Annotated in this window: 45 protein-coding genes and 1 pseudogene (1 of these 46 only partly in view); 15 read left to right on the top strand and 31 right to left on the bottom strand. The window is 63.1% G+C overall.

The features are described from left to right. Positions 1 to 183: 183 nt before the first annotated feature. From RYH74_RS02985 to RYH74_RS02960, 6 genes are all read right to left on the bottom strand, one after another. Positions 184 to 1,413: a nucleoside recognition domain-containing protein gene (locus RYH74_RS02985; RefSeq protein WP_085619011.1), complete on the bottom strand. Its 1,230-nt coding sequence runs from the start codon at positions 1,411 to 1,413 to the stop codon at positions 184 to 186. Between the two features lie 236 nt (positions 1,414 to 1,649). Further along, the gene (gene gltP / locus RYH74_RS02980; protein WP_025337235.1) at positions 1,650 to 2,978 is read right to left on the bottom strand and encodes a glutamate/aspartate:proton symporter GltP; all 1,329 of its coding nucleotides are present in this window, start codon (positions 2,976 to 2,978) and stop codon (positions 1,650 to 1,652) included. Positions 2,979 to 3,723: 745 nt separating this feature from the next. Further along, on the bottom strand, positions 3,724 to 4,194 hold the full coding sequence (locus RYH74_RS02975; RefSeq protein WP_317408937.1) for an inhibitor of vertebrate lysozyme family protein: 471 nt from the start codon (positions 4,192 to 4,194) through the stop codon (positions 3,724 to 3,726). 2 nt (positions 4,195 to 4,196) lie between these two features. Next, positions 4,197 to 4,358 carry a DUF1328 domain-containing protein gene (locus RYH74_RS02970; protein WP_003252966.1) on the bottom strand — a complete coding sequence of 54 codons (162 nt, stop codon included), beginning with the start codon at positions 4,356 to 4,358 and terminating at the stop codon, positions 4,197 to 4,199. 41 nt (positions 4,359 to 4,399) lie between these two features. Continuing rightward, entirely contained in the window at positions 4,400 to 4,690 is a 291-nt protein-coding gene (locus tag RYH74_RS02965) for a hypothetical protein (protein WP_025337233.1), read from the bottom strand. Between the two features lie 174 nt (positions 4,691 to 4,864). Continuing rightward, a complete protein-coding gene (locus tag RYH74_RS02960; RefSeq protein WP_317408936.1) occupies positions 4,865 to 5,686 on the bottom strand; it encodes a BON domain-containing protein in 822 nt (273 codons plus the stop codon). A 213-nt stretch (positions 5,687 to 5,899) separates the two neighbouring features. Here RYH74_RS02960 and algB point away from each other — a divergent pair, with 213 nt between their 5' ends. Together algB and RYH74_RS02950 are read left to right on the top strand one after the other, a co-directional pair. Next, entirely contained in the window at positions 5,900 to 7,246 is a 1,347-nt protein-coding gene (gene algB / locus RYH74_RS02955) for a sigma-54-dependent response regulator transcription factor AlgB (RefSeq protein WP_025337231.1), read from the top strand. Continuing rightward, positions 7,243 to 9,024 carry a KinB sensor domain-containing domain gene (locus RYH74_RS02950; protein WP_317408935.1) on the top strand — a complete coding sequence of 594 codons (1,782 nt, stop codon included), beginning with the start codon at positions 7,243 to 7,245 and terminating at the stop codon, positions 9,022 to 9,024. Before algB ends, RYH74_RS02950 begins: the two co-directional genes overlap by 4 nt. 121 nt (positions 9,025 to 9,145) lie before the next feature. On the opposite strand, the gene RYH74_RS02945 is transcribed toward RYH74_RS02950, so the two are convergent. From RYH74_RS02945 to RYH74_RS02915, 7 genes and pseudogenes are all read right to left on the bottom strand, one after another. After that, positions 9,146 to 10,750, bottom strand: coding sequence for an EAL domain-containing protein (locus RYH74_RS02945; RefSeq protein WP_025337229.1), 1,605 nt, complete (start codon positions 10,748 to 10,750; stop codon positions 9,146 to 9,148). A gap of 320 nt (positions 10,751 to 11,070) precedes the next feature. Further along, on the bottom strand, positions 11,071 to 11,859 hold the full coding sequence (locus RYH74_RS02940) for an N-acetylmuramoyl-L-alanine amidase (protein ID WP_025337228.1): 789 nt from the start codon (positions 11,857 to 11,859) through the stop codon (positions 11,071 to 11,073). Between the two features lie 80 nt (positions 11,860 to 11,939). After that, on the bottom strand, positions 11,940 to 13,883 hold the full coding sequence (locus RYH74_RS02935) for a diguanylate cyclase (RefSeq protein ID WP_075046862.1): 1,944 nt from the start codon (positions 13,881 to 13,883) through the stop codon (positions 11,940 to 11,942). A gap of 27 nt (positions 13,884 to 13,910) precedes the next feature. Continuing rightward, positions 13,911 to 14,743, bottom strand: a pseudogene (locus RYH74_RS02930) (endonuclease/exonuclease/phosphatase family protein). A 34-nt stretch (positions 14,744 to 14,777) separates the two neighbouring features. Continuing rightward, on the bottom strand, positions 14,778 to 15,410 hold the full coding sequence (gene dsbA / locus RYH74_RS02925) for a thiol:disulfide interchange protein DsbA (RefSeq protein WP_025337225.1): 633 nt from the start codon (positions 15,408 to 15,410) through the stop codon (positions 14,778 to 14,780). A gap of 285 nt (positions 15,411 to 15,695) precedes the next feature. Next, positions 15,696 to 16,313, bottom strand: a complete 618-nt coding sequence (locus RYH74_RS02920) for a c-type cytochrome (protein WP_003256951.1) — start codon at positions 16,311 to 16,313, stop codon at positions 15,696 to 15,698. A 31-nt stretch (positions 16,314 to 16,344) separates the two neighbouring features. Then, positions 16,345 to 16,647, bottom strand: coding sequence for a c-type cytochrome (locus tag RYH74_RS02915; RefSeq protein WP_015268479.1), 303 nt, complete (start codon positions 16,645 to 16,647; stop codon positions 16,345 to 16,347). Positions 16,648 to 16,848: 201 nt separating this feature from the next. On the opposite strand from RYH74_RS02915, the gene yihA reads away from it, so the two are divergent. After that, on the top strand, positions 16,849 to 17,481 hold the full coding sequence (gene yihA, locus RYH74_RS02910) for a ribosome biogenesis GTP-binding protein YihA/YsxC (protein WP_075046861.1): 633 nt from the start codon (positions 16,849 to 16,851) through the stop codon (positions 17,479 to 17,481). Positions 17,482 to 17,880: 399 nt separating this feature from the next. On the opposite strand, the gene polA is transcribed toward yihA, so the two are convergent. Then, the gene (gene polA / locus RYH74_RS02905) at positions 17,881 to 20,628 is read right to left on the bottom strand and encodes a DNA polymerase I (protein ID WP_075046860.1); all 2,748 of its coding nucleotides are present in this window, start codon (positions 20,626 to 20,628) and stop codon (positions 17,881 to 17,883) included. 75 nt (positions 20,629 to 20,703) lie between these two features. Between polA and RYH74_RS02900 the strand changes: the two genes are divergently transcribed. After that, on the top strand, positions 20,704 to 20,991 hold the full coding sequence (locus RYH74_RS02900) for a DUF2782 domain-containing protein (RefSeq protein ID WP_013970316.1): 288 nt from the start codon (positions 20,704 to 20,706) through the stop codon (positions 20,989 to 20,991). A 69-nt stretch (positions 20,992 to 21,060) separates the two neighbouring features. Continuing rightward, a complete protein-coding gene (locus RYH74_RS02895; protein WP_024087954.1) occupies positions 21,061 to 22,011 on the top strand; it encodes a homoserine kinase in 951 nt (316 codons plus the stop codon). A 101-nt stretch (positions 22,012 to 22,112) separates the two neighbouring features. Here RYH74_RS02895 and RYH74_RS02890 read toward each other — a convergent pair whose 3' ends face one another. Beyond that, complete coding sequence (locus RYH74_RS02890) at positions 22,113 to 23,069, bottom strand: zinc ABC transporter substrate-binding protein (protein ID WP_137162716.1); 957 nt, start codon at positions 23,067 to 23,069, stop codon at positions 22,113 to 22,115. A gap of 18 nt (positions 23,070 to 23,087) precedes the next feature. Here RYH74_RS02890 and zur point away from each other — a divergent pair, with 18 nt between their 5' ends. From zur to RYH74_RS02870, 4 genes are all read left to right on the top strand, one after another. Continuing rightward, the gene (gene zur / locus RYH74_RS02885; protein ID WP_025337220.1) at positions 23,088 to 23,573 is read left to right on the top strand and encodes a zinc uptake transcriptional repressor Zur; all 486 of its coding nucleotides are present in this window, start codon (positions 23,088 to 23,090) and stop codon (positions 23,571 to 23,573) included. After that, positions 23,570 to 24,346: a zinc ABC transporter ATP-binding protein ZnuC gene (gene znuC / locus RYH74_RS02880; RefSeq protein ID WP_317408934.1), complete on the top strand. Its 777-nt coding sequence runs from the start codon at positions 23,570 to 23,572 to the stop codon at positions 24,344 to 24,346. Before zur ends, znuC begins: the two co-directional genes overlap by 4 nt. After that, positions 24,339 to 25,121, top strand: a complete 783-nt coding sequence (gene znuB / locus RYH74_RS02875; RefSeq protein ID WP_003253007.1) for a zinc ABC transporter permease subunit ZnuB — start codon at positions 24,339 to 24,341, stop codon at positions 25,119 to 25,121. Before znuC ends, znuB begins: the two co-directional genes overlap by 8 nt. A gap of 127 nt (positions 25,122 to 25,248) precedes the next feature. Next, positions 25,249 to 25,956: a PA5502 family lipoprotein gene (locus tag RYH74_RS02870; protein ID WP_317408933.1), complete on the top strand. Its 708-nt coding sequence runs from the start codon at positions 25,249 to 25,251 to the stop codon at positions 25,954 to 25,956. A gap of 114 nt (positions 25,957 to 26,070) precedes the next feature. Here the strand turns inward: RYH74_RS02870 and katE are convergent, their stop codons facing one another. After that, on the bottom strand, positions 26,071 to 28,206 hold the full coding sequence (katE, locus tag RYH74_RS02865) for a catalase HPII (RefSeq protein WP_317408932.1): 2,136 nt from the start codon (positions 28,204 to 28,206) through the stop codon (positions 26,071 to 26,073). Between the two features lie 226 nt (positions 28,207 to 28,432). Here katE and RYH74_RS02860 point away from each other — a divergent pair, with 226 nt between their 5' ends. The 3 genes from RYH74_RS02860 to RYH74_RS02850 all read left to right on the top strand — a co-directional run bounded on the left by RYH74_RS02860 (position 28,433) and on the right by RYH74_RS02850 (position 30,946). Continuing rightward, positions 28,433 to 29,440, top strand: coding sequence for a methionine ABC transporter ATP-binding protein (locus RYH74_RS02860; RefSeq protein WP_003256960.1), 1,008 nt, complete (start codon positions 28,433 to 28,435; stop codon positions 29,438 to 29,440). Continuing rightward, positions 29,440 to 30,111 (top strand): methionine ABC transporter permease, encoded by a 672-nt coding sequence (locus tag RYH74_RS02855; RefSeq protein WP_013970307.1) that lies wholly within the window; start codon positions 29,440 to 29,442, stop codon positions 30,109 to 30,111. The genes RYH74_RS02860 and RYH74_RS02855 overlap by 1 nt, the downstream gene beginning before the upstream one ends. Before the next feature lie 64 nt (positions 30,112 to 30,175). Next, complete coding sequence (locus RYH74_RS02850) at positions 30,176 to 30,946, top strand: MetQ/NlpA family ABC transporter substrate-binding protein (RefSeq protein ID WP_025337216.1); 771 nt, start codon at positions 30,176 to 30,178, stop codon at positions 30,944 to 30,946. 119 nt (positions 30,947 to 31,065) lie between these two features. Here RYH74_RS02850 and RYH74_RS02845 read toward each other — a convergent pair whose 3' ends face one another. Genes RYH74_RS02845 through RYH74_RS02825 form a run of 5 tightly spaced genes read right to left on the bottom strand, consistent with a single transcriptional unit; the run spans position 31,066 to position 34,949 of the window. Then, positions 31,066 to 31,698 (bottom strand): SCO family protein, encoded by a 633-nt coding sequence (locus RYH74_RS02845; protein ID WP_013970305.1) that lies wholly within the window; start codon positions 31,696 to 31,698, stop codon positions 31,066 to 31,068. Continuing rightward, positions 31,695 to 32,588, bottom strand: coding sequence for a heme o synthase (cyoE, locus tag RYH74_RS02840; RefSeq protein ID WP_013970304.1), 894 nt, complete (start codon positions 32,586 to 32,588; stop codon positions 31,695 to 31,697). The genes RYH74_RS02845 and cyoE overlap by 4 nt, the downstream gene beginning before the upstream one ends. Beyond that, positions 32,573 to 33,652 (bottom strand): COX15/CtaA family protein, encoded by a 1,080-nt coding sequence (locus RYH74_RS02835; protein WP_015268468.1) that lies wholly within the window; start codon positions 33,650 to 33,652, stop codon positions 32,573 to 32,575. Before RYH74_RS02835 ends, cyoE begins: the two co-directional genes overlap by 16 nt. 9 nt (positions 33,653 to 33,661) lie before the next feature. Next, complete coding sequence (locus RYH74_RS02830) at positions 33,662 to 34,243, bottom strand: hypothetical protein (RefSeq protein ID WP_075046855.1); 582 nt, start codon at positions 34,241 to 34,243, stop codon at positions 33,662 to 33,664. After that, positions 34,212 to 34,949, bottom strand: a complete 738-nt coding sequence (locus tag RYH74_RS02825; RefSeq protein WP_075046854.1) for an SURF1 family protein — start codon at positions 34,947 to 34,949, stop codon at positions 34,212 to 34,214. The genes RYH74_RS02830 and RYH74_RS02825 overlap by 32 nt, the downstream gene beginning before the upstream one ends. Before the next feature lie 63 nt (positions 34,950 to 35,012). On the opposite strand from RYH74_RS02825, the gene RYH74_RS02820 reads away from it, so the two are divergent. Next, a complete protein-coding gene (locus RYH74_RS02820; protein ID WP_003258925.1) occupies positions 35,013 to 35,216 on the top strand; it encodes a twin transmembrane helix small protein in 204 nt (67 codons plus the stop codon). Positions 35,217 to 35,315: 99 nt separating this feature from the next. On the opposite strand, the gene RYH74_RS02815 is transcribed toward RYH74_RS02820, so the two are convergent. From RYH74_RS02815 to coxB, 4 genes are read right to left on the bottom strand one after another with little or no spacing between them, the layout of a single operon-like run. After that, positions 35,316 to 36,203, bottom strand: a complete 888-nt coding sequence (locus tag RYH74_RS02815) for a cytochrome c oxidase subunit 3 (RefSeq protein ID WP_003258926.1) — start codon at positions 36,201 to 36,203, stop codon at positions 35,316 to 35,318. 16 nt (positions 36,204 to 36,219) lie between these two features. Then, positions 36,220 to 36,786: a cytochrome c oxidase assembly protein gene (locus RYH74_RS02810; protein WP_015268464.1), complete on the bottom strand. Its 567-nt coding sequence runs from the start codon at positions 36,784 to 36,786 to the stop codon at positions 36,220 to 36,222. A 10-nt stretch (positions 36,787 to 36,796) separates the two neighbouring features. Then, a complete protein-coding gene (gene ctaD, locus RYH74_RS02805) occupies positions 36,797 to 38,386 on the bottom strand; it encodes a cytochrome c oxidase subunit I (protein WP_015268463.1) in 1,590 nt (529 codons plus the stop codon). A gap of 43 nt (positions 38,387 to 38,429) precedes the next feature. Then, complete coding sequence (coxB, locus tag RYH74_RS02800) at positions 38,430 to 39,557, bottom strand: cytochrome c oxidase subunit II (protein ID WP_015268462.1); 1,128 nt, start codon at positions 39,555 to 39,557, stop codon at positions 38,430 to 38,432. Positions 39,558 to 39,926: 369 nt separating this feature from the next. Here coxB and RYH74_RS02795 point away from each other — a divergent pair, with 369 nt between their 5' ends. Then, the gene (locus tag RYH74_RS02795; RefSeq protein WP_039612407.1) at positions 39,927 to 40,568 is read left to right on the top strand and encodes a hypothetical protein; all 642 of its coding nucleotides are present in this window, start codon (positions 39,927 to 39,929) and stop codon (positions 40,566 to 40,568) included. Positions 40,569 to 40,709: 141 nt separating this feature from the next. On the opposite strand, the gene RYH74_RS02790 is transcribed toward RYH74_RS02795, so the two are convergent. The 6 genes from RYH74_RS02790 to prlC form a co-directional block, all read right to left on the bottom strand. Next, positions 40,710 to 42,242, bottom strand: a complete 1,533-nt coding sequence (locus tag RYH74_RS02790; protein WP_085588915.1) for a SulP family inorganic anion transporter — start codon at positions 42,240 to 42,242, stop codon at positions 40,710 to 40,712. Positions 42,243 to 42,433: 191 nt separating this feature from the next. Beyond that, the gene (locus RYH74_RS02785) at positions 42,434 to 43,153 is read right to left on the bottom strand and encodes a carbonic anhydrase (protein WP_013970295.1); all 720 of its coding nucleotides are present in this window, start codon (positions 43,151 to 43,153) and stop codon (positions 42,434 to 42,436) included. 416 nt (positions 43,154 to 43,569) lie between these two features. Then, positions 43,570 to 44,628 carry a PA0069 family radical SAM protein gene (locus tag RYH74_RS02780; RefSeq protein WP_317408930.1) on the bottom strand — a complete coding sequence of 353 codons (1,059 nt, stop codon included), beginning with the start codon at positions 44,626 to 44,628 and terminating at the stop codon, positions 43,570 to 43,572. A gap of 77 nt (positions 44,629 to 44,705) precedes the next feature. Beyond that, a complete protein-coding gene (locus tag RYH74_RS02775) occupies positions 44,706 to 46,700 on the bottom strand; it encodes a M3 family metallopeptidase (protein WP_317408929.1) in 1,995 nt (664 codons plus the stop codon). Between the two features lie 124 nt (positions 46,701 to 46,824). After that, complete coding sequence (locus RYH74_RS02770) at positions 46,825 to 47,106, bottom strand: YheV family putative zinc ribbon protein (protein WP_013970292.1); 282 nt, start codon at positions 47,104 to 47,106, stop codon at positions 46,825 to 46,827. Next, the gene (prlC, locus tag RYH74_RS02765; protein ID WP_317408928.1) at positions 47,103 to 49,190 is read right to left on the bottom strand and encodes an oligopeptidase A; all 2,088 of its coding nucleotides are present in this window, start codon (positions 49,188 to 49,190) and stop codon (positions 47,103 to 47,105) included. The genes RYH74_RS02770 and prlC overlap by 4 nt, the downstream gene beginning before the upstream one ends. A 66-nt stretch (positions 49,191 to 49,256) precedes the next feature. On the opposite strand from prlC, the gene RYH74_RS02760 reads away from it, so the two are divergent. Further along, positions 49,257 to 49,575, top strand: partial view of a gamma carbonic anhydrase family protein gene (locus RYH74_RS02760; protein ID WP_003261048.1) — the 5' portion only. It continues 230 nt past the right edge of the window; the window shows 319 of its 549 coding nt (coding positions 1-319); the start codon lies at positions 49,257 to 49,259; its stop codon lies beyond the right edge, outside the window.

Below are 49,575 nucleotides of genomic sequence, written 5' to 3'. Positions count from 1 at the left end.
GTTGGACCATTGCGCAAGCAGCCAGCGTTCCTGCTCACTGAACCCTGCCTGCTTTTTGTGGGAGCGGCCTTGTGTCGCGAAAGGGCCGCGAAGCGGCCCCGGGCATTCTTGCATGAGCGCCGAAATCCTGGGGCCGCTGTGCGGCCCTTTCGCGACGCAAGGCCGCTCCCACAACGGTCTGCGTCAGGCGAAGAACCAGTAGCAGACGAAGATCGCCGCGATCACACCGGACAACTCCGCCAGCAATGCGCAACCGACGGCATGGCGCACGCGCTGGATACCCACCGCACCAAAGTACACCGCCAGCACGTAGAAGGTGGTTTCGGTACTCCCCTGAATCGTCGCCGCCACCAGCGCCGGGAAGCTGTCCACACCGTGGGTCTGCATGGTCTCGATCAGCATCGCCCGCGCCGCACTGCCGGAGAACGGCTTGACCAGTGCCGTGGGCAGGCCTTCGACGAAGCGGGTGTCCAGGCCCAGCCAGGTCACCGCATGGCGAATACCGTCCAAAGCCAGCTCCAGGGCGCCTGAGGCCCGCAATACACCCACCGCCACCAGCATCGCCACCAGGTAAGGCAACAGGCCCTTGGCCACATCGAAGCCTTCCTTGGCGCCTTCGACAAAGGCTTCATACACCTTCACCCGCTTCAAGGCGCCGATCACCAGGAACAGGATGATCACGCCAAACAACGTGAGGTTGCCCAGGATCGACGACAGGCTCGCCAGCGCGGCCGCCGAGAGGGTGCCGAGAAAGGCCATGAAGCCGCCCAGCAGCAATGCACCGGGGATCAGGTAGGCGAGCACTACCGGGTCCCACAGGCGCAGGCGCTGCATCACCGCCACCGACAGCAGGCCGACCAGGGTCGAGACGCTGGTGGCCAGCAGGATGGGCAGGAACACCATGGTCGGGTCCGCCGCGCCTTGCTGGGCCCGGTACATGAAGATGGTCACCGGCAGCAGCGTCAGCGACGAGGCGTTGAGCACCAGGAACAGGATCTGCGCGTTGCTCGCCGTGGTGCTGCTGGGGTTCAGCTCCTGCAGTGCGCGCATGGCCTTCAGGCCGATCGGCGTGGCGGCGTTGTCCAGGCCCAGGCCGTTGGCGGCGAAGTTCATGGTGATCAGGCCCAGGGCCGGGTGGCCGGGCGGAACTTCCGGCATCAGCCGGGCAAACAGCGGGCCGAGCACCTTGGCCAGCCACTCGACGATGCCAGCCTTCTCGGCGATCTTGAGAAAGCCCAGCCACAGGGTCAGCGTGCCGAACAGCAGCACCATCACCTCGACCGACAGCTTGGCCATGGCAAAGATGCTCTCGACCATCGCCGCGAAGATGCCGGCGTTGCCGCCTACCAGCCATTGGGCCAGGGCGGACACTGCCGCCACCAGGAAAAAGCCAAGCCAAAGGCCGTTGAGCATCCGTGTGTTCCCCCTGAAAAATGCCCGAATGATAGCGTATCGGGGCGTAAGGCTGGAGACCGCAGGCGAGGGCTGCGCCCTCGTATCGCGACACAAGGCCGCTCCCACAGAGGTCGGTGTACGCCGGCCATTGTGGGAGCGGCCTTGCGTCGCGATAGGGCCGCAAAGCGGCCCCAAGATCTCACAGGCAACAAAAAGCCCCGACAGGTCGGGGCTTCTTGTTCAGCTCATCAGGCTCAGCGCTTGGCAGCTTCGCCAACCATGGCCGCTTCCTGCTTGCCGGCCATCAGCGAGGCGTAGTACTTCTCGCCCTTGGCGGCGTCGTACATACCCTCCCAGCGAGCGATGACCAGGGCTGCCAGGGCGTTACCCACAACGTTCAAGGCGGTACGGGCCATGTCCATGATGCGGTCGACACCGGCGATGAAGGCCAGGCCTTCCAGCGGGATGCCCACGCTGCCCAGGGTGGCCAGCAGCACCACGAAGGAAACACCCGGTACGCCAGCGATACCCTTGGAAGTGACCATCAGGGTCAGCACCAGCAGCAGCTGCTGGCTCCAGGACAGGTCGATACCGTACAGCTGGGCAATGAAGATGGCCGCGATGCTCTGATACAGGGTCGAGCCGTCGAGGTTGAACGAGTAGCCGGTCGGTACCACGAACGAGCAAATCGACTTCGGTGCACCGTACTTCTCCATCTTCTCGATCACGCGCGGCAGCACGGTCTCCGAGCTGGAGGTGGAGTAGGCGAGGATCAGCTCATCTTTCATGATGCGCATGATCTTGATTACCGAGAAACCGAACAGGCGGGCAACCAGGCCCAGCACCATGAAGGCGAAGAAGGCGATGGCGAAGTACACCAGCAGCACCAGCTTGGCCAGCGGCAGCAGCGAGCTGAAACCGAAGTTGGCGACGGTCACGGCGATCAGGGCGAACACGCCGATAGGGGCGTAGTTCATGATCATGTGGGTGACCTTGAACATGGTCTCGGAAACCGCCTGGAAGGTACGCACCAGCGGGTCGCGCAGCTCTGCCTGCAGGCTCGACAGGCCCAGGCCGAACATTACCGAGAAGAAGATGATCGGCAGCATTTCGCCACGCATCAGCGCTGCGAAGATGTTCGACGGGATCAGGTTCAGCAGGGTTTCGATGAACGCGTGCTCATGCTGCACTTCGGCCGCGGTAGCCTGGTACTTGGAGATGTCCACGGTACCCAGGGTGCTCATGTCGATGCCGGCGCCCGGGTGGAACAGGTTGGCCAACACCAGGCCCACGACGATGGCGATGGTGGTCACCACTTCGAAGTAGATGATGGTCTTCAGGCCGATGCTGCCCAGTTTCTTCGCGTCGCCAACCCCGGCGATACCCACGATCAGCGACGAAATCACGATCGGGACGACGATCATCTTGATCAGGCGAATGAAGATGTCACCAGCGGGCTGGAGGACGTTGCTGATCCACCATGCCTTTTCTGCACTGAAATGATTCAGTAGCGCGCCGATTGCAACACCCAGGACCAGACCGATGACGATCTGCCAGGCGAGGCTCAGTTTTGCCTTCTTCATGTCTTTACCCTTTGTTCTAGTGGTCATGGGCACCCAACGGAAACGCGCGTAACAGAGCCGTTGGCTAGGTCACGAGCAGCAGATGCTTCCGTCCGGCGACTTCATGTAAGGACACCGCAGGCGAGCGACAGGGCGCTCGGGCCGGCGAAAAAGGCGGCAACTATTGCGATGGCAAAGGGGGAAATCTAATGCCGGAAGCGCATACCCCATGCCGTTTATGCATAACATTTTTGACCAAAACGGGAGGTTCGCAAGTGCTTGATTTACAACGTTCGGAATCCCGAACAAGACCAAACCGCCATATTTAGGCAGATTTGGCAGGGTAAAAAGGACAGGGGCGATGGCTTGTTCGACAATCCGAATGGCCGAAATGCCACTTGAACAAGCGCCAGGCTGATCGAAAAAAAATTGATGTACGGTCGAGACAAAATGTGTCTCGAAGAGAAAATCGCGCAGGGAAGAGACGTTTCCTACATGGCTCCTCGGAAGTCAGGTCTGGTCAGATGCCCCTATGGCATCGCCGACCTGAAACTTCCGATTCCGCCTTTCCTGACCCGGCCCATTGCTGGAGGCACTCCCTGTACCCCTAGGCCACTCCGATCCTGCAACAATCAGAACAGCCCGGCCCCTTGGTCATGTGCAGCCCCTCCTCGGGGCGGCGCATCATAGAAGGCTGAAAATATAGAAAGGTTCAGCTTCTATTTCGTGACAGTGCATGACCTTTCCTCCGTACCGGGTGCAAAGCTCAGTACCAGTTCGGGTCACGCTTGAGCTGCTCCTGCAGCATCGCCTTCATGCCGTCGTCCGGCTTACCCAGCCAGCGGTACTGCGCGTGACGGGTGGGCGACTTGTCGCTCGGCAAACCTTCGGGTACCTCCACGAGCATCCCGTAGGCATCGTCCTTGTCCCAGCTGAACGCCACGATCAGGCGCTTGTAGGTGCAGTTGTCCTGGCGTTCGCACAATGGGCCGACCAGGTACTTGTCGCCGTCTTCGGTAACGGCAGACATCTGCTGCTGGGCACTTCCGGTCAGATTGACCACCCAATCAGGCAGACGTTCCTCGCCTTCAATCGTGTCCTGCCAGGTTTCCCGGTACTCCGGGTCCGAGCCGAGCAGCTGGTCGACCCGAACCTGGCCGTCATTGGCCGCCATCGCCGCCGCACTGCCGCCCAGTAACAGGGCGGCAGCCAGGGATGTCCAACGCCTCCTGCCCATCTTCAACCTCGTCCACGTCCAAAGAAGAAGGAGGCTACGAACAGCACCAGGAAGACAATGAACAGAATCTTCGCGATACCGGTGGCAGCGCCCGCGATACCACCGAAGCCCAGTACGGCGGCGACAATGGCGATGATGAGGAAAGTGATAGCCCAACTCAGCATGGTGGTTCTCCTTTCTTTTTTGAAATCGTTAAGGCCAGCGGTCAGAACACCCAGCGGTCCTGGGGTACGACCCTTTCCAGGGTGGCCGGTGACGCGGTGGCCTGGCCAGTTGGAAGCGGGTCGGCGGCCTTGACCAAGGTATTGGCACGGGTTGCCTGAATCTGCGTCAACAGGGCGGTCTGCGCCGCAACTTGCTCGGTCAGGCGCGCGGTCTGCCAGCTGTAATAGAAGAGGCCAGCGGCCAAGGTCAGCAACAGCGCCAGGCCGAGTGAAAGCACTTGGCTCAGGGGCAGTGCAGCGCTCTGCAAGCGGTTGACGGATTGGCGGGTCATGCCGGCTCCTCCTGCTGTAATTCTTGTTCAAACCTGAACAGGTAATTGCAGCCTGCATGCCAGCCTTACGAATCAAATAAAATTCATTTAAATCATATAGTTACGTGAATCCTGCAAAACCGGCAAGGACGTATCCTGCACGATGCCGCCCGGGCCGTCGTGCGAATTGCACGATCAGCCCTCGACCTTGGTCGCCACCTTGAGCAGGTCGGCATCCACCCCGCGCACGCCGATGATCTGCCGGGCGATTTCCACGGCAATGGTTTTCTGCTCGCTGCTGACCACCTCGCCCGAAAGCCGCACCAAACCCTCTTCGCTGGCCACTTTCAGGTTCAGGCCATCGAGGTTACGGCTGAAGCGGTAGCTGTTCTGGATCTTGTCGATTATCCAGCTGTCGCCCGGTTGCGGCCCAGTCGGCGTCCCCACCGGGGTTTCCCGGGCCTTGGCCATGGCGGCGCTATCGAGGCTGACCAGGTTGTTGACCAGGTGCACACCCTCGGTGGTACGCGCCACCACGCCGGCCAGCTCCTTGGCCTCGGCACTGTCGACCTTGCCACGCAGGGTCACCACACCTTCGCTGCTCTGTACATCTATAGGCGCCTTCTCGGTGGTGCGGCTCCATAACAGCCGCGCACGGATCACCGCGGCCAGGGTGGCATCCTCCAGGCGCTGGGCATAGGCACGCAGCGCCAGCGGGCGCTCCACCAGCTGGGCATTGACCCGCAGCTGGTTGTCGACTTGCTCGATGCCACGGGTAGCCAGCGCCACATGCTCGGCCAGCTGGCGTTCGACGTCGTTCTCCACCTCACCGGAAAGCCGCGCCTGCTTGCCGTCCACCTCGACCTGGATACGGAACGGGTCGAGCATGCGGTTCAGCGACAGGGCAGTTTGCAGGGCCCCCTCCAGGCGGGCGTCCTGCACCGGGCCGGCGAATGCCGGGGTGAACATCGGCAGCAGGGTGGTTGCCAACACGGCGGTGCGAATGGAAAAGGACATGGCAGTGCCTCCTTTTGTAGAGCAAAAGCTAAAAATCCTCGCAACCAATGTGCCACCGCGGACCTCTAAGGAAATCATCGGGATATCGCGGCCTTCCAGGCGTTGATTGGCCATTGGCTAGCATGCAAAGGACAGGTTCCTTCACAATGGACCATGCAACTTGCCCGATTTTTCCCACACTAAATGAAGATCTTTCCTAAAGGAGCGCAGCACATGGAGTCAGCCCAGGACAACCAAGGCCGCATTCTGCTGGTGGATGACGAGTCCGCGATCCTGCGCACCTTCCGCTACTGCCTGGAGGACGAGGGCTATAGCGTGGCGACGGCCAACAGCGCCGCCCAGGCCGAGGCCCTGCTGCAGCGCCAGGTATTCGACCTGTGCTTCCTCGATTTGCGCCTGGGCGAGGACAACGGCCTCGATGTGCTGGCGCAGATGCGTATCCAGGCCCCCTGGATGCGGGTGGTGATCGTCACCGCACACTCGGCGATCGATACGGCGGTAGACGCGATCCAGGCAGGCGCCGCCGATTACCTGGTCAAACCGTGCAGCCCCGACCAGCTGCGACTGGCTACCTCCAAGCAGTTGGAAGTGCGCCAGCTTTCCGCGCGCCTGGAGGCCCTGGAAGGTGAAGTGCGCAAACCCAAGGACGGCCTCGACTCGCACAGCCCGGCCATGATGGCGGTACTGGAAACCGCCCGCCAGGTCGCTACCACCGACGCCAACATCCTCATCCTTGGCGAGTCGGGCACAGGTAAAGGTGAGCTGGCCCGGGCCATCCACGGCTGGAGCAAGCGCGCGCGCAAATCCTGCGTGACCATCAACTGCCCGTCACTGAACGCCGAGCTGATGGAAAGCGAGTTGTTCGGCCACACCCGCGGCGCCTTCACCGGCGCCAGCGAAAGCACCCTGGGGCGAGTCAACCAGGCTGATGGGGGCACGCTGTTCCTCGACGAGATCGGCGATTTCCCACTGACCTTGCAGCCCAAACTGCTGCGCTTCATCCAGGACAAGGAATACGAGCGCGTCGGCGACCCGGTCACCCGTCGCGCCGATGTGCGGATTCTCGCCGCCACCAACCTCAACCTGGAAGAGATGGTGCGTGAGAGCCGCTTCCGCGAAGACCTGCTGTATCGCCTGAACGTCATCACCCTGCACCTGCCGCCCCTGCGCGAGCGCAGTGAAGACATCCTGACCCTGGCCGACCGCTTTCTCGCCCGCTTCGTCAAGGAATACTCCCGGCCTGCCCGCGGCTTCAGTGACGAAGCCCGTACGGCCCTGCTCAACTACCGCTGGCCCGGCAACATTCGCGAATTGCGCAACGTGGTGGAGCGGGCCAGCATCATCTGCCCGCAGGAACGCGTGGAAATCAGCCACCTGGGCATGGGCGAGCAGCCCGCAGGCAATGCCCCGCGGGTTGGCGCCGCGCTGAGCCTGGATGAGCTGGAACGCGCCCACATCGGTGCGGTGCTGGCCGCAAGCGACACCCTGGACCAAGCCGCCAAGACCCTGGGGATCGATGCCTCCACCCTGTACCGCAAGCGCAAGCAGTACAACCTATGAGGTGGCCGCCCATGAAGCTGCGCACGCGGCTTTTCCTCAGCATTTCGGCGCTGGTCACCGTGGCCCTGCTCGGGCTGCTGCTGGGCCTGGTCAGCGTGCTGCAGATGGCCACGGTGCAACAGCGACTGGTGCGCGATACCACCCACGCCCTGGAAATCGGGCTGAAGTTGCGCCAGAACCTTGGCGAACAGTTGACCCTGATGCTCGATGACGAGACCGCCCCGGAAAACCTGCGGCTGCTGCAGGACAACTTCCAGGCCCTGCTCAACCAAGGGCTGGACCAAGGTGGCGAGCGCACCGGCTTCAGCAAGGCCAGCAGCAATTACCAGGCTTTTCTCCAGGCCTACCGCGACAGCCCGGCGCCTTCGCGCAGCATGGGGGTCGAACAACCACTGGGGGCCGCGTTCAACCAGGTCCGCACCGACCTGATCGATTCCCACAAGCAGGCCTTGGAGCACATCACCCGCAGCGAGGAGCACACCCGCGACCACGCCTTGCTGGTCAGCGGCGTACTTGGCCTGATGGGCTTGGTGGTGCTGGTACTGGGCTTCATCACCGCGCACAACATTGCCCGGCGCTTCGGCCAGCCGATCGAAGCCTTGGCCATAGCGGCCGACCAACTCGGCAAGGGTAATTTCGACGTAACCCTGCCGGTCACCCAAGCCACCGAACTTAACCAGCTGACCCGCCGCTTCGGCCTGATGGCCGATGCCTTGCGCAAGCACCAGGCCACCAACGTCGATGAACTGCTGGCCGGCCAGCAACGCTTGCAGGCGGTACTGGACAGCATTGACGATGGCCTGCTGATCATCGACCGCCAAGGCCGGCTGGAGCACCTCAACCCGGTGGCGCAACGCCAGCTGGGCTGGACCGATAGCCGCGTGGGCAGCAGCCTGGCCGAAGCCCTGCAACGCCCGGAGCTGGAACAGCAGCTACGCCAGGTACTGCGCGGCGGCAACCTCGACCGCCAGCCGGACGACCTGAACATGGAGGTCGATGACGAAACGCGCCTGCTCGCCTACAGCCTGACTCCGGTCAGCCACCCGCAAGGGCCGATCCTGGGCGCGGTGATGGTGCTGCACGATGTAACCGAGCAGCGAGCCTTCGAACGCGTGCGCAGCGAATTCGTGCTGCGCGCTTCCCACGAGCTGCGCACCCCGGTGACCGGCATGCACATGGCCTTCGGCCTGTTGCGCGAGCGGCTCAAGTTCCCGCCCGAGGCGCGCGAACATGACCTGCTGGAAACCATCGGCGAGGAAATGCAGCGCCTGACCCAGTTGATCAACGATCTGCTCAACTTCAGCCGCTACCAGAGCGGGATGCAGAAGCTCGAGCTGGCTCCCTGCGCCATCGACGAATTGCTGGAGCGTGCACAACAGCGCTTTGCCGAGCCGGCGGCGAACAAGCAGATCGAACTGATCACGGAGCTGGAGCCGCCGCTACCGCGTATCCAGGCCGACGTCTCCCAACTCGACCGGGTGCTGGACAACCTGTTGCACAACGCCATCCGCCATACCGCCAGCGGCGGGCGTATCCGTCTGCATGCACGACGGCATGCGGAGCGGGTGATCATCAGTGTCGAGGACAACGGAGAGGGCATTGCCTATGGGCAACAGGGGCGCATCTTCGAGCCCTTCGTGCAGGTAGGGCGCAAGAAAGGCGGCGCGGGGCTGGGGCTGGCGTTGTGCAAAGAGATCGTGCAACTGCATGGCGGGCGCATGGGCGTCTTTTCCAGACCGGGGCAGGGGACCCAGTTCTACATGGCACTGCCGGTCTGAATGTTGCCTGTCCTGGCCCCATCGCCGGCAAGCCAGCTCCCACAGGGATCGCACCGCACCTGAGGCCATTGCAATACCTGTGGGAGCTGGCTTGCCGGCGATGAGGCCGGTGCAGGATCACTCAATGCTCAACCCGCCGCGGCAGCCGTCCGCGGGTCACCAGCTCGGCAAACTGCCGGGCATTCAGTGGCCGGGCAAACAGCCAGCCCTGGCCATAATTGACCCCTTCGCTGTTCAGCAGCACCGCCTGGTCTTCACACTCGATGCCTTCGGCAATCACCCGCAGGTGCAGGTCGTGGGCCATGCGGATGATATGCGGGGCAACACCGCTGCTGGCGGCGTCATGCCCAAGGGCATCGATAAAGGCCTTGTCGATCTTCAGGCAGTCCACCGGCAGGGTCTGCAGGTAGGCCAGGCTGCAATAACCCGTGCCAAAATCGTCGATCAGCACCTGATGCCCTACTGCACGTAACGCCTGCAGATTGTCGCGCGCCACTACCACATCGATCAGGCCGCGCTCGGTCACTTCGAAGGCAATCTGGCTGGCCGCCACCCGGTGCATTGCCAGCAAGCGCGCAGCTACCCGGCCAATACGCGGCACCATTACATCGCAAGCTGCCAGGTTCACCGAAATGTACAAGTTGGGGTGCGAGCGCAGCAGTTGCCCTAACTGTTCCAGCACACGCTGTAGGACAAAGTCGGTGATCTGGCGAATCTGCCCGGTGTTTTCCGCCAACGGGATGAACAGGTCCGGGCTGGTCAGAGTGCCGTCCGGGCGACGCCAGCGCACCAGGGCCTCGGCCCCGACACAGCGCCGGCTGTCGAGCTCGAAGATCGGCTGGTAGAGCACCTGCAGTTCGCCGCGGCGCAAGGCATTCTGCAACTCCGAGCTCATCGACCGCCGCTGCAGGATGAGTTGCAGCACCAGCCAGCCGATGCAGCAGGCTGCCAGCACACTGCCGGGGAACAAGAGCCAGAGCATGCCGTTCATCCTCAACGGCAGGCTCGCCCGCGGGGCAATCAGCACCAGCTGGTAGTCCGGTGACTTGGTCGGCATGCGGTAGATCAGGCGGTCGCTGAGCTCGAGCAGCGACTTGTGGCTGGTCGACCAGGCCGAGGGCGGCGGCCATACCTGCGGTGGGCCCAGCACGGGGATGGCCCGGGTACCGTTGTCCAGCACCACCACAAGGCTGCCCCCGGGGGGCAGGTCAACCACATCGGTCAGGTGTCCACGAGAGGTGGATACCACGAACTTGCCCCTCCCCAGCATCAGCGCGGCCAGGTTCTCGTTCGGCTCGGTCGTGGTGTTCAGCCAATAGCTATAGGTCGGCCCCTGGATATCGGGGACCCGCAAGGGTTCGAACGCCCGCTCATCACCGCGGTTCGAACAGGCGATATCCCCATCCACGTATGCCGCTTCATAAATGAAGCGTGAACTCAGGCCTACCTGCTGCAATGCCGTCAGCATCGCCGGGCTGCAGCCGCGCAAGGGCTGCGCCTGCAGCAGGTCGACCCCTTCGCGCAACTGGCCGAACACCTGCTCGAGGCGCTCGAGAAAGCGCTCGCCCTGGGCATTCATCTGTGCGCTCTCGCTTTGCTTCATCTGTTGCAGGGCAATGCCGATGCTGGCAGAGAGCAACAGTGCCGCGCTGGCCAGTGCTGCCAATGTGGCCAGCATCCAGGGACGGTAAAAAATTTGGCGCATCAAGGCGATGAAGGCTGACATCGAGGGCATCCAGTTGATAACTAAGGTATAGCAACTGAATCAGGAATCACCTCGCCGTTTGGCGCTTCGTTTGCTTGTTGGGAGATCGCCATCTCCCAAGGCTGCGCTGTCGCGCAGAGAACTCGATTTGCAGGCGCTACACGGACTCTGTGGGAGCGGGCGTGCCCGCGAAGAAGTAAACGCGGTGGCTGGCACCGCGTTGGATTCTTCGCGGCTAAAGCCGCTCCCACAGGGTACGAGGATCGCTTGCGAATACAGCTATCTGTGCGACAGCGCAGCCCAAAGGGCTGGGCAATCTCCCACAGAGCCTCGCTGGCAGCTCAACGCATCCGGTTGAGCACCTGCAGCATCGCCGCCGTCTGCGCATCCGGCATGCCATCGAAGCGCTGCGGGCGGAAACGCATCTGGAACGCGGCGATCACATGGCGGGTGGCAACATCCAGGACCCCGGTCTGCTCGATCGCATAGCCAAACCGCGCCAGCTCCTGCTGATACCAGCCAACGCTCGGCGGGTTGACGCTGAAATAGGCTTGCTGCCGTGCCACGGCATTTGCATCCGGCCAGACACCCAATCCGGCGTCGGCCAGGCGCTTCCACGGGAACAGCGGCCCCGGGTCAAGCTTGCGCAGCGGCGCGATATCGCTGTGGCCAATGATGTGCCGTGGCTCGATGTTGTTGCGTTTGACGATGTCCTTGAGCAGCGCGATCAGCGACTGGACCTGCGCTTCGCTGTAAGGGTGCCAGACCCGGCCATTAGGCGTGTCGGTGAAGCCCGGGTTGACGATTTCGATACCGATGGACGAGGAGTTCAGCCAGGTCCGCCCCTGCCACTGGCTATCACCGGCATGCCAGGCGCGGCGGTTCTCATCCACTAGCTGATACACCGTCGCCGGGCCGTCGCCAATCAGGTAGTGGCTGCTGACTTCGCCATGGGTCAGCAACGCCAGGGAACGCTCCAGCGAAGCATTGGTGTAATGCAAGACTACGAACTGGATGCGGTTGTCCTGGTTGACCGAAGGGTGGCTACGGTCGATGCGCAGGCCTGTCGAGCAACCGGCGACAGACAACAGCAGGAAGGAAATCAGGGTTTTTTTAAGCGTGGAAAGCACGTCAGTAGCCTCAGCGTATGAGCGCTACAGTATAACGTGCTCCCCAAGGGCCGTGCTTGCCGCGAGTCAGCGGCTCCCGGCTATGCCTGCTCGACGCGGTTGCGCCCCGACTCCTTGGCCCGGTACAGCGCCGCATCGGCGCGCTTGAGCACCTGGTCGCCGCGCTCGCCGGAACGGAATGCACCCAGGCCGATGGAAGTGGTGATCACCACCCGTTCGCCCTTGAAGTGGAACGGGCACGCCTCGACCGTGGCCCGTAGCACCTCGGCTATCTGGGCAGCGGCGGCCGGCGAGGTCTGCGGCAGCAACAGGACAAACTCCTCGCCGCCGAAGCGGGCGATGAAGTCACCGCTGCGCAGGCGCTTGCGCAACTGGTCGGCGACAATCTTCAGTACCTTGTCCCCGGCCAGGTGCCCATAGCTGTCGTTGATACGCTTGAAATGGTCCAGGTCGAGGATCGCCATCGCCAGATGGCCGCCGTGTGCCTGCCATTCGAGCATTTCGCGCTCGACCCGCTCGCTCCAGGCCGCACGGTTGGGCAAACCGGTGAGGGGGTCGAGCAAGGCCTTCTGCCGCTGCTCTTCCAGGTGCTCGCGGTAGCCGAGCGCCTCGTGCTCCATGTTCGCCACCCGCTCCGACAGCCCTTGCAGGCGCCCAGCCAGCTCCTGCTCGCGGCGATCACGCTCATGCTTGTGCTCGTCCATGGTCACCAACAGGCCTTCCAGGCGGTTTTCCAGGATGTGCTTGAGGCTGTCGACGTCGGCGGCACCTTGCACACTGCTCTGCAGCCCGTCGACGTGCTCACGCAGCTGGGTATCCAGCTCGCGGGCAGCCGAGCTGTTGTCGGCGTGACCGGCGCTGGCCTCGTGCAGGTGGCTCTGGAAACCTTCCAGGCGTTCGTTGAGCTGCTGCAGGTAGGTTTCGAACTCGTGCTGACCGCTGTCGGTGATCGCCAGCATGAGCACAGCCAGGTCATCCAGCACCGGGATCAGCTCATACCAATTCAAGCCGCGGGCGACCCGTTCACGCATCTCGAGCGCCTGGGCCTTGTGTCGCTCCGGCAGGCTGAGGTCATCGAGCAGGCCGATCAGGGTGTGCTCGATGTGCTCGGCAACCTGGCTGTAGGGCGGCTCCACCGCGTAGGGCAGGGCATAGGGGCCGTCTTCGCCGAAGGTTTCTTCGAGTGTTTGCGCCGGTCCTGCTTCAGCCGGAGGCTCGCTGGCGACAGTTTCCGGTGCCGGCACTTCGTCCGGTAGCGGCTGCGGCAGCGGGGCTGGTGACAGTTCGGCCGTTTCGATCAGCGCCGGGCCAGGTGTCTCCAGCGCGGGCTCTGGCACTACGGGCGCCTCGACAACAGATGCTGATGAGGCTGGCAGCGGCTGCAGCGCGTCCACGTCGTCGGGCTGCGGAGCACCGACGTTGGCCGGTGCTGCCAAGGGCTGCGCGTCGGCAACCGGCAGCGTCAGCGGCACAAGCGCTGGCTCGCCTTGCGCGTGATCCTCGCGGCTGCCGAACAAGCGCTGCAAGAAGCCGGGTCGGGCCTCCTCCCCCGACTTGCCCAGGGCTGACAGCGCGCGGCCCTGCAAGCCGCTCAACTCGCCCAGCAACGGTGGCAGGTCGCGTGACTGGGCCACGCCACCGTCGAGCTTCTTCGCCAGCTTTTTCAACGGCCGCGACACATCGTTCGGCAATGGCAGGCCTTGCAGTTGGTCGACCAGCGCGGTCAGCGCATCGCTGACCTGATTCATGCGAGCTTCCCGGCGCTGTTCGGAGTCCAGCACCGCCTTCTCAAGACGCGGAATCAGCCCGGCAAGGCCAGCGTCCATGTTGTCGCTGCGGATAACCTCGCGCATTTCCTTCATGCACTGGTCCACCACCTTGTCACTGCCTTCGGCAGCCAGGGTGCTGCGTACCAGGCCGCGACGCAGCAGGTCGAGACGGGCGTCCCAACGGCGCTCGAGCTTTTCCTGCTGCTCGATGCTTTTCAGGTATTTTTCTTTCCAGCGCTCAGCGTCTTCAGTCATGCCCAGGTCCGCAAACGGTGATGGCAATTAGCTCAGGACCGGCAGCGTATCCACAGTCAATGCATCAGGCAATCGAATCTCGACAGCAACGGGAAGGTGGTCGGAAATTGGCTGCGCCAGCACCTCGACACGCTCCAGCGTGAGGCTTGGGCTGAGCAGAATGTGGTCCAGGCAACGCTGTGGACGCCAGCTGGGGAAGGTGGCCTCGACTTGGGGGGCAATCAGGCCCAAGTCGCGCAACGGCGAGTGCTCCAGCAGGTCGGTGGCATGGGTATTCATGTCGCCCATCAGCACCTGGTGGCGGTAACCGCCAATCAGCTCGCGGATGTAACCCAGTTGCAAGGCGCGGGTCTTGGCGCCGAGGGCCAGGTGCATCATCACCACGATCAGCGCATCTTCGCCCTCGCCAAAGCGCACCAGAATCGCACCTCGCCCAGCCGGGCCGGGCAATGGGTGATCCTCGAGCAGTTGTGGCTTCAGGCGGCTGAGCACGCCATTGCTGTGCTGGGCAAAACGCCCAAGGTTGCGGTTGAGTTGCTGGTACCAGTAGGGGAAGGCACCCAGGTGGGCAAGGTGCTCGACCTGGTTGACATAGCCCGAGCGCAGGCTGCCGCCATCGGCCTCCTGCAAGGCCACCAGGTCGAAGTCGCCCAGCAGTTGGCCAATCTTCTGCAGGTTGCCCGCACGCCCGTTGTGCGGCAGCAGGTGCTGCCAGCTGCGGGTCACGTAATGCCGGTAGCGCTCGGTGCTGATACCCACCTGGATGTTGAAACTGAGCAGCCGCAGACGACCATCCTCGGGCAGGCCAGGGGCCTGCAGGTGATGCTCGTTGACCTGCGGCTGGTGCAGGCCAATGCCACGCGCGGTTCTGAAGCGGCGCATGGGTTACGCCGCTTACTTAGCGGCGCGCTCCTTGGCGATCAGCTGGTCGGCAACGTTCAGTACGCCTTCCGGCCCGCCGGCAGTACCCAGGTCGAAGCGGTACTTGCCGTTGACCACCATGCTCGGTACGCCGGTGATCTCGTATTTCTTCGCCAGTTCCTTGGCCTGGTTGACCTGGCCCTTGATGGCGAACGAATTGAAGGTGGCGAGGAACTTGTCCTTGTCCACGCCCTGGGTGGCGAGGAAGTCGGCCATGTCCTGCGGGTCGGTCAGGCGCTTTTTCTGGTTCTGGATGGCATCGAACACCGCGGCGTGTACCTTCTGCTCGACGCCCATGGCTTCGAGGGTCAGGAACATCTGGCCGTGGGCGTCCCATGGGCCACCGAACATGGCTGGTACGCGCTTGAAGTTGACGTCCTTGGGCAGTTTTTCAACCCACGGGTTGATGGTCGGCTCGAAGTGGTAGCAGTGTGGGCAGCCGTACCAGAACAGCTCGACCACTTCGATCTTGCCAGGCACGGAAACCGGAACAGGGTTGCTCAGCTCGAGGTATTCCTTGCCGGCGACAGGCTCGGCGGCCTGGACGGCAGTCATACCGAATACGCTGGCAGCGACCAGCGCGGCGCTGAGAATCAGTTTACGCATGCTTTACTCCTGGGCAGTCATTGGTCGCCACGACGCGACCTGCACTGAGACAGGCCGGGAAGGGGCCGAGTTCTGTAGTGTAACGGCTGCGGACGGAAAAAAGGGCGGTCCGGCCGCCCTTTCATCATTGGCCTACAACATTAACTGAAGGTTAATGCGCCGCCTGTAATGGCCCTATCGCCGGCAAGCCGGCTCCCACCTCGAGCGCATCGACCTCAAGCCATATGCAGCATCTGTGGGAGCTGGCTTGCCGGCGATAGGGCCATCACAGGCGGCCGAAGGGCCTCAGTGCAGGCCCTGGATGTAACTGGCCAGCGCCTCGATGTCGTGGTTGCTCAGCTTGCCGGCGATGGTGCGCATGGTCATGGCATCGCCATCGTTGGTGCGGTTGCCTTCGCGGAAGTCGGTGAGCTGCTTGGTCACGTACTGTGCATGCTGCCCGCCCAGGTGCGGGAAGCCGGCCAGGGCGATACCCGCGCCGTTCGGCGAGTGGCAGCCGGTGCAGGCAGGCATGCCTTTTTCCAGGTCGCCGCCGTTGAACAGCGCCCGGCCACGTTCGACCAGCTTGGGATCGGCCGCGCCCACGCTGCCTTTCTGGCTGGAGAAGTAGGCGGCGATATCGGCCAGGTCCTGGTCGCTGAATGCGGCCAGCATGCCGGTCATCTCCAGCACGGTACGCTTGCCCGACTTGATATCGTGCAATTGTTTTTCGAGATAGCGCTGGCCTTGGCCGGCCAGTTTCGGGAAGTTCGGTGCCAGGCTGTTGCCGTCGGGGTTGTGGCAGGCGCCACAGACGGCCGTCTTGGCCTGGCCGGCGGCGGCATCGCCTTTGACGGGTTGCGCAGCAGTGGCCGCACCTGCGACACCCAAGGTCAACAGCAGACTCACGACTAGTTTGTTCATCAGCTAATCCAACACGGCTAAGGGTGAAATGTTATGTATCGGGACTGCCACTCATCCAAAGGATGACCAAACGGTAGTCCTCGGCACTGCAGTCCATGCACAATCCACGCGGCGGCATAGCCTTGAAACCCTGGGTCACGTGCTTCACCAGTACATCCATGCCTTGCGCCAGCCTTGGCTCCCATGCTGCCCGGTCACCCTGCCTGGGTGCCTGTGGCAACTGCCCGGTGTGACAGGCCGCACACGTGCGGTTGTACAACACCTCGGGATCCTGTGTAGCCTGTGCGCTGAAAAACGGCAGGAACATACCGACAGCAAGCAGCCATTTCGCCATGCGGAACGACCTTCAGGGTTGGGGGCCGCGCTGCGTTCTGTTGCGCGAGCTATTGTTCGACACCCCATGCCCGTTCTCCTTCGCCGGGAGAATGAGCACACAAAAACTGGGGCATTATATACTTCCGCCATCCAAACGGAAACGACACCGCTTGCCAGGCTCGGGCTTATAGAGTCAGGCAACACCCACATCGGATATCCCATGCAAGTCAAGAACCCCATCCTCGGCCTCTGCCAGAAAGCCAAATTCGCCCTCAGCGCTGCCAAGGTCGAACAATGCCCGGACGACCAGGGTTACGAGGTGGCTTTCGCCGGCCGCTCCAACGCCGGCAAATCCAGCGCCCTCAACACCCTGACTCATGCCAGCCTGGCGCGCACCTCGAAAACCCCCGGGCGCACCCAGCTGTTGAATTTCTTCAGTCTGGACGATGAACGACGTTTGGTCGACCTGCCAGGCTACGGTTATGCAAAAGTCCCGATTCCGCTCAAGCAGCACTGGCAGAAACACCTGGAAGCCTACCTGGGCAGCCGGGAGTGCCTGCGTGGCGTGATCCTGATGATGGACGTGCGCCACCCGATGACCGACTTCGACAAGATGATGCTCGACTGGGCCAAGGCCAGCAGCATGCCGATGCACATCCTGCTGACCAAGGCCGACAAGCTGACCCACGGCGCGGGCAAGAACACTCTGCTCAAGGTGCAGTCGGAAATCCGAAAGGGTTGGGGCGACGGCGTGACCATCCAGCTGTTCTCGGCGCCCAAGCGCCTGGGCGTGGAAGAGGCGTACCGGGTGCTGGCGGACTGGATGGAGCTGGAAGACAAGACAGCTGCTTGAGGACCCTATCGCCGGCAAGCCAGCTCCCACAGGTACAGCACAGGCCTTGAGGGCAGTGATACCCCTGTGGGAGCTGGCTTGCCGGCGATGAGGCCAGCACGGCCGAGTCAAATTCCGGGCAAAAAAAACCCCGGACTTCGTATGGGGAGGGGGAAGTTCGGGGTCCAAGTCCGGACCGCTAGGGCGGGGTCCAGATATCTGCCAACACTTAACACAACATAGGAGCATCGAAAGGCTTCACCAGCCATTCAGTTACTCTGAGTTCCGCTTCACCGGTTTAGTTCCAAAGCCCTGAAAACTATTTGCGATAGTTTCATGAAGCCTCAGCACCACTGGCACTGAGCGGTGCCAGGATCCGCATCCCTACATCACGGATCCTACACAGCTTTCCCCGCCCGATCAGTGAGCTTCGTCCCAATTCGCACCAATTCCTGCCTCGACCAGCAGCGGTACATCCAGCTGCGCGGCCTTGCTCATGTGCTGGCGAATTTCATCTTTCACCTGCTCCACCAGGTCCTCGCGCACTTCCAGCACCAGTTCGTCGTGTACCTGCAGGATCACCCGGGCGTCCAGCCCGCTCTCGCTCAGCCAGTTATCCACATTGACCATGGCCCGCTTGATGATATCGGCCGCAGTGCCCTGCATCGGGGCGTTGATCGCCGTGCGCTCGGCGCCTTTGCGCAGGGCCGGGTTCTTGGCATTGATATCCGGCAGGTACAGGCGGCGGCCGAACAGGGTTTCGACAAAGCCTTGCTCCGCCGCCTGGGCGCGGGTGCGCTCCATGTAGGCCAGCACGCCCGGGTAGCGGGCGAAGTAGCGGTCGATGTAATCCTGCGACTGCTTGCGGTCGACGCCGATCTGCTTGGCCAGGCCAAAGGCGCTCATGCCGTAGATCAGGCCGAAGTTGATAGCCTTGGCACTGCGGCGCTGGTCGGTGGTGACGTCTTCCAGGGCTACGCCGAATACTTCCGCCGCCGTGGCGCGGTGCACGTCCAGGTCGTTGCGGAAGGCATGCAGCAAGCCTTCGTCCTTGGCTAGGTGGGCCATGATGCGCAACTCGATCTGCGAGTAGTCCGCCGCCAGCAGCTTGTAGCCCGGGCTGGCGACGAAGGCCTGACGGATGCGCCGGCCTTCGGCAGTGCGGATCGGGATGTTCTGCAGGTTCGGGTCGCTGGACGACAGCCGGCCGGTGGCCGCTACCGCCTGCTGGTAGGAGGTGTGGATACGCCCGGTGCGCGGGTTGATCTGCCCCGGCAGCTTGTCGGTGTAGGTGCTCTTGAGCTTGCTCAGGCTGCGGTACTGCATCAGTACCTCCGGCAGCGGGTAGCCTTGCTCGGCCAGTTCGTCGAGCACCGCTTCTGCCGTGGATGGCTGGCCCTTGGTGGTCTTGCTCAGCACCGGCATGCCCAGCTTGTCGTAGAGGATCGCGCCCAGCTGCTTGGGCGAGCCGAGGTTGAACTCCTCACCGGCCAGCTCATAGGCGCGCTGCTCCAGCTCGGCCATCTTCACCCCCAGCTCACCGCTCTGCACCTGCAGCAGCGCGGCATCGACCAGCGCCCCCTGGCGCTCGATCTTGGCCAGCACCGGCACCAGCGGCATCTCGATGTCCATCAGCACCGGCTGCACGCTCGGCGTCTGCGCCAGGCGCGCCTGCAGCGCCTGGTGCAGGCGCAGGGTGATGTCGGCGTCTTCGGCAGCGTAGGGGCCGGCCTTGTCCAGGTGGATCTGGTTGAAGGTCAGCTGCTTGGCGCCCTTGCCGGCGATGTCCTCGAAGGCGATGGTGGTGTGGTCGAGGTACTTCAGCGCCAGGCTGTCCATGTCGTGACGGGTGGCGGTGGAGTTCAGCACGTACGACTCGAGCATGGTGTCGTAGGCAACGCCGCGCATTTCGATGGCGGGCGAGCCATTGGCGAGGATGTTGATGTCGTACTTGGCGTTCTGCCCGACCTTGGCCTTGGCCGGGTCTTCCAGCAGCGGCTTCAGCGCCAGCAGCACGGCGGCGCGGTCCAGCTGGGCCGGCGCGCCTTCATAGTCGTGGGCCAGCGGCACATAGGCCGCTTCATGCGGCTCGACGGCGAACGACAGGCCGACAAGCTGCGCCTGCTGTGCGTCCAGGCCAGTGGTCTCGGTGTCGAAGGCGAACAGTGGCGCCTGACGCAGCTTCTCCAGCCAGAAGTCGAAACGTTCCTGGTCGAGAATGGTTTCGTACCTGGGCTCGGTCTTGGCCACCGGCTCCGCGATCGGCGCAATGTCGTCACCGGCCTTGGCAGCGTCACGCTGCACCTCGGCGACCCAGCTCTTGAATTCCATCTCGGTGTACAGCGCCAGCAACGCGTCGCGATCAGGCTCGCCGCACACCAGGGCATCTACTTCGATATCCAGGGGCACGTCGACCTTGATGGTGGCCAGCTCATAAGACAGGAACGCCGCGTCGCGGTGCTCTTCCAGCTTGGCCGGCAGGGTCTTGGCGCCGCGAATGGCCAGCGTCGGGACCTTGTCCAGGTTGGCGTACAGGTCGCTGAGGCCGCCGCCGATACCGGTCAGCAGGCCCACCGCAGTTTTTTCGCCCACGCCCGGCACACCGGGAATGTTGTCGACCTTGTCGCCCATCAGCGCCAGGAAGTCGATGATATGTTCCGGGCCGACGCCAAATTTCTCGTGCACGCCAGCCACGTCCAGCACGCTTCCGGTCATGGTGTTGACCAAGGTAATGTGCCCGTCCACCAGCTGCGCCATGTCCTTGTCACCGGTCGAGATGATCACCGGGCGGCCCAGCGCGGCGCTGCTGCGCGCCAGGGTGCCGATCACGTCGTCGGCCTCGACCCCCTCGACACACAGCAGTGGGTAGCCCAGCGCCTTGACGCTGGCGTGCAGCGGCTCGATCTGCACCCGCAGGTCGTCCGGCATGCTCGGGCGGTTGGCCTTGTATTCGGCGAACATGGCATCGCGGAAGGTGCCACCCTTGGCGTCGAACACTACCGCGAACAGGCTGTCGGGGTATTGCTTGCGCAGGCTCTTGAGCATGTTCAGCACCCCCTTCACCGCGCCGGTCGGCATGCCTTTGGAGGTAGTCAACGGCGGCAGCGCGTGGAAGGCGCGGTACAGGTAGGAGGAACCGTCCACCAGGACGAGGGGCGCTTGGCTCATGAGCAGAATCAACCTTTTCGACGGGTCCGGCGCTAGAATAGCCAGAATCATTGACGACAAAGGGACAAGGTTATCATGCGTACACTCAATCGCCTGTTACTGCTCGGTCTGTTGGCCACCATGCCTGTCGTCACCCTGGCGGCGGACGACGCCCCCTCGGCCGATCCCGAGGTGACCATTCGCACGGAAGGCGACAAAACCATCCAGGAGTACCGGCAGAACGGGTTCCTGTATGCGATCAAGATCACGCCGAAAAACGGCAAGCCTTATTTCCTGGTACGCGCCGATGGCTCTGATGGCAATTTCATTCGATCCGACCAGCCGGACATGCTGATTCCGTCCTGGAAGATCTTCGAGTGGTAATCTGACGCGCACCGTTCACATCAACCCGGCACTTCCCGGCGGAAGTGCCCGTATGGGCAAATTTTCATCATGTCAGTCTTCACCCCCGTGACCCGGCCTGAGCTGGAAACTTTTCTGGCGCCGTACGCGCTGGGTCGTCTGCTCGATTTCCAGGGCATCGCCGCCGGCACAGAGAACAGCAATTTCTTCGTCAGCCTCGAACAGGGGGAGTTCGTCCTGACGCTGATCGAGCGCGGGCCCAGCGAGGACATGCCGTTCTTCATCGAGCTGCTGGACACTTTGCACGCAGCCGACATGCCGGTGCCCTATGCCATACGTGACCGCGACGGCAATGGCCTGCGCGAGCTGTGCGGCAAGCCGGCGCTGCTGCAGCCACGGCTGTCGGGCAAGCACATCAAGGCACCGAACGCCCAGCACTGCGCCCAGGTCGGCGAGCTGCTGGCGCACATTCACCTGGCTACCCGCGAACACATCATCGAGCGCCGCACCGACCGCGGCCTGGACTGGATGCTGGCCTCGGGTGCCGAGCTGCTGCCGCGCCTTACCGCCGAGCAAGCCGCGCTGCTGCAGCCGGCGCTGGATGAAATCAGCGCGCACAAGGCACAGATCCTGGCCCTGCCACGGGCCAACCTGCACGCCGACCTGTTCCGCGACAACGTGATGTTCGAAGGCACCCACCTGACCGGTGTGATCGACTTCTACAACGCCTGTTCCGGGCCGATGCTGTATGACATCGCCATCACCGTGAACGACTGGTGCCTGGATGAACACGGCGCGATCGATGTGCCACGCGCCCAGGCATTGCTGGCGGCCTATGCGGCGCTGCGGCCGTTCACCGCCGCCGAAGCCGAGCTGTGGCCGGAGATGTTGCGGGTAGGCTGCGTACGCTTCTGGCTGTCGCGCCTGATTGCAGCGGAATCGTTTGCCGGGATGGATGTGATGATCCACGACCCGAGCGAGTTCGAAGTGCGTTTGGCGCAGCGTCAGCAGGTGGCTTTGCACCTGCCCTTCGCCCTCTAGAGCGTGTCTGCTTCTTCGCGGGTAAACCCGCTCCCACACAGGCGTGAGGCTGGCGCTATCCCTGTGGGAGCGGGTTTACCCGCGAAGAGGCCGGTACAGGCTTACAACTGCTCCAGGCACCCAACCAGGTCGCCACCCAGCTTCTCCAGCAAGCGCTCATAGCCCTTGCCATCCACCGGGTCGGTACCGCCCAGGGCATCCAGCTCGGCCAGGCGCACCGGCAGCCCGGCGGTCAAGGTCTCGGCCAGCCGCGGCCGCAGCGGCGGTTCGCTGAACACACAGGTCTTGCCCACTTCCTGCAGGCGCTTGCGCATGGCTGCCACGTGCTGCGCACCCGGCTGCACCTCGGACGCCACGCTGAACACCCCGGTGTGCTTCAGGCCATACTCGGCCTCGAAATAGTCGAATGCTTCGTGGAACACGAAGTAAGGCTTGCCGGCAATCCCGGCCACCCGCGCCTTGATCCGTCCATCCAGTGCGTCCAGGCGTTCGTCGAAGGCCTTGAGGTTGCTCTGGTAGCGCGCCGCATTGGCCGGATCGATCTGCGCCAGGTCAGCCGCCATTTTCGCTGCAATCACCCGCGCGTTGACCGACGATAGCCACAGGTGCGCGTCCAGGCTGCCCGGGCGGTGGTCATGATCATGGTCGTCGTGGTCTTCTTCCTCGTGGGAATGGCTGTCCTCGCCAAAATGCCGCAGCTTCATGCCCGGTAGCGCCTGCACGGCCACCGTGGCCTTGCTGCGATTGCCCAGTACCCGCGGCAGGAAGCCCTCCATGTCCGGGCCGATCCAGTACAGCAGGTCGGCATCGCCCACCCGCCGTACGTCGGACGGGCGCAGCGCGTAGTGGTGCGGCGAAGCCCCCGGCGGCAGCAATACCTCGGGGTTGCCAACACCGTCCTGCACGGCGGCGGCAATCTGCTGCAGGGGTTTGATACTGGTCAGCACGCGCACGTCGGCCTGGGCGGAAAATGCGATGAAAGCGACAAAAAGGACTAGGAATCGGGACACGGTGAATACTCGAGTCGTCAGAAACAGGTAACATAATAACGTCTCCATCCAGAACCGTCGCTGCCCATGTCCATCACGCCGCTGGCCAACCGTCCTCACGATCATTCCCATTGCGTACACAGCGCACTGGCTGAAGCCGACGCCTTGTGCACCCGCCAGGGCCTGCGCCTGACCGCGCTGCGCCGTCGAGTGCTGGAACTGGTGTGGCAAAGCCACAAGCCGCTGGGCGCCTACGATATCCTCGCCGTGCTCAGTGAGCAGGACGGCCGCCGCGCCGCGCCCCCCACGGTGTACCGTGCGCTGGACTTCCTGCTGGAAAACGGCCTGGTGCACCGCATCGCCTCGCTCAACGCCTTCATCGGCTGCAGCCACCCGGAACACCTGCACCAGGGGCAGTTCCTGATCTGCCGGGCCTGCCATGTGGCCATCGAACTGGAACAGGACAGTATCAGCGACGCCATCATCAGCAGCGCCAAGGGCGTGGGCTTCACGGTCGAGACCCAGACGGTGGAAGTGGTCGGCCTGTGCAGCAATTGCCGGAGCGCGGCATGAGCGATGCACTGATCCGCCTGGAGCAGGTCGGCGTCACCTTCGGTGGCGAGGCGGTGCTCGACAGCATCGACCTGTCGGTCGCACCTGGCCAGATCGTCACCCTGATCGGCCCGAACGGCGCGGGCAAGACCACCCTGGTGCGCGCCGTGCTCGGCCTGCTCAAGCCGCACCGCGGCAAGGTATGGCGCAAGCCGAAACTGCGCATTGGCTACATGCCGCAAAAGATCCAGGTCGATGGCACGCTGCCGCTGTCGGTGTTGCGCTTCCTGCGCCTGGTGCCCGGTGTAGACCGCGCGGCAGCCTTGTCGGCGTTGCAGGAAGTGGGTGCCGAGCAGGTCATCGACAGCCCGATACAGACCATTTCCGGCGGCGAGATGCAGCGCGTGCTGCTGGCCCGCGCCCTGCTGCGCGAACCCCAGCTACTGGTGCTCGACGAGCCGGTGCAGGGCGTAGACGTGGTCGGCCAGACCGAGCTGTACAACCTCATTACCCGCCTGCGCGACCGCCACGGCTGCGGCGTGCTGATGGTTTCCCACGACCTGCACCTGGTGATGAGCGCCACCGACCAGGTGGTGTGCCTGAACCGCCACGTGTGCTGCTCGGGCCACCCCGAGCAGGTAAGCGGCGACCCGGCATTCGTCGAGCTGTTCGGCCAGACCGCCGCACCCAGCCTGGCTATCTACCACCACCATCACGACCACAGCCACGACCTGCACGGCTCGGTGGTCGCCCCTGGCACCCATGTTCACGGAGCGCACTGCAAGCATGGCTGATTTTCTTCTCTACGCCCTGCTTGCCGGTTTGTCCCTGGCGCTGGTGGCCGGCCCACTGGGCTCCTTCGTGGTGTGGCGGCGCATGGCCTATTTTGGCGACACCCTGTCCCACGCCGCCCTGCTCGGCGTAGCCCTGGGCTTTGCCCTGGACGTCAGCCCGGCGCTGGCGGTAACCGTGGGCTGCCTGTTGCTGGCGATCTTGCTGGTGACCTTGCAGCAACGCCAACCGCTAGCCTCCGATACCCTGCTCGGCATCCTCGCCCCCAGCACCTTGTCGCTGGGCCTGGTAGTGCTGAGCTTCATGCATGACGTACGCATCGACCTGATGGCCTACCTGTTCGGCGACCTGCTGGCCATCAGCACCACCGACCTGGCCTGGATCCTCGGTGGCAGCGCGCTGGTGTTGCTGCTGCTCGCTGCGCTGTGGCGGCCGTTGCTGGCAGTCACCGTGCACGAAGAGCTGGCCATGGTCGAAGGCCTGCCGGTGGCCGGGCTGCGCATGGCGCTGATGCTGCTGATCGCGGTGGTGATTGCCGTGGCCATGAAGATCGTCGGCGTGCTGCTGATCACCTCGCTGCTGATCATTCCTGCTGCTGCGGCGCAACGTCACGCCCGCTCTCCCGAGCAGATGGCCCTGGGCGCCAGCCTGCTCGGCGTGACCGCGGTATGCGGCGGCCTGGCCATGTCCTGGTTCAAGGACACCCCCGCCGGCCCATCGATCGTGGTCTGCGCGGCGGTGCTATTCTTGCTGAGCCTGGCCCTGCCAAAACGCTGAAAAACAGGGCGCGTGAAGGCGCGCCCTGCAACCTTTTCGCACGTAAAGGGTCTGTAAGACTTGTTTTCGAGCGTGCGCACCTGGGTGTAGACTTGCTCGCTTTTTGCGCAAATAGAGAGTCGCAGGAATGAAGCCGTTCGCCTCCCGTTATCTGCTTGTTGCCGCGTTTTCCCTGTTCCTGGCTGCGTGTTCCAGCGCGCCGGTCGAACAGGCCACCGCACCTGCCCAAGCCGATGCCTGGCAGCAGTTGCAACAGAACATCGCCAGCAACGAGCTGGCCACCGCCGAAGACCAGCTGGCAGCCCTGCAGGCCCAGGCGCCGGACGACGCGCGCCTGGAGCAATACCAGCGCCAGCTTGCCGAAGCCTACCTGCAACGCAGCCAGATCTTCCTGCAGAAGGGTGATGTGAACGCTGCCGCCACCGCCCTGGCCCGTGCCCGCGCGCTCATGCCGCAGGCCCCGGCAGTGACTGGCGGCGATACAGTGACCCAGGCGCGCAAAGCCGAGCTGGAGAAGGCTGAAGCGGCGTTGAAAGCGGCCGAGGCCAAGCCCAAGGCGCGCATCATCGACCCGGCTGCACCGAGCACCGTCGTGGCCTTGAAGACCACCGACAGCCGCGCCATGCGTCGCCAGCTGGATGACATTGCCGCCGATGTGGTGAGCTACCAGTGCGACGTGGTGTTCCAGGTGCCGCGCACCGAGGATGCGCCTTGGCTGAAGACCTTGCTGGAGAAGCGCGTGCGCAAGATCGACAGCGGCTTCGTGCTGAAGCAGAAGCACGAGATTCAGCGGTCGCTGCCGGCGCAGGTAGTTCTGGTTCCGCATCAGCAATAAGCCTTCCGGGCCCTATCGCCGGCAAGCCAGCTCCCACCTCGACCGCACCAATTTCAAGCCTGGTGCAGTACCTGTGGGAGCTGGCTTGCCGGCGATGGGCTGCAAAGCAGCCCCTTAGGCCGGCACAGCCTCCGCAGCCGCCTCCCGCTCCCACACCCGATGCCCTTCTACCGCTTTGACGAAGGCATCCACGGTCTTCTGCTCATCCCCCAGCAGCAACCCCTTGTCTTCTTTCAGCCCCAAGCTGCCCAAAAGCTCTTTGGTCAACACCATCGCCTTCAGGTGCTTGTAGCCCTCCAGCAGGAAATGCTTGGCCAACCCGCTGGTCGCCAGCGCATCGGTCGAAGCCTTGCCACCCGGCACGACAATTCCGTCGAACATGATCGATGGCATCCCCTCCATGGAAGCATCCACCGGCACTTGCTTGCCGTCCGCAGCCTTCACCGGTGCTGAGGTCGGCCCCAGAAGCAATGGCCGGGCACTGTGTGCTTCCAGGGCCTTGACCAACTTGTCCACGCTGGCAGCGTCTACGCCATCTGCCACCAGCACGGCAATCTTGCGCCCCTTGATGCCAACCGAACCCGGGTGGTTCATCTGGCTCAGGGCAGGCGACTGCGCAAGCTGGCTTCCCTTCACTTGAACAGTGCCCGCGCTCGGAGCAGGCAAACCGAGGTTGGCAGCAACCGCAGCCGCCAGCTTCAGGTCGATGTTGGCGAGAATCTCATTCACTTCCCGAGCACGGATCGTCTCCCGCTCCACCTTGCCCAGTTCAAAGCTGTAAGCCTTGATGATGTGCTGCTGCTCGGTCGGGCTCATGCTCTGGAAGAACAACCGCGCCTGCGAAAAATGGTCGCCGAACGAATCGCTGCGTTGGCGGATCTTGTGTGCATCGATACGCTCCTGGTAGCTCTCGAAGCCGCCATCCTGCGCGGCTGGTGGCGTTTCCTTCGGCCAGCCACCGTCGATGGAATTGGGCTCGTAGGATGCGCGACCTTTGTGAACCACATGCTGATGCAAGGCGTCACGCTGGTTGTTGTGGTTAGGAGCGACGGGGCGGTTGACGGGGATCTGGTGGAAGTTGGGCCCGCCCAGGCGGCTAAGCTGCGTGTCGGTGTAGGAGAACAGCCGCCCCTGCAGCAAGGGGTCGTTGGTAAAGTCGATACCAGGCACGATATGACCCGGGCAGAACGCCACCTGTTCCACTTCAGCAAAGAAGTTGTCCGGGTTGCGATTCAGGATCATCTTGCCCAAAGGTGTAACCGGCACCAGTTCTTCCGGGATTATCTTGGTCGGGTCCAGCAGGTCGAAATCAAATTTGTGCTCGTCAGCTTCCGGCACAATCTGCACACCCAATTCCCATTCAGGGTAATCGCCCGTCTCGATAGCCTCCCACAAGTCGCGACGCTGGAAATCAGCGTCCTTGCCTGCCAGCTTCTGCGCTTCGTCCCATAGCAAGGAGTGCACACCCTGGCGCGGCTTCCAATGGAATTTGACGAAACTGGCTACGCCCTGGGCGTTGATCAGGCGGAAGGTATGCACCCCGAAACCTTCCATCATCCGCAAGCTGCGCGGGATAGCACGGTCCGACATCGCCCACATGACCATATGGGCCGACTCCGGTACCAGCGAGACGAAATCCCAAAAGGTGTCATGAGCCGAAGCGCCGGTCGGGATCTCGTTGTGCGGCTCTGGCTTTACGGCGTGGACGAAATCCGGGAATTTGATCGCATCCTGGATGAAAAACACCGGCATGTTGTTGCCCACCAGGTCGAAGTTGCCTTCATCGGTGTAGAACTTGACCGCAAAGCCCCTTACGTCACGCACGGTGTCGGCTGAGCCACGCGGGCCCTGTACCGTGGAAAATCGCACGAACACGGGTGTGATTTTCTCCGGGTCCTGCAGGAAGCCCGCCTTGGTCAGTTCGGCGTGGTTGCCATAGCTCTGGAAATAGCCATGCGCCCCCGTCCCTCGCGCATGCACGATGCGCTCAGGGATGCGTTCGTGGTCAAAGTGCGTGATCTTCTCGCGCATGATGAAATCTTCGAGAAGCGAGGGGCCTCGATCTCCGGCCTTCAGCGTGTTCTGGTTGTCAGCGATGCGCACCCCCTGGTTGGTGCGCAGCGCATGACCCGTCGCATCGCTACGGTCAGCCTCCAGGCTCTGTAACTTGGCGTTGGTGTTGGCCCGGTCCGGGGTCTGGGTGCCAGCGGCTTCGCTGTGCTTCGGCGCGTCCGTGTTCTTGCTGGGCATGGTCGGCTCTCCTCGTCAGTCTTCAGGCGTACCCGTTTCGGGCTTGTGCAAGTAGTGACCGGGAGGCTTTGCCGAGCGTTCAATCAGGATTACCGGTTGTCGCGATATGCCCGAAGGATTGGTGCATTACGAAATAAATGCTAAGAACAGCTATGGGAAAAGGCTAAAATGCGCGACCCCAGCCAACCGCTGACCCAAATTCCATGCGCCCCACAAGGTTCGCTACGTGATCGAGTTCCAACAGGTACACAAGACCTACCGCGTCGCCGGTAGGGAAATCCCCGCACTGAATCCGACCAGCCTGACCATCGAAGATGGCCAGGTGTTCGGCCTGATCGGCCATTCCGGCGCCGGCAAGAGCACCATGCTGCGCCTGATCAACCGCCTGGAAGAGCCTTCCGGCGGCAAGATCATCGTCGACGGCGAAGACGTTACCGCGTTCAACGCCAGCCAGCTGCGCGGTTTCCGCCAGCAGGTCGGGATGATTTTCCAGCACTTCAACCTGCTGGCCTCCAAGACCGTCGCCGACAACGTCGCCCTGCCACTGACCCTGGCCGGCGAGCTGTCGCGCAGCGAAATCGACAAGCGCGTGACCGAGCTGCTGGCCCGCGTCGGCCTTTCCGACCACGCCAGAAAGTACCCGGCGCAGCTGTCCGGTGGCCAGAAGCAGCGCGTCGGCATCGCCCGCGCCCTGTCCACCAACCCGAAGATCCTGCTGTGCGACGAGGCCACCAGCGCCCTCGACCCGCAAACCACCGCCTCGGTCCTGCAATTGCTGGCCGAAATCAACCGTGAGTTGAAGCTGACCATCGTGCTGATCACTCACGAAATGGACGTGATCCGCCGGGTCTGCGACCGCGTGGCAGTGATGGACGCCGGCCAGATCGTCGAGCAGGGCTCGGTGGCCGAGGTGTTCCTGCACCCGCAGCACCCCACCACCAAGCGCTTCGTCCAGGAAGACGAGCAGGTCGACGAAGGCGAGCAGCGGGACGACTTCGCCCATGTGCCGGGCCGTATCGTGCGCCTGACCTTCCAGGGCGATGCCACCTACGCGCCGCTGCTGGGCACCGTGGCCCGCGAAACCGGCGTGGACTACAGCATCCTCGCCGGGCGTATCGACCGCATCAAGGATGTCCCCTATGGCCAGCTCACCCTCGCCCTGATCGGCGGTGACATGGAAGCGGCGTTCGCCCGCTTCAAGGCAGCTGACGTACATATGGAGGTACTGCGTTGATGGACGCCCTGAATTTCTTTGCCAACGTCGACTGGGCCGAAATCTGGCTGGCCAGCGTCGACACCATGATCATGCTGTTCGGCTCGCTGTTCTTCACCGTGCTGCTCGGCCTGCCACTGGGCGTGCTGCTGTTCCTGTGCGGGCCGAAACAGATGTTCGAGCAGAAGGGTGTGTATGCGCTGCTGTCGCTGATCGTCAACATCCTGCGCTCGCTGCCGTTCATCATCCTGCTGATCGTGATGATCCCGATCACCGTGCTGATCACCGGCACTTCGCTGGGCGTCGCCGGCGCCATTCCGCCGCTGGTGGTAGGTGCCACGCCGTTCTTCGCGCGCCTGGTGGAAACCGCCCTGCGTGAAGTGGACCGCGGCATCATCGAAGCCACCCAGTCGATGGGCGCCACCACCCGCCAGATCATCACCAGCGCACTGCTGCCGGAGGCCCGCCCGGGCATCTTCGCGGCCATTACCGTCACCGCCATCACCCTGGTGTCGTACACCGCCATGGCCGGTGTGGTCGGTGCCGGCGGCCTGGGCGACCTGGCCATCCGCTTCGGCTACCAGCGCTTCCAGACCGACGTGATGGTCGTCACCGTGGTGCTGTTGCTGGTACTGGTTCAAGTCCTGCAGAGCGTGGGCGACAAACTGGTCGTGCATTTTTCCCGTAAGTAACCCCAATGGGGTCGGCCCGGCCGACCCGTTCGGGGGCCGTCGCGGCCCTCACAAGGAGTGATCAATGAAGAAGCTGCTTGCTGTTGTCGCCGCTGTCGCGGCCTTCTCGGCCCACGCCGAGTCCCTGACCGTTGCTGCTACCCCGGTACCGCACGCCGAGATCCTCAACTTCGTCAAACCTGCACTGGCGAAAGAGGGCGTGGAGCTGAAGGTCAAGGAATTCACCGACTACATCCAGCCGAACGTGCAGGTGGCCGAAAAGCGCCTGGACGCCAACTTCTTCCAGCACCAGCCGTACCTGGATGAGTTCAACAAGGCCAAGGGCACCAACCTGGTGAGCGTTGCCGGCGTGCACATCGAGCCGCTGGGCGTGTACTCGACCAAGATCAAGAAGCTGGACGAGCTGTCCTCCGGCGCCACCGTGGTCATCCCCAACGACGCCACCAACGGCGGCCGCGCGCTGCTGCTGCTGGACAAGGCCGGCGTGATCAAGCTGAAGGACAACAAGAACATCCTGTCCACCGTGAAGGATGTTGCCGAGAACCCGAAAAGCCTGAAGTTCCGTGAGCTGGAAGCAGCCACCATCCCGCGCGTGCTGACCCAGGTCGATGCTGCCCTGATCAACACCAACTACGCGCTGGAAGCCAAGCTGAACCCGGAGAAAGACGCTCTGGTCATCGAAGGCAGCGACTCGCCTTACGTGAACATCCTGGTTGCCCGCCCGGACAACAAGGACTCGGACGCCATGAAAAAGCTGGCTGCTGCGCTGCACTCGCCTGAAGTGAAGCAGTTCATCAACGAGAAGTACAAAGGCGCTGTGGTTCCGGCGTTCTAAGCCGTCACATCGCGCTGGACTCTTCGCGGGTAAACCCGCTCCCACAGGGATAGCGCAAGGCTCACGGCCTACGCTGTACCTGTGGGAGCGGGTTTACCCGCGAAGCTTTTGGGGCTAACTCAATCCCGCTTCACAAGCCCGGGCAACTGCGCCACCAGCTTCTGGTTGTTGAACGGCGCCCGAATGAACCCGCGCTGACGCCCATCCGGCCCCACAACCGCCAGGTTGCCGCTGTGATCCACGGTATACCCCGGCTTGCTGGTATCGGCCGGAATGAACGGAATGCTCAAGGCATTGGCCAGCTTCTGGGTATCCTCGATCGACCCCGCCACCCCGACGAAATCCTTGTCGAAATAACCCAGGTACTGCTTCAGCTGGTTCGGCGTGTCGCGGTTCGGGTCAACGCTCACCAGCACCACCTGCAGCCGGTCGACGGCCTCCTTGGGCAGCTCGCTCTTCACCTGGCGCAGCTGGGCCAGGGTGGTCGGACAGATGTCCGGGCAGTAGGTGTAGCCGAAGAACAGCAGCGACCATTTGCCCTTCAGGTCATCCAGTTGCACCGGCTGGCCGTCCTGGTTGGTCATGGTCACATCGGCCACGGTACGGCTCTGCGGCAGCAGGATGATGCCGGCATCGATCAGCTCGGTGGGGTTGGGCTGGTCGCGGCCATTGAGCACCTTGTTGACGGTCAGGCCCAGGATCAACGCGACCAGGGCAACGAGGATGAAGACGGTTTTCTGGGTTCGGGTCATAGGTTCAGCAACAGGTAGTGGTCGAGGAGCAACGCGATGAACAGCGCGAACAGGTAGCCGATAGAGTACTTGAAGGTGCCGATCGCTGCGTGCGGCCGGCTGCCACGGTACAACACCCAGGCCCATTGCAGGAAGCGCAGGCCCAGCACCAGGGCGCAGGCCAGGTACAGCGGGCCGCTCATGTGGATGGCGTACGGCAGCAGGCTTACCGCCAGCAATACCAGGGTGTACAGCAGGATATGCAGCTTGGTGTAGCGCTCGCCGTGGGTCACCGGCAGCATCGGGATATCGGCCTTGGCGTATTCCTCCTTGCGGTGGATGGCCAAGGCCCAGAAGTGTGGTGGGGTCCAGGCGAAGATGATCAGCACCAGCAACAGGGGCTCGGCGCTGACATGGCCGCTGACCGCCACCCAGCCCAGCAACGGCGGGGCGGCGCCAGCCAAGCCACCGATGACGATGTTCTGCGGCGTGGCGCGCTTGAGAAAGCCGGTGTAGAGCACCGCATAGCCGAGCAGGGAAGCCAGTGTCAGCCAGGCAGTGAGGGCGTTGGTGAACACCAGCAGCAGGGCCATGCCCAGTAGCGCCAGCGCCAGGGCGAACAGCAGCGCCGGCAGCGGCTCGACCCGGCCTTGGGCCAGCGGCCGCTTGTGGGTACGCGCCATCAGCGCGTCGATGCGTCGGTCCACCACATGGTTGACCACCGCCGCGCCGCCTGCACAAAAGCCGATGCCCAGGTTGCCGAACAGCAGCACGCTCCAGCTGACACCCGCACGGGTGGCAAGGAACATGCCCGCCAGCGAGGTGATCAGCATCAGCACCACCACCTTGGGCTTGGTCAGTTCCAGGTAATCACGCCAACTGGCCCTCTGTGCGCTCAGAAGCGTCGCCACGAATCATTCCTCATGTGGTGGGAGATGCCCACGCCAGCCACGGGCCGCAGGCGCCAGCCATGGCCGACACCCACGCGAACCTTGTCGACCACGCGGATGCGGTAGTTCACCAGCACCATGCTCAGCAGCAACAGTGCCCCACCAGCGTTGTGCGCCACGGCCACGGCCAGCGGCAGGTGCAGCAGCACATTGCTGATGCCCAGGCCGACTTGCACCACCAGCGCCAGCAGCACCAGCCGCGCCAGGCCAGGGAGGCCGCAGCGGTGCAGCTTCCAGCTGAGCATCAGCAGCACGCAGGTCACCAGCAATGCGCCCAGGCGGTGGCTGATGTGGATGGCCGTGCGCGCATCACTGTCCAACTGCCCGCCCAGGTAATTGGGCCCGACGTGCTGGGTCAGGTGGAACCCGTTGCTGAAGTCCGCCGCCGGCCACCACTGGCCGTGGCAGGTGGGCAGGTCGATGCAGGCGACGGCCGCGTAGTTGGCACTGACCCAGCCGCCCAGGGCGATCTGGCCGATCACCACCAGCAAGGCCAGCGCGGCGATCCGGCGCAGGCTCAATGGCAGCTTTGGCAAGGGCGCAAAGGCCCGGGACAGGCGCAGGGACAACAGGAACAACAAACTCAGGGTAGTGAAGCCGCCGAGTAGATGCGCGGTGACCACCTGCGGCCACAGCTTGAGGGTGACCGTCCACATGCCGAAGGCTGCCTGGGCCAGCACCACGCCCAGCAGCAGCAAGGGCAGGCGGTAAGGCTGGCCATCGCGGGCATGCCGGCGCAGCGCCTGCAAGGCGAGCAGGGCGATCACCATCGCCAGGGTGCCGGCGAAGTAGCGGTGGACCATCTCGGCCCAGCCCTTGGCGGCTTCCACCGGGTGTTCGGGGAAATGCAGCTCGGCATGAGCCAGCTGCGCTTCGCTCTTGGGCACGCTGATGAAGCCGTAGCAACCCGGCCAGTCCGGGCAGCCGAGGCCGGCGTGGGTCAGGCGGGTATAGGCACCGAGCAGGACGACCAGCAGTGCCAGCAAGGTGGCGAACACAGCAAGGCGGAATCCGGGTCTGGCCATGGCAGGCTCCTAGCCAATGTTGGACAGCTTGAGCAGGTGGCGCAGGTCGTCCAGCACATGCTTGCCGTTGACCTTGGCGTCGTAGCGCAGCACCAGGTTGCCGTGTGGGTCGACGATCCACAGCTGCGGGCCGGCCTCGCCGACCTTTTGCAGGTAGCGTTGCGCATCCAGCGGGTAACGCTGCAACTGTGGGTATTCGCGGCCGAGCAACGCCTGGTAATCGGCACTTGCCGGCTGGGCGGCCGCCAGGGCATGGCTGGCACGGCTGGCATCACGGCCCAGGCCGACCTGGATCTGCCGGGCCAGGTACACCAGCCGCTGGCAATCCTCGGCACAGGCTGTGGGTGTGCTCACCAGCAGCTGCCAGCGCTCGTCCTGGCCCGCCACGCCGAGATCGGAAAGGCTCTCACCGTTGCCGATCATCACGCCGTGGTAGCTGCGGCCGTCCGGCACCCAGAACTTGAGCTTGTACATGCTGGTGGCCAGAACCATCGGCCCGAGCACCACCAGCAGAATCAGCAGCAGCTGCAAACGCCCGCGGGCTCTGGGTTTGCTACGTTCAGGCACTTCCAGTGGAGTGGCGGTGGCCATGGCGTTTCTCCTTGTTGTGGTGCCAGCCGAAGTAGAGGTAGAGCAGTACCAAAGTGGTTGCCAGGGCAAACCACTGCACGGCGTAACCCAGGTGTTTTTCCGGGCCCATGGCAACGACCGGCCAGTCCAGGCGATAGGTCGCCGGGCCGGGTTCCAGGCGCAGCTCATGGGCGAAGCCTTCGCGATCGAGCTGTTGCCATAGCTGCGCGGCATCCACGGCAGTCAGCAGGTGCGGCCACTGGCCGCCTGCAGGGTCGGGATGCAGCTGGAACGTGCTGCCAGGCGCGACATACACCGAAGCGTCCAGCGCCAACGCCTGGGCAGGGGTATCGAAATGCACCGGCACGCGGCGGTCCGGCCAGGGCAGCCAGCCGCGGTTGACCAACAGCCACACGCCGCTGGCCTGATCATGGAAGGGTTGCAGCAGCTCGACACCGGCCTGGCCATCACGCATGCGGTTGTCCAGCAGCAGGCTGTGCTCGGCGTCGAAGCGGCCATAGAGATGCACGCGGCGGAAGGCATTGTCCTGGTTCGCTGTCAGCTGGGCCGTGGCCACTGGCGCTTCGACCCGCCGCTCGGCATAGGCCGCCAGCAGCACGCGCTTTTCCTCGGCACGACCGAGTTGCCAGCAGCCAAGCGCGATCAGCCCCGGCAGCAGCGCAAGCACCACCAGGGTTGGTACCCAGCCCGGACGAAACGGCCTCATCGGAGCCTCGTCGGGCCGATCGCTATACTTATCCACATCACCGCATCCCCCCGGAGTATCGCCATGCTCAAGGCCGCGATTGTCCTGATGCTGTTGGCCACGATTGCCAGCCTGTTCAGCGGCCTGGTGTTTCTGGTCAAGGACGATGAAAACTCGACCCGTTTATTGAAAGCGCTGACCGTGCGAGTGACCCTGGCGGCGCTGACCATCGGCCTTGTCGCCTGGGGCTTCATCAGCGGTCAGCTCGTATCTCATGCCCCTTTCTGAAGTTTTCACCTGACCCTGTGGGAGCGGGCATGCCCGCGAATGCGATGTTGAATGTACCGACGCATTCGCGGGCGCGCCCGCTCCCACAGCGTTCTCTATTCACAGCACATAGACAAAGATGAACAACCCCACCCACACCACATCGACGAAGTGCCAGTACCAACTGGCCGCCTCGAAACCAAAGTGTTTCTCCGGGTTGAAATGCCCGCGCAGGATGCGCACGAACATCACGATCAGGATGATCGTGCCCAAGGTCACGTGGGCGCCGTGGAAGCCGGTGAGCATGAAGAACGTCGCGCCATAGATACCCGACCCCAGCGTCAGCCCCAGCTTGGTATAGGCCTCGTGGTACTCGTAGGCCTGCAACGCGATGAAGCTGGCGCCCAGGACGATGGTCAGCGCCATCCAGAATTTCAGCGGGCCACGGTGGCCGCGACGCAGGGCATGATGGGCGATGGTGATGGTCACGCTGGAGCTGACCAGCAAGATGGTGTTGATCAGCGGCAGGTGCCACGGGTCGATCACTTCCTTGGGCGGCGGGAACAGTTTCGGGTCGGGCGTGTGCAGCAGCGGCCAGGTGAATTCGAAGGTCGGCCACAACATGTGCGCAACACCCTTGGCCCCTTCACCGCCCAGCCACGGCCCGGCCAGCACGCGCACGTAGAACAGCGCACCGAAGAAGGCCAGGAAGAACATCACCTCGGAGAAAATGAACCAGCTCATGCCCCAGCGGAACGAGCGGTCCAGTTGCGGGCTGTACAGCCCCGCGCGGCTCTCCCGCACCACCGAACCGAACCAGCCGAACAGCATGTAGGCCAGGAACAACGCGCCGATGAAGAAGATCAGCGGCCCGTGCGACTCGGGGTGGCCGGCCTTCATGTCGTTGAACCAGGTACCCAGGCCGAACACCGTGATAAACATGCCGATGGTGGCGATGATCGGCCACTTGCTCTGCGCCGGAACGTAGTAGTGCTCATGACTTGCCATTGCTGTTCTCCTTCCCTTAACGGGCGCCCTGGACGTCCTGGGCCGCGACATGCGCGACCGGCGGGTGACGAGCGGTGATGTCGAACAAGGTGTAGGCCAGTGTCAGGTGCTTCACGCTGGCCGGCAGGTCGCGGTCGACGATGAAGCGCACCGGCATCTCGATGCGTTCGCCGGGCTGCAGCACCTGCTGGGTGAAGCAGAAGCACTCGGTCTTGTGGAAGTACGCCGCGGCCTCGGCCGGGGTGATGCTGGGGATGGCTTGCGCACTCATCGGCCGGTCGGTCGGGTTATGGGCGATGAAGATCATCTGGTTCACCGCACCCGGGTTGACCTCCAACTGGTCGGCAGTGGAGTAGAAGTCCCAGACCATGTCGCTGGCATTGGTCGACATGAACTGCACCCGCACCGAACGCGTCGGGTCGCTGACCTGGCTGCCTTCGTACTGCCCTCCCGTCTTGCCGTTGATGCCGAAGGCCTTGCACATCACGTCATAGATAGGCACCAGGGCGAAGCCGAAGGCGAACATCACCACCGTCAGCATCAACAGGCGCAACACCAGACGTTTCAGCGAAAGGCCGTTCATGGCACGGTTCCTATTTCACTTCCGGTGGCGTCTGGAAGGTGTGGTAGGGCGCAGGCGAAGGGATCGACCACTCCAGGCCCTCGGCGCCATCCCATGGCTTGGCCGGTGCCGGCGCGCCGCCGCGGATGCACTTGATGACGATGAACAGGAAGAAGATCTGCGTGGCGCCGAACATGAACGCGCCGATCGACGACACCATGTTGAAGTCGGCGAACTGCAGGTTGTAGTCGGGGATCCGCCGTGGCATGCCGGCCAGCCCCACGAAGTGCATGGGGAAGAAGGCCATGTTCATGCCGACGAACGATAGCCAGAAGTGCAGCTTGCCGAGGGTTTCGTCGTACATGTGGCCGGTCCATTTCGGCAGCCAGTAGTAGGCCGAGGCGAAGATGCCGAAGATCGCCCCAGGCACCAGCACATAGTGGAAGTGCGCCACCACGAAGTAGGTGTCGTGGTACTGGAAGTCCGCCGGGGCGATGGCGAGCATCAGCCCGCTGAAACCGCCGATGGTGAACAGGATGACAAAGGCGATGGCGAACAGCATCGGCGTTTCGAAGGTCAGCGAGCCTTCCCACATGGTGCTGACCCAGTTGAACACCTTCACCCCGGTAGGCACGGCGATCAGCATGGTGGCGTACATGAAGAACAGCTCGCCGACCACGGGAATACCGACCACGAACATGTGGTGGGCCCAGACGATGAACGACAGGAAGGCGATGGCGCCGGTGGCGTACACCATCGAGGTGTAGCCGAACAGCGGTTTGCGCGAGAACGCCGGGATGATCGAGCTGACCGCGCCGAAGGCCGGCAGGATCATGATGTACACCTCGGGGTGGCCGAAGAACCAGAACACGTGCTGGAACAGCACCGGGTCACCACCGCCGGCGGCACTGAAGAAGCTGGTACCGAAGTGGATGTCCATCAGCATCATGGTCACGACGCCGGCCAGCACCGGCATCACCGCAATCAGCAGGAATGCGGTAATCAGCCAGGTCCAGACGAACAGTGGCATCTTCATCAGGGTCATGCCCGGGGCGCGCAGGTTGAGGATGGTGGCGATCACGTTGATCGCGCCCATGATCGAGCTGATGCCCATCAGGTGGATGGCAAAGATGAAGAAGGTGACGCTGGCCGGCGCGTAGGTGGTGGACAGCGGGGCGTAGAAGGTCCAGCCGAAGTTGGGCCCGCCGCCCGGGCTGAACAGAGTCGAGACCAGCAGCAGGAAAGCCGCCGGCAGCAGCCAGAAGCTGAAGTTGTTCATCCGCGGCAGGGCCATGTCGGGCGCGCCGATCATCAGCGGGATCATCCAGTTGGCCAGGCCGACGAAGGCCGGCATCACCGCACCAAACACCATGATCAGGCCGTGCATGGTGGTCATCTGATTGAAGAACTCCGGCTGGACGATCTGCAGGCCGGGCTGGAACAGCTCGGCGCGGATCACCATGGCGAACGAGCCGCCGAGCAGGAACATGATGAAGCTGAACCACAGGTACATCGTGCCGATGTCCTTGTGGTTGGTGGTCAGCACCCAGCGCATCAGGCCCTTGGCCGGGCCGTGCGCATGGTCATGGCCGTGGGCGTGGTCGTCGATCACTGCACTCATGTCCTGTCTCCTGCAATCCATTGATTGCCGCGAGTAACCCGGTTCATTGCGCTTCTGCCTGCTTCAGCGCCAGCACGTCCTTCGGCGTGACCATGTCACCCTTGTTGTTGCCCCAGGCGTTGCGCTCGTAGGTGACCACGGCGGCGATGTCGACTTCCGAGAGCTGCTTGCCGAACGCGGCCATCGCAGTGCCGGGCTTGCCGTGGAAGACGATGCCCAGGTGGGCTTCCTTCGGCCCGGTGGCGATCTTCGAGCCCTTGAGCGCCGGGAACATCGGCGGCAGGCCCTGGCCTTCGGCCTGGTGACAGGCCACGCAGGTGGTGTGGTAGACCTTGTCACCACGTTCCACCAGCTCCTCAAGGGTCCATTCCTTGCTGGTCAGCTCCTTGAGCTTGGCAGCTTCGGCCTTGCGCTCGCCCAGCCAGGTGTCGTAGTCGGCCTTGGACTTGACCTCGACCACCACCGGCATGAAGCCGTGGTCCTTGCCGCACAGCTCGGTGCACTGGCCGCGGTAGATGCCCGGCTTCTCGATACGGGTCCAGGCTTCGTTGACGAAGCCGGGGATGGCATCACGCTTGACCGCGAAAGCCGGCACCCACCAGGAGTGGATGACGTCGGCAGCAGTCACCAGGAAGCGCACCTTGGCGCCCACCGGCAGCACCAGCGGCTGGTCGACTTCGAGCAGGTAGTGCTCGTCCTTGGGGGCCTTGTTGTGGATCTGCTCGGTGGGGGTGGCCAGGTTGCTGAAGAACTCCACGTCCTGGCCCAGGTACTTGTAGTGCCACTTCCACTGGTAGCCGGTAACCTGGATATCGATGTCCGACTCGCTGGCATCGTAGATGTCGATCAGGGTCTTGGTGGCCGGGATGGCCATGGCCACCAGGATCAGGAAGGGGACCACGGTCCAGAGGATTTCCACCCAGGTGTGCTCGTGGAAATGCGCAGCCTGCTGACCGGTGGAACGGCGGTGGATGACCATGGACCAGAACATCGCGCCAAAGACAACGATGCCGATGATCACGCAGATCCAGAAGATGGTCATGTGCAGGTCGAAGACGGCGTTGGAGACTTCCGTCGCCCCTGGGTGCATGTTCACGGTCCAGGCGGCGTTCGCCTGACCAAAAACCGACCACAACAGGAGGCCCATCCAGACATGTGGATGTCGCATCATTGCGGGTTCCCCTTCTCGTTCTTGTAGTCCCGGAGGCGTGGCCTGCGGCAAGAGGGAACGGTGGTCAAGACTGCCTGGCTTCGACGACCGAGCCCCTGCTAAAAGCAGTCGGGCCTCATCAACGAATCACGTTCACCGGGAGTATAGACAGCGACCAACGGCACGCAACGAAGGCCGTGAAATGAACTTCATGAAAGGGCCGAACGCCCTGAAAACCGCGCGCTTGATAGGGCATGGCGCAATAATGGCATTTCGATATGCCTGAGCATGCACACGTTTGTGCGACTTATAACAAATACGTCTTAGGTATTCTGTATACCGAGCTAATTTAGTGTCTTCCGTTTGAAACGTAATGTCCCTGGAGTTGTCATGAACATCGCTGCTGTACGCGAGCAGGTAAGCCAAGCCCATCAACACGAAGGCCAGACCGGCCAACTGAAAAAGCGTCTCGAGCTGCAACTGCCCCACCTGCACCCCTCGATCCAACTGCCTGAGCAGGACGCCCAGGGTACTTTGGCGCGCTTCGTCAGCGCCTACATCGAACAGGTTCCGGAACTGCTGGAGGCCGCCCATGAGGTCGCCCGCGAGGCCGGGATCGAATCGCAGATCAAACCTGTACTGAAAATCGCCGAAGCCTACTTCCTGCAGCCGCCCAGCGTGATGCAAGGGCATGTGGGCCTGGACTGCCTGCTGGATGAGGCCTACCTGGCGCACCGCCTGGTGGAAGAGGTGAACGACCTGTACATCCGTCACTTCCAGCAACCGTTGATCCCGGTCGACACCACCGTCGCCAACCTGATTGCCCACCAGTTGATTGGCGAGACGTTTGCCAACCAGCTGGACGAAGTGGTGCACCACTCGGTGGACGAAATGTTGAATGATGAAAGCTTCGCAGTGGAATCGGTGGAGGCCTACCGCGAGAAATTGAGCAGCCCGGAAACAGGCGCGGCGTGGAAGCGCTGGCCGTGCCTGTCACGGCAGCTGGGGGTGGAGCTGGGCCAGCCGGCCTGATCGATTGGTAAAAACTGTTCCGGCCTCTTCGCGGGTAAACCCGCTCCCACAGGTAATGCACACGCTATGAACCCTGTGCAGTACCTGTGGGAGCGGGTTTACCCGCGAAGAGGCCAGTTCAGGCGATACAGACTTTCAGCTTCAGGCCCCAACCCCCGCCGTAGTCCGCATCCGCCCCTCGATCCGCCGCTTCAAGCGCCGCTGCTCTATCAGCAACCGCGACCCATTTGCCGAATTACTGCGGCCCCAATCTTCAAGCAGCTCAAGGCACGAGTGATCGATATAGCTGAGGTTACCCAACGGCACATGCAGCGTGGTCCCCGCCGGTACGCTATCCAGCACCTGAGTCAGCGCCGGCACCTTGAGGAAGGTGGCCGCGCCACTAAGCCGCAATTCCATGTGCCCAGCCTTCTCCAGGCTGACCAGATTGATCTTCAACCGCGCCGCCTTCAGTGCCAGCTTCAGCAAGGTCAGGGCAAAGCCCAGCAATACGCCAGTCAGCAGGTCGGTAAAGATGATCGCCAGCGCCGTCGCCGCGTAGGTGAACATCGGCATGCGGCCATAGCGGCCCAACCCACGAAACGCCTTGAAATCCACCAGCTTGACCCCGGTAAACACCAGCACACCCGCCAGGCTCGCCACCGGGATCTGCTGCAGCACACTGCTCAGCGCCACCACGAACGCCAGCAGCCACAGGCCATGGAAGATCGCCGAAGCCCGGGTCTGCGCACCCGCCTGCACATTGGCGGAGCTACGCACGATCACCCCGGTCATCGGCAACGCGCCGAGCACCCCGCACAGCATGTTGCCGATGCCCTGGGCCGACAGCTCACGGTCGAAGTCCGAACGCTGGCCGCTGTGCATGCGGTCAACCGCAGCAGCCGACAACAAGGTTTCGGCGCTGGCGATGAAGGCCAGGGCAAAAGCGGCGACCAACAGGGTAGGGTCGGCCAGTTGCATCAAGTCACCAGGGCGGATCCAGTCGATGGCCTCGGACAGGTCGGCCGGCACCTGTACGCGGTTCACCGGCAAGGCCAACCACATGCTGATGGCCGTCATGGCCGACACGCCCAGCAGGGCACCCGGGACGAAGCGCAGCCGCTGCGGCCGCAGGCGCTCCCAGCCCCACATGATGGCGATGGTGCCCAGGCCCAGCGCACCGGCCATCCAACCGGAGCCGGCGCTTTCCTGTGGCAGGGCCGCGGCCACGGTCGCCGGGAACTCCAGCAGGTTCTGCATGCCGGATGGTTGCGGCGCGGTGTCGAACATCACATGCACCTGCGACAGCACGATCAGCACGCCAATCCCCGCCAGCATGCCGTACACCACCGCCGGCGCGGTAACCCGGAACCAACAGCCCAGGCGCAGGCGCCCGGCCAGCAACTGCAGCAAGCCGGCCAGCAGCAGGATCGGCCCGAGCATGGCCATGCCATGCTGGCGTACCAGCTCGAACACCAATACCGCCAGGCCGGCGGCCGGGCCACTGACCTGCAGCGGCGAACCGGCAAGGAAACCTACTACAATTCCGCCGATAATGCCGGTAATCAGGCCTTTGGCCGGCGGCATGCCCGAGGCGATCGCAATGCCCATGCACAACGGCAAGGCCACCAGGAAGACCACCACCGACGCCAGCAACTCACGCGGCAGGGCCGCTTTCAACTGTGTAATGTTCACCGTGTTTCTCCTTTCTCTGTCACACAGCCATTCCGCTGGCCGTGGGCACGTTTGCCCCTGACGAGCGCGCAGGCGCGGGCCGCCAGCGGGCGTGCCGGCAGGCAGTCAGGGAATTCAAGGCAGCCGAAGGCCGCGCCACACCCCTGCAGGGTGCAGCCGGCTATCAAGGTTCAAGCGGGTGGATGGGTCGCTTAGTAGCGGCCTCTCGGAGTAGCGCAGGGGACCGGCTCGCCAGCAGCCAGGGGCAGGAAGGTATCGCTGGCGGCGTCGTAGGCTTCGATCTTGCTGGTCTCGATGTCGTAGACCCAGCCATGGATGTACAGCTCACCGGCTGCCAGGCGCGAAGCCACCGAAGGGTGGGTGCGCAGGTGATGCAGCTGGGCGATGACGTTTTCCTTGGTCAGCACTTGCATGGTTTCGTGTTCGCTGCCGCACGAGCAGTTGTTCTCGACCACGGTGCGGGCCACTTCGGCGTGGCGCAACCAGGCGGACACGGTCGGCATCTTGGTCAGCGATTGCGGGTTGAGCACGGCACGCATGGCGCCGCAGTCGGAGTGGCCGCAGACGATGATGTGATGCACTTTCAACGCCAGCACGGCGTACTCGATGGCGCTGGAAACGCCGCCGTTCATCTGGCCATAAGGCGGTACCACGTTACCGACGTTACGGGTCACGAACAGGTCGCCAGGCGAACTCTGAGTGATCAGCTCGGGAACGATGCGCGAGTCGGCGCAGGTAATGAACATGGCACGCGGGGTTTGCGCGGTGGCAAGCTTCTTGAACAGCTCTTGCTGCTCGGGGAAAACGTCATGGTGAAAACGCAGGAAGCCGTCGACGATGTGCTTCAGGGCGGCATCGGCGCTCTCCGCGGGGACCTGCGGTACGACCTTGGATGGGTCCTTGACGGGCATGATTCATCCTCTTGACGGTGTGTAGGTAAATCCATTTTACCGGTGAAAGATTCTGGCTATGCAGGGATTTAGATGACACGCACGGGCCATAGATCACAGTCGGTGAAGACTGATTTCCTACGCTAGCGGGGAAAACTTAACTGAAACTTAATTCGAAGGCTCTAGAACGGGTGTTCCAGATAGGAAAGGCGGGTATTGGATAATAGCAAAAAAACATCAACTGCCAAGAGCCATTACTGCAATTATCACTTTGCATTAGTTGAATCATGGGTTAGGTGTGGGAGCGGCCTTGCGTCGCGAAAGGGCTGCAAAGCAGCCCCAGCAACTTGTGTTCCGGCGCAGAAGCCCAGGGGCTGCTTTGCAGCCCTTTCGCGACGCAAGGCCGCTCCCACAAGGGCCGTGCAATGGGTCCAACATCAGAACAGCGCCATCTGCCCACCCGGCGGGCAAAACGCCGAACAATCCAGCGCCTGCGCTTCTCGCCCTTCGAACTCCAGCCGCTTCATGACCTTGGCAAAGCGCTGCGCCAGCAACTCGGCAAACACGCCTTCACCGCGCATGCGTGCACCAAACCGGCTGTCATACAGTTCGCCGCCGCGGCTCTGGCGGATCAGGCTCAATACATGCGCCGCCCGCTGCGGGTAATGGTCCTGCAGCCATTGCTCGAACAACGGTGCCACTTCCAGCGGCAGGCGCAACATCATGTAGGCTGCGCTCTGTGCACCTGCCTCCCTCGCCGCCTCCAGCAGCCGCTCCAGTTCACTGTCGTTGATCATCGGAATCATCGGCGAACACAACACGCCCACCGGCACTCCCGCCTCGCGCAACACGCGGATCGCCCGCAAGCGCGCCTTGGGTGACGCCGCGCGCGGTTCCAGCACCCGTTTCAGGTCATCGTCCAGCGTGGTCAGGCTGATCATCACCCGTACCAGGCGCTGGCGAGCCATCTCGGCCAGCAGGTCGAGGTCGCGCAGCACCAGCGCCCCCTTGGTGACGATGGTCACCGGGTGGCGAAAACGCAGCAGCACTTCGAGCAGGCGCCGGGTCAGCAGTTGTTCACGTTCGATCGGCTGGTACGGGTCGGTATTGGAACCCAGGTTGATCGGCGCGCACACGTAACCCGGTTTGCTCAGTTGTTGCGCGAGCACCTCGGCGGCGTTGGTCTTGGCAATCAGCTTGGTCTCGAAATCCAGGCCGGGGGAAAGGTCCCAGTAGGCGTGGGAAGGGCGGGCATAGCAGTAGATGCAACCGTGCTCGCAGCCACGGTAAGGGTTGATGGAGCGGTCGAAGGGCAGATCGGGCGAGGTGTTGCGGCTGATCACCGACTTGGCCGTCTCTACCCGCACCTCGGTGCCCTGGGTTTGCGGCACCTCCTGGTACCAGCCGTCATCCTCCGCCACCGAATGGCTGGGGGCAAAGCGGTTGTGCGGATTGTACGCCGTGCCACGGCCCTTTTGCGGTGCTGGAGGAATCATGGCCTACCCCGGATACTGTATTCATATACAGTATATTGCCTGCCTGATTCTTTCCAGCACCTCCGGTCAGCGCACGTTCACTTCAGGCCATGCCAACGTAGAAAGGGCAGCTGGCTCGACTGCCGGCCGAGGAACACCTCGATACCTTCACGCAACGGTCGCGATGCCCCTGGGGCAAGCAATGTCTCCTGCAGCGCCCGGCCTGTAACCCGGTCCAGCAAGCCTTGGGCCTCGAAGCGGGTGAACAGGTCGAAGGCGTGCACGTCCGACCACAGATAGGCGTAGTAACCGGCATCGTAGCCGTTTACCAGATGGTCGAAGGCATGCGCCGGGTGCTCGAAATCGGCCAGGGGCCAGTAGCCACAATGCTCACGGGCATCGCCCAGGCGCTGCTCGAGGGACCGGCCATCGTTCGGCATGCCATGCAGGTCCAGGTCGAACAGCGCCATGCTCAGGTCGCGCGCGGTTTCTTCCACACCTTGCTGCCGCAAGCGGCGCAGGCATTCATCGACCCGGGCCCGGGAAAGCTTGCTGCCATCCTGAAGTGGCGAAGAGATCGCCACCAGGTAATCCGCGTCCCAGACCCAGCGCTCAAACAGCTTGCCGAACAGTTCCACGCCATCGGTACCGAGTTCGGTGACGTTGGACATCACGTGGTTGGTCGTGCGCACCAGCAAATGGTGCAAGGCATGGCCAAACTCATGGAACAGCTTGCGCAGTGACAGATGGTCCAGCAACGGCTGGCTACCCGGCAGCGCTGCAGGCACGTCGCTGTAGACCACCACCGAGGCCGCCTGGAAGATGCCCTCGGCATCGACCCGACGATTGCGAATGTAGGTGGTGAACACCGAGTCAGGTTGCTTGCCGGCATGCTGTACGGCGTCCAGGTACAGGAAACCGATCAAGGCGTTGTCCTGCCACACCTCGAACGGTTGCACGCTGTCATCCCAGGTTGCCAGCGGCTTGGCCAGCAGCGTTACACCAAACAGTTCTTCCGCCAACTGCTGCAATGCGCTGACCACGGCATTCAGCGGGAAGTGTTCGCGCAAGGCTTCGGTGGAAAGCACTTCGCGCGACGAGGCTTGCAGGTAGGCAATGTCCCAGGGTTGGACATTCCCCAGCCCTTTGGCTGCCGCCTGGCGCTGCATATCTGCACGCCACTGCAGCACGGCCGGCCGCACATGGTCGGCCAGGTCATGAAGAAAGCCGCGCACCTGGGCAACCGAACCTGCGCTCTTCATCTGCAGGCTCTGCTCCAGATGGCTGGCAAAGCCGAGCAGGTGGGCCTTTTCTTCCAGCAGCCTCGCCAGTTGCTCCAGGTGCGAGCGATTATCCTGCTGTTGGTCAAGGCCGACGCCTCGGGTGTTATAAGCCCGGTACACGCGCTCGCGCAGCTGCCTGTTGTCAGCATGTTTGAGCACGGCGTCGGTGGTCACGCTTTCACACGCAATCAACCACCCCGGCTCACCCGCCTCCTGTGCCCTTGTAGCCAGCTCGTCACGAATGCGTTGAGGTACACCGCTCAGTTCAGATTCATCCGTGATGCTCAGCCCTGGCCGGTTGATGTTGCTGCGAAACGCCTCCCGCGCAGTGCCGATCTGTTTCAGCAGTTCGGCCAGGCGAACCTTGCCTGCGGGGTCGAGCGATGCGCCACTGGAGGCGAACTTGTGCAGATGCCAGCGCAACGTAGCGCGTTTCTGGGCATCCAGCTGCTTGCCGATGTCGCTGTTGGCCAAGCGCTCATACAGGGCCTGCAGTGCGGAATCGGTGAACTTCTGTTCGAACCGCTCCGTGGCCTTGGCGAAGAAGTCGAAAATGGCACCGGCCCAGGCTTCGTCCCGACCAACCAATGGCGAGGCTGCATACAACACCGTCAGAAGCTGACTATCCAGCCCGTCCACCGCCAGCACCATGTCATCCCAGGTGGGCAGTGCCTGCTGGTCGCGGATGATGCGTTCGATGCCTTGCTCGTGCGCCAACAGCACGTGGTCGAAGGCAACTTGCATGTTTTGAAGCGTGATTGACGGATAATCGACGGGAATATGGCTATTTTGCAGAAGGGGGTTGTCCATGGTGCAACACCTTGCTCGTAGAGAAGAGCAGGCGAGCTTGCATGGCCGGCGTGCGGCAGGTGGCCTGACTATCTACCACCCGGGGCATGCCGGCCCGGGCACAAGCCCGGGCGGCACGACGGCCTTATTCAGCCGGTTTCTTCAGCTTCGGGTTGGGGAAGAACTGCACCGTCTGTACCTTGGCAGGCGCGGCTTTCGGCTCCAGATGGTTGACCCGGGTGCCGAGCTCCTTCGGCACCGACAAGCCCTGCTCGTTGAGGGTGTCGGTAAAGCCGCAGGCCACGCACTCGCGGTGCGGTACGCCGTCTTCGTTCCACATCATCAGCTTGTCGGTCTCGCTGCACGCCGGGCATACCGCCCCGGCAATGAAGCGTTTTTTGGTCTTGTTCACGGCTACCTCGCTCATGCTGCAGCGTCCTCGCTCAGGCCACTATGGCGCAGCAAGGCATCGATGGAAGGCTCACGGCCACGGAAGTCGACGAACAGCTCCATCGGCTCGCGCGAACCACCGCGTGCCAGGATAGCCTCGCGGAAGGCACGGCCGGTTTCGGCATTCAGCACGCCTTCTTCCTCGAAGCGCGAGAAGGCGTCGGCCGACAGCACTTCGGCCCACTTGTAGCTGTAGTAGCCCGCGGCATAACCACCAGCGAAGATGTGCGCAAAGCTGTTGGGGAAGCGGTTGTACGCCGGTGGGCGCATGACCGACACCTCGTCGCGTACGCCTTCGAGCACCTGCAGCACGCTGCGGCCGTCGCCATGGGTGGCATGCAGTTCAAAGTCGAACAGCGAGAACTCCAGCTGGCGCACCATCATCATGCCCGACTGGAAGTTTTTCGCCGCCAGCATCTTGTCCAGCAGGTCCTGGGGCAGTGGGGCACCGGTTTCGTAGTGGGCGGAGATCAGTGCCAGGCCTTCCGGCTCCCAGCACCAGTTTTCCATGAACTGGCTCGGCAGTTCGACCGCGTCCCAGGCCACGCCGTTGATGCCGGATACACCGGCATGCTCGATGCGGGTCAGCATGTGGTGCAGGCCGTGGCCGAACTCGTGGAACAAGGTGGTGACTTCATCGTGGGTCAACAGCGCCGGCTTGCCAGGCGCGGCCGGGGTGAAGTTGCACACCAGGTTAGCCACCGGGCTCTGCAGCTGGCCAGCGGCTGTGCGGCGACGGTCACGCGCGCCATCCATCCAGGCGCCGCCACGCTTGTTGGCGCGGGCGTAGAGGTCGAAGAAGAAGCGGCCGACGTGCTGGCCGTTTTCCTTGATCTCGAACAGGCGCACATCCGGGTGCCAGCTGTCGAAGCCCTTGAGCTCGGCGATCTCGATGCCGTACAGGCGCTGCACGATGCTGAACAGGCCACCCAGCACCTTGTCGATCGGGAAGTAGGCGCGCAGGGCCTCCTGCGACACGCTGTAACGTTGCTCGCGCAGCTTCTCGCCGAAGTAGCCGGCATCCCAGCTGGCCAGTTCAGTGCAGCCCTGCTCGGCGGCGTAGGCCTTGAGCTGCTCCAGATCCTGGGCGGCGAACGGCTTGGAACGCTTGGCCAGGTCACGCAGGAAGCTCAGCACCTGGTCGCTGGACTCGGCCATCTTGGTGGCCAGGCTCAGCTCGGCGTAGTTCTTGTAGCCCAGTAGTTCGGCCAGCTCCTGGCGCAGGCCGAGGATTTCCTGCATCACCGGGCCGTTGTCGAACTGGCCGGCATTCGGGCCCTGGTCCGAGGCGCGAGTGCAGTAGGCGGCGTACAGCTCTTCACGCAGGGCGCGGTCGCTGGCGTAGGTCATCACCGCGTAGTAGCTGGGGAATTCCAGGGTGATCAGCCAGCCGTCGAGGCCCTTGGCCTGGGCGGCGGCGGCCATCTGCGCCTTGGCCGAGTCGGTCAGGCCGGCCAGCGCGGCTTCGTCGGTAATGTGCTTGGTCCAGGCCTGGGTGGCGTCGAGCAGCTGGTTGGAGAAACGACTGCCCAGCTCGCTGAGCTTGCTCTGCACTTCGGCGTAGCGCTGCTGTTTATCCGCCGGCAGGTCGATACCCGACAGGCGGAAGTCACGCAGGGCGTGCTCGAGGATAGTCTTTTGCGCCACGTCGAAACCGGCGGCCTCGGGGCTGTCGATCAGCGCCTGGTAGGCTTCGAACAGCGCACGGTTCTGGCCCAGTTCGGTAGAGTAGGCGCTCAGCGCTGGCAGGCACGACTCGTAGGCTTCGCGCAGCTGCGCGCTGTTGCACACCGCATTGAGGTGGCTGACCGGGCTCCAGGCGGCGCCCAGGCGGTCGTTCAATTCGTCCATGGCCAGCACCAGGCCAGCCCAGGTAGGGTTCTTGCCCTGCTTTTCGAGGATCTCGGCAATGGCTTTACGGTTGTCGGCCAGGATCGCTTCGATCGCCGGCAATACGTGTTCGGCACGGATTTGCGAGAAGGGCGGCAGATCGTAGGACTGCAGAAGCGGGTTGTTCGCACTCACGGTTTGGATACCTTGGCAGAAGAAACACTGCCCCATCTTAATTACAATCGACGCCGACCGCAGCAGGCAGCCTGCCTATCGGCACAGATGAGAGACGCTATCATGGCCATCCGAAGCTTCCAGCAACACACTCCGAAAGTTGGGCCCAGGGCCTTCGTCGACCGATCGGCGGTAGTGCTGGGCGACGTGGAAATCGGTGAAGACAGCTCTGTCTGGCCGTTGACCGTGATACGCGGCGACATGCACCGAATCCGCATTGGCGCGCGTACCAGCGTGCAGGACGGCAGCGTGCTGCACATCACCCATGCCGGCCCGTTCAACCCGGACGGCTTCCCGCTGATCATCGGTGACGAAGTGACCATCGGCCACAAGGTCATGCTGCATGGCTGCACCCTGGGCAACCGCATCCTGGTCGGCATGG

This window comes from Pseudomonas sp. LSJ-87 (genome assembly GCF_032971465.1).
GTDB lineage: Bacteria > Pseudomonadota > Gammaproteobacteria > Pseudomonadales > Pseudomonadaceae > Aquipseudomonas > Aquipseudomonas putida_Z.
This window is presented reverse-complemented; position numbering and strand designations above follow the sequence as displayed.

Excerpts from the sequence above, each read along its gene's own strand:
- prlC (WP_317408928.1), bottom strand. The coding sequence starts at position 49,190 with ATGGGGCAGTGTTTCTTCTGCCAAGGTATCCAAACCGTGAGTGCGAAC.
- RYH74_RS02915 (WP_015268479.1), bottom strand. The coding sequence starts at position 16,647 with ATGGCGAAATGGCTGCTTGCTGTCGGTATGTTCCTGCCGTTTTTCAGC.
- RYH74_RS02970 (WP_003252966.1), bottom strand. The coding sequence starts at position 4,358 with ATGCTGAGTTGGGCTATCACTTTCCTCATCATCGCCATTGTCGCCGCC.
- yihA (WP_075046861.1), top strand. The coding sequence starts at position 16,849 with ATGCAAGTCAAGAACCCCATCCTCGGCCTCTGCCAGAAAGCCAAATTC.
- znuB (WP_003253007.1), top strand. The coding sequence starts at position 24,339 with ATGGCTGATTTTCTTCTCTACGCCCTGCTTGCCGGTTTGTCCCTGGCG.
- RYH74_RS02850 (WP_025337216.1), top strand. The coding sequence starts at position 30,176 with ATGAAGAAGCTGCTTGCTGTTGTCGCCGCTGTCGCGGCCTTCTCGGCC.
- RYH74_RS02780 (WP_317408930.1), bottom strand. The coding sequence starts at position 44,628 with ATGATTCCTCCAGCACCGCAAAAGGGCCGTGGCACGGCGTACAATCCG.
- RYH74_RS02965 (WP_025337233.1), bottom strand. The coding sequence starts at position 4,690 with ATGACCCGCCAATCCGTCAACCGCTTGCAGAGCGCTGCACTGCCCCTG.
- ctaD (WP_015268463.1), bottom strand. The coding sequence starts at position 38,386 with ATGAGTGCAGTGATCGACGACCACGCCCACGGCCATGACCATGCGCAC.
- coxB (WP_015268462.1), bottom strand. The coding sequence starts at position 39,557 with ATGATGCGACATCCACATGTCTGGATGGGCCTCCTGTTGTGGTCGGTT.
- RYH74_RS02795 (WP_039612407.1), top strand. The coding sequence starts at position 39,927 with ATGAACATCGCTGCTGTACGCGAGCAGGTAAGCCAAGCCCATCAACAC.
- RYH74_RS02855 (WP_013970307.1), top strand. The coding sequence starts at position 29,440 with ATGGACGCCCTGAATTTCTTTGCCAACGTCGACTGGGCCGAAATCTGG.
- znuC (WP_317408934.1), top strand. The coding sequence starts at position 23,570 with ATGAGCGATGCACTGATCCGCCTGGAGCAGGTCGGCGTCACCTTCGGT.
- RYH74_RS02785 (WP_013970295.1), bottom strand. The coding sequence starts at position 43,153 with ATGCCCGTCAAGGACCCATCCAAGGTCGTACCGCAGGTCCCCGCGGAG.
- RYH74_RS02890 (WP_137162716.1), bottom strand. The coding sequence starts at position 23,069 with ATGGAGACGTTATTATGTTACCTGTTTCTGACGACTCGAGTATTCACC.
- RYH74_RS02985 (WP_085619011.1), bottom strand. The coding sequence starts at position 1,413 with ATGCTCAACGGCCTTTGGCTTGGCTTTTTCCTGGTGGCGGCAGTGTCC.
- RYH74_RS02775 (WP_317408929.1), bottom strand. The coding sequence starts at position 46,700 with ATGGACAACCCCCTTCTGCAAAATAGCCATATTCCCGTCGATTATCCG.
- RYH74_RS02845 (WP_013970305.1), bottom strand. The coding sequence starts at position 31,698 with ATGACCCGAACCCAGAAAACCGTCTTCATCCTCGTTGCCCTGGTCGCG.
- RYH74_RS02935 (WP_075046862.1), bottom strand. The coding sequence starts at position 13,883 with ATGACTGAAGACGCTGAGCGCTGGAAAGAAAAATACCTGAAAAGCATC.
- RYH74_RS02810 (WP_015268464.1), bottom strand. The coding sequence starts at position 36,786 with ATGAACGGCCTTTCGCTGAAACGTCTGGTGTTGCGCCTGTTGATGCTG.
- RYH74_RS02825 (WP_075046854.1), bottom strand. The coding sequence starts at position 34,949 with ATGAGGCCGTTTCGTCCGGGCTGGGTACCAACCCTGGTGGTGCTTGCG.
- zur (WP_025337220.1), top strand. The coding sequence starts at position 23,088 with ATGTCCATCACGCCGCTGGCCAACCGTCCTCACGATCATTCCCATTGC.
- RYH74_RS02900 (WP_013970316.1), top strand. The coding sequence starts at position 20,704 with ATGCGTACACTCAATCGCCTGTTACTGCTCGGTCTGTTGGCCACCATG.
- RYH74_RS02830 (WP_075046855.1), bottom strand. The coding sequence starts at position 34,243 with ATGGCCACCGCCACTCCACTGGAAGTGCCTGAACGTAGCAAACCCAGA.
- RYH74_RS02975 (WP_317408937.1), bottom strand. The coding sequence starts at position 4,194 with ATGGGCAGGAGGCGTTGGACATCCCTGGCTGCCGCCCTGTTACTGGGC.
- RYH74_RS02820 (WP_003258925.1), top strand. The coding sequence starts at position 35,013 with ATGCTCAAGGCCGCGATTGTCCTGATGCTGTTGGCCACGATTGCCAGC.
- RYH74_RS02895 (WP_024087954.1), top strand. The coding sequence starts at position 21,061 with ATGTCAGTCTTCACCCCCGTGACCCGGCCTGAGCTGGAAACTTTTCTG.
- polA (WP_075046860.1), bottom strand. The coding sequence starts at position 20,628 with ATGAGCCAAGCGCCCCTCGTCCTGGTGGACGGTTCCTCCTACCTGTAC.
- RYH74_RS02960 (WP_317408936.1), bottom strand. The coding sequence starts at position 5,686 with ATGTCCTTTTCCATTCGCACCGCCGTGTTGGCAACCACCCTGCTGCCG.
- RYH74_RS02945 (WP_025337229.1), bottom strand. The coding sequence starts at position 10,750 with ATGTCAGCCTTCATCGCCTTGATGCGCCAAATTTTTTACCGTCCCTGG.
- RYH74_RS02770 (WP_013970292.1), bottom strand. The coding sequence starts at position 47,106 with ATGAGCGAGGTAGCCGTGAACAAGACCAAAAAACGCTTCATTGCCGGG.
- RYH74_RS02815 (WP_003258926.1), bottom strand. The coding sequence starts at position 36,203 with ATGGCAAGTCATGAGCACTACTACGTTCCGGCGCAGAGCAAGTGGCCG.
- RYH74_RS02950 (WP_317408935.1), top strand. The coding sequence starts at position 7,243 with ATGAGGTGGCCGCCCATGAAGCTGCGCACGCGGCTTTTCCTCAGCATT.
- gltP (WP_025337235.1), bottom strand. The coding sequence starts at position 2,978 with ATGAAGAAGGCAAAACTGAGCCTCGCCTGGCAGATCGTCATCGGTCTG.
- RYH74_RS02835 (WP_015268468.1), bottom strand. The coding sequence starts at position 33,652 with ATGGCCAGACCCGGATTCCGCCTTGCTGTGTTCGCCACCTTGCTGGCA.
- RYH74_RS02870 (WP_317408933.1), top strand. The coding sequence starts at position 25,249 with ATGAAGCCGTTCGCCTCCCGTTATCTGCTTGTTGCCGCGTTTTCCCTG.
- RYH74_RS02920 (WP_003256951.1), bottom strand. The coding sequence starts at position 16,313 with ATGAACAAACTAGTCGTGAGTCTGCTGTTGACCTTGGGTGTCGCAGGT.
- dsbA (WP_025337225.1), bottom strand. The coding sequence starts at position 15,410 with ATGCGTAAACTGATTCTCAGCGCCGCGCTGGTCGCTGCCAGCGTATTC.
- algB (WP_025337231.1), top strand. The coding sequence starts at position 5,900 with ATGGAGTCAGCCCAGGACAACCAAGGCCGCATTCTGCTGGTGGATGAC.
- katE (WP_317408932.1), bottom strand. The coding sequence starts at position 28,206 with ATGCCCAGCAAGAACACGGACGCGCCGAAGCACAGCGAAGCCGCTGGC.